This is a genomic window from Lysobacter sp. F60174L2, from assembly GCF_052547135.1.
The window spans coordinates 449742-502607 of sequence record NZ_JBQWRA010000002.1 but is presented as its reverse complement, the minus strand read 5'-3'; the positions used below and the strand labels follow the sequence as shown (position 1 = coordinate 502607).

The window sequence follows — 52866 nt, the reverse complement described above, 5'->3', positions numbered from 1 at the left end:
CCTGGATGCGGATGTGCCGGAATCCCGGTTTGATCGCCATTCTGATCCACTACGCCCATTCCCCTCGCGGCCCCACCCGGAATATCCATCGTCGGCGCGCGGTTGTCCAACGCGATCAGGCGGACGCGAAGGCGGCGACGAGCAGGTTATTCAGCCCGCCGCAGGCCAGGCCGATCACGGCACCGACGACCAATTCGGACACGTCGTGCCGGCGCAGCACCAGCCGCGACCACGCCACCACGACCGTGGCCAGCAACAATGCGACGAAGGCCCATGGATGCGGCCAGACGATGCACGCCGCGAAAGCGGCAAACGCCACATGCAGCGAGCTTTTCAGCCGACCGCGCAACAGTTGTGCGATCAGTACGATCAACCCCGACAAAGCAATCGCGATGACGATGGCAGGATGCGAACCGGTTGCCGCAAGCACGGCCGCCAGCGCCAGCAACACTCCCGACGCGAACCGGTTGAGCTGGGACCGCTCGTGCACTTGCGACGCGTCGATGTGGGACCAGCGACCGGAGCGGGCCTGCCACCCGCTGTAAAGCATCACCACCACGGCCGCCGCCACCGCGACCGCAGGCGCTCGCCACACCAGCTCGCCTTCCCCCTTTGAGGCGCCCGCAGCGATGGTCGCTGCAACCGCCATCACCACCGCAGGGTGGATCAGGATCGAGGCGAAGCGGGCGGCATGGTGGGAGAGCCCGGGTACGCGGACAACGGAATCGTCCACCGGCACTGAAGTGGCCCGCATCCGCTTTTCAGCCATGGTCAACTCGGCACGGGTCGAGGGTTGGGTGCTTCATGCAGGCACGCGAAGTCAGACGTGCTGGTCGATCAGGATCTGGTTGCCATCCGGGTCCGCCAGCATGAAGCTCGCCGGCCCCGAAGTTGCCTCGTCGGCCTCGCTGGCCAGTGCAACGCCCTGCGCCTTCAGCTGGCGCTGCAGCTCGCGGACATCGGTGAACGCAGGCAGCTCCCTGGCGTCGCCGTCCCAGCCCGGATTGAAGGTCAGGATGTTGTCCTTGAACATGCCCTGGAACAGCCCGATCACCGTGCTGCCGTTCTTCAGGATCAACCAGTTCTGCTCCTGGTTGCCACCCCACACGGCAAACCCCAGCTTCTCGTAGAACGCGCGCGACGCAGCGATGTCCTTCACTGCGAGGCTGACGGAGAAATTGCCCAGTTGCATGTTGATTCCTCGTTGCTGGTCGCGATTCGCCGGCCCGCTTCAGGAAGCAGCGTACATCGGCAGGTATCCCACCGCGGAAACCCGTCTCCAGGACCGGACGCTGGCGTGGTACGCGGTCGCCGCACCGACGTGAGGGGCGACCGCGCCGGCTACTGGTGCACCAGGATATTGACGAGCTTGCCGAAGGGATCGCGGACATAGAACCGCCGCACGCCCCAGGGCTCATCGACCGGGCCGTATTCGACCGGGATGCCGGCGGCCTCGACCCGACGCAACGCCTCTGCCATGTCGTCCACCTCGATCGACAGATCCGGCACCGGCGTGTCGGAGCCACCCTCGCTGGCGACCCCCACCTGCACCGTCATCCGTGCCGACGAGGCATACGTGCGCAGCCAGCCGTGGTCCATGACCAGGTCGAGACCGAGGATGTCGCGGTAGAACGCATCCGCCCTGGCGACGTCGGTGGTCATGATGTTGGTGACGATTCGCTGGACTTGCATTGGCTTTTCCCCTGGCTTTTACGGAGCACCGAATGTACCCAACGGTGGGACTTCCCGTGATTGCGAAGCCGGCAGTCGGTGGGCGGCCACCTGCAACGCGGCCCGGCGTTTGCCGGGCCGCGCGCCATCAACAAGTCGCGCTGCAACTACATGATGCAGCCTGGGTAGTACTTCGATCGCAGGGTGACCTCACCCCAGCCCGGATCGCCGCAACCCCACATCCGCACGCCCACCACGTTGCCTGCGTCGTCGTAATACACCACCGAGGCCGACGGGATCGCACCGACCCCTGCGCTGGTGCTCATCGCCATCCCGCTCAGGGCCAGGAAGCATCCCAAGGCCAACCACCGCGCGCATCGCATCGACTGCTTCATCGACTGTTCTCCATGAATGGCGTCGCCAGGTCGACCTACTGGCCGACAACGAGGCGACGCTTGCGATCCCCTGCGCGGCCGAGCGTCCGATGCAGTTGCTTACCTGCCCGTCGTCGGATCGTTACGCATGCGTTTGATCCGGGCACGCGTCACAGTTGCTGCAGTCATCAACTCCGCCAGCGCCGTGGCCACGTGGATGCCGCCGCAGGCTCTACCGTTCCATTGGCATAACCCTGTGTTGCCGCGACACCACGCCTGCCCGACGTTACGCGGGAGACAATGCGAACTGTTCTCAACAGCACAGCGCGCCAAGGAGCTTTCATGCCAACCGCCCGAGCCGACATCACCGCCGAAGTCCTCGGCCCCACCCGACTCATGAACCGCCTGGCCAAGCACTGGGCGCACAAGTTCGAGGTCGAGCTGGACGAAGAACAGGCCGTCATTCCCTTCCCCGCCGGCCGCTGCGTGCTGCGCGTCGATGGCGCTCTGCTGCACGCGACGGTCGAGGCCGACGACCCCGAGGTGCTGGCAAAACTGGAAAACGTCGTCGCCGATCATCTGATCCGGATGGCGAAGGAACCTTTGGAGATCAGCTGGCAGCGTTGATTGCGCGGCAAGAACGATAGTGCGCTGAAAATGCGGCGTGCCATCGGAGGCGGGCTACACTCCGCGATGTCCAGTTCCGGACAAGGAGAAAACATGACAAGGATGTGGGTAGTGCTGGGCGATGCCACCTCGAGCGGTGGGCAGGTGATCAGCGGGTCACCCTTCACCGATGTCGACGGCCAGCCCGTCGCCCGGGTCAATGACAAGGCTACCTGCCCTACGCACAAGGGCACTTTTCCGATCGTCGACGGCGACCCGACCACCATCATCGACGGCGAGGCGGTGGCGTTGCACGGCAGCTCGCTGGCTTGCGGTTGCAAGGTGCTGGCGGTGAAGCAGATGCGGGTGTTTGTGGATTCCGGCAGTGACGCCGCAAGCGCAGTAGCCGGTGGCGGTGCGGCGAGTGCCAGCGCTACGGCGGTCGGTGTGGCCGTGGCGCCCGCGGCAATAGCGGCCGCCAACGAACAGGCTACCTTCGATGAGCAAATCCGTTTCGTTGGAGCAACCGGAGTTGCGTTGTCGAACATCGGCTATGTGCTGCACCTGGAAGATGGAAGCAGCATTGATGGAGTGACCGATGACGATGGCCGGACAGGGCGCGTCGCGACCCCTGCTCCGGTGGGCATTACACACGCCGAGTTGCTGGCGCCGACGCAGGCCTCCGGTTGCTGCAGCGCTACCGGGCTTCCGTCGAAACCGGTTCAGCTGGCACTGAGCAGCGTCGCCACCAATGGCAACCAGGTTGGAACGTCGGTCCAACAAGCCAGCGTCGACAAGGCCGAGGATCGGGCGCTGACCAGCGGCGAGATCGCTATGGCCCGCCAGGTATTCGGTGAGGCAATCGACTATCGCTCGGTCAAGATCCACAACCACGGCTACTGGATGTTTTTCGGCTTCCAGCGGGACGACACGGCAACTGCGCCCAATGGCGAGATCTACTTACCGCAAGACCTGTTCAAACCAGACTTCTCGCTGCTCGGGCCGACCGAGCAACGGTTGTTGATACACGAGCTAACCCATGTATGGCAGTACCAGCTCGGCTATCCGATCAAGCGCATCCGGGCTATCCGCCCCTCCATGAACTATTCGTACACGTTGGGGGTTGGACAGAAGCTGCGCGACTACAACATGGAAGCCCAAGGCAACATCCTCGCCGATTACTACACGCTGAAAGTACACGGCGACAAGCGTGCTCTTTACGAGACGCAGTACATGTTCACCACCTTCGACATGCTGCCGACGTATGAGCAGACCCTGTCGGAATTCCTCGGCAATCCACACGACACACGCAGCCTCCCACAGGTGACCGAATGATGCGTACGACGACACTCATGGCAGGCCTGCTCCTTCCGATCGCAGGCGGCTGTACCCAACCTTCCGACCTGTATCAGCGCGCAATCGTCACGATTGTAGATGGCCAGGTATGTGTGGCGGTTACGAGCGACGGTAATAACCCGTCCAACTCAACGAGGCTCGCAGGCCTGACCCTGAGTCGACTTTCGGGAGATCGGACCGAAGCTGTCTGGGAGCTTGATTTCACCGCCGCACCCCGGTCTTTTGTTATCTCCCCCCAGGAATGCTTGCGTCCCGGCGAGCCACATGGCGAAGGCGTGACCGAGGTGCTCCTGGCAAAGCCCGTCCCCGGCGAGCGCTACATGCTTTCCATAATGGGGGCCGTGCTTACCAATGAGCCCGATGATGACGGGTGGGTTACCCGCCTTTACCGCGAGAACTTCTGTCTGAAGCAGAATGTCTTGAGCGAGACGTCGATTGTCTCCGTGCCCTGGGGTGCTGGCCGTCCACGATGGGAAGTCTGCACGGAGTAAATTTGGATGCTTCCCATCAATGCCGCTTCCCGCGCGGGACGCGAATGGCGCATCACGTCGCTCATCCTGGGCGCGATGTCCGTTCTCGTTCCAGCCGTCTACTTCGCCCACATGCACGCCGGGTTGCCGGAGCCGGATCCGGCATCAGGCGCTGGGATCTGCGGGATGCCCCTGCTTGGCGCACTGCTTCTGTCGTTGGCGGCTTGCTTCGTTTTGTCGCTGTTCGCGCTGATTGTCGGGACGATTGGCTACTTGAGATTGGAGCCGCCACGCTCGCTGTCGCGACGGCTTGAACTGTGTGTCATCGGACTGCCTGCCTTGCTGATGCTCGCTACCGCCCTCGCCTCCGCGATCCTCGAATAAGCGCCGGAGCGCAACTGCGCAACCCATGTCAATCCGCATTCGCGACGATGGCCCCGCGGCAAAAAGGAGGACTCGCCCGATGCAGCAATTCCGTAACCGGCTTGGCCATGCGGCACGACTCGACCGGGTGGTGGCCTACATGGCGGAGCGGCTGGACCAGCCACCGACGCTGGAGCAACTGGCCGCGGTCGGGCACTTCTCGCCCTGGCATTTCCACCGCATCTATCGCGGGCTGATGGGCGAGACGGTCGCGGAGACGTTGCGACGCATGCGCCTGCACCGCGCCGCGTCGGAGCTGCTGCACGGCACGGCCACGCTGGCAACGATCGCGCGGCGCTGCGGGTATTCGGCAACGGCGCCGTTCAACCGCGCGTTCGTGCAGGCGCACGGCATGCCTCCGGGTGAGTACCGCCGCCGCGGCGGGCTGGGCGCATCTGCCCCGCCTGTCCCCAACCGACAGCACGAGGACAGACACATGGACACCCACGCATACCCGGTGAGCATCGAGACCCGCCCCGACATCGACGTCGCCGCCCTCGCCCACCGTGGCGATTACGAGAAGATCGGCACCACTTTCGAAAAGCTTGGCGCCTGGGCGGCCGGGCACGGAATCGCAGAAACGCGCTCGTTTGGCGTGTACCACGACGACCCGGACACCACCGACGAGGCGGACCGGCGATCGGATGCCTGCATCCAGATCGATCCGGGGGTGGCGCTCGACGGTGCGGTACGGCATGCGCGAATCCCGGGCGGCCGCTATGCCGTCCTCGTCCACACCGGGCCCTATGCCGAACTGCCCAACCCGTATCGCTGGCTGTTCGGCGAGTGGCTGCCGGGCAGCGGCGAGGAAGCCGGCGACGGCCCGATGGTGGAGGAATACCTCAACGACTGGCGCCGGCTACCGCCGTCGGAGTGGCGCACGGCGGTGTGCCTGCCGCTGCGATAGGTGCGGCGCAAGCGCGGCCCGGTGCAGCTGAAGCAGGCTTCAGTGTTCGGGCCGCGGCCCCGGCCCGCCGGTACCGCGCAGGGGCGGCGGCGCGTCGGGGTCCGACGGGCTCCCGGGTGTCGGGTCGACAATGGGATTGTCGGGTTGTCCGGGCCGGCCTGGCGTGGGGTCGATGATCGGTTTGCCGGGGCGACCGGGCACGGGGTCCACCGGACGGTCCGGGGTGGGATCGACAGGGCGGTCGGGCGGCGGGTCGCGGACGGGATTTGGAACCTGTCCCGGGACCTCACGCGGGTCGTGCACCGGGGAGACGGATGGGGGCATGGAGTCCTCCGTGGCATTTGGCGCAGGGGCCAATGCAATGAGCGGAGTGTCATCTTCCCTCCGCTCTTGTAGGAGCGACGTGAGTCGCGATCGCCTCGCCACCGGGATCGCCGTGCGATCGCGACTTACGTCGCTCCTACAGGTCGCGTGGACAGAGGGTAGCCCCCGTGCGGGCGTAGCATGGGCGCTGCCGGAATCCAGCGGCGCATGCCCCACAAACCAGGAGCGTTGCCATGAAACACATCAAGCTTGCCGTGCTTGGCGCCGTCTGCGCCGCGGCCATCAGCGGCCCTGCCCTCGCCGAACTCAAGCCCGGCGACACCGCGCCGGCATTCACCGCGCCGGCCTACCTGGCGGGCGAGGCGTTCACGTTCGAGCTGGCCGACGCACTCGCGCAGGGGCCGGTGGTGGTGTACTTCTTCCCGGCCGCCAACACGCCGGGCTGCAACGTCGAGGCGGCGCTGTTCTCGCAGGCGGTCGACAAGTTCAAGGCGCACGGTGCGTCGGTAATCGGCGTGACTGCAGGCAATGTCGACCAGTTGGCCGCGTTCTCCAACGACACCGAAACCTGCGGCGGCAAGTTCCCGGTCGCGGCCGACACCGGTGCGAAGATCGCCGCCGAGTACGACGCGGTGCTCGACAAGAAGCCCGAGTGGGCGGACCGGACCTCGTACGTGGTTGCGCCCGACGGCACGATCGCCGCGGCCTATTCCGACCTCAATCCCAACCGCCACGTGCGCGAGATGCTTGCCGCGGTCGAGGCGCTGGAGAAGTAGCCACGCTGGACGTGCGCGCCTGCTAACCCCGGAACGTCTGCAGGTGCACGCTGGTCTCGCTGTTGCTGATCCCGGGGATCTTGCGGATGCGTTCGAGCACCTTCGACAGCTCGGCCAGGTCGCCGACGCGCAGCTCGGCGACGAGGTCCCAGCGGCCGTTGGTGTCGTGCAGTTCCGCGACACCGGGCTCGCCCAGCAGCGCGCGGATCACCGAGTGCTGGTTGCCCTTGACCGCCAGGCTGGTCCAGGCGCGGATCTCGTCGGGCGCGGCGTCGGGCCGCAGGCGCACGGTGTAGCCGGTGATCACGCCGTCGCGCTCCAGCCGCGCCATGCGATTGGTGATGGTGCCGCGCGACACGCCGAGCGCCTGCGCGAGGCTGGCGACCGGCGCGCGGGCGTCGTGGCGGAGCTTGGCGATCAGGCGTTGGTCGAGGTCGTCCATCTGCGCAATCCGTCAACGGAGGCTGACACTTTGCCAGCTTTCTGGCGGATATGCCGCAATCCTGCCGTTTCGCACTGACACCCGGGTCCGGACAATGGGAAGTGTCCACGGCGCCCGCTGGCGTCGACGCATCGAAAAGGAGCCCGACATGACCACCCTTCTGACCACCCACGATGTCGCCAAAATCGTCGCCACCCACGGCCTGCCGCAGATGTTCTCGCGCCTGATGGACTACCTGGAGGCCGACTTCGCGCGCTGGAATGACTTCGACAAGAGCGCCCGCACCGCCGCGCACTCCGACGTGGGCGTGATCGAGCTGATGCCGGTCGCCGACGACAGGGAGTACAGCTTCAAGTTCGTCAACGGCCATCCGGAGAACTACAAGCACGGCCTGTCGACGGTGATGGCATTCGGCGCGCTGGCCGACGTCGAGACCGGCATGCCGACCGTGCTCAGCGAACTGACCATGACCACCGCGATCCGCACCGCGGCGACTTCGATCATGGCCGCGAAAAAACTCGCCCGTAAGGACGCCAAGGTGATGGCGCTGATCGGCAACGGCGCCCAGAGCGAGTTCCAGGCGCTGGCCTTCCACCACATGCTCGGCATCGAGGAAGTGCGCCTGTTCGACGTCGACCCGGCCGCCACCGACAAGCTGGTCGCCAACCTCGCCGGCGCCGCGCCGAAGCTGCGCGTGGTCCGCGCCGCCGACACCCGCGAGGCCGTGCGCAGCGCCGACATCGTCACCACGGTGACCGCCGACAAGAAGAACGCGACCATCCTGACCGCCGACATGATCGAGCCGGGCATGCACATCAACGCCGTCGGCGGCGACTGCCCCGGCAAGACCGAGTTGGACCCGGCGATCCTGACCGCGGCCAACACCCGGACCTTCGTCGAGTTCGAGCCGCAGAGCCGGATCGAGGGCGAGCTGCAGCACATGACCGCGGACTTCAAGGCCACCGAGTTCTGGCGCGTGGTCGCCGGCGAGGTGGCCGGACGCACCGCCGCCGACGAAGTGACCCTGTTCGACTCGGTCGGCTTCGCGCTGGAGGACTACTCGGCGCTGCGCCTGGTGCGCGACCTGGCCAACGAACTCAAGCTCGGCAGCAAGACCGACCTGGTGCCGGTGATGGCCGACCCGAAGGACCTGTTCGGGGAGTTGATGGGGACGAAGGCGCGGCAGCAGGCGGCGTAAGCGCTGCAGCCGACGTGATTCACGAACGCCCGCCGCGGGATTGCGGCGGGCGTTTTTGTCTGGTGCGACGGGGTCCGATCGCGGCGGAAGCCCGACAAGTGGCCAACCCGTGTCCGAATCGACGCGCATACTGCGTTGCGCTACAGGTCCCATCCGGCTTTTCGACCCCCAGAGGAGAAACCGATGATCCGCACGCTCGCAGTCACACTGGCGCTCGCCACCGCCCTCCCCGCCCTCGCCCAGGACGCCCCGCCGGAGATGTCGCCCGAAGAGGCGGCGATGATGCAGGCCTACCAGCAGGCCGGAACGCCCGGCCCACAGCACGCCGGACTGGCGAAGACCGCCGGCACCTACGACCTGGCGATCAAGAGCTGGATGGCTCCCGACGCACCGCCGACCAGCGAGACCGGCACCGCCGTGCGCTCGATGATCCTCGGCGACCGGGTGATGACCGAAAAGGTCGAGGCGACCATGCACGGCCAGCCCTTCACCGGCCACGGCATGACCGGCTACGACAACGTCACCGGCAAGTACTGGTCGACCTGGAACGACAGCATGTCGACCGGGCTGATGGTCAGCGAAGGCACCTGCGACGATGCCGGCGCATGCAGCTTCACCGGCAGCTGGCACGACCCGGTCAGCAAGCAGGAGGTCTCCGCGCGCATGACCACGCATTGGACCAGCCCGACGGTCGAGGTGTTCGAGATGTACGGGCCGGGACCGGACGGCAAGGAACACAAGATGATGGAGATGACCTACACCAGGCGGTGAGGCCTCCGTACGGTTGAACGATCCGGCCCGCGCTCATCGCGGGCCGGATGGTTTTGGACGACGCCGACCCTAGGCCGTCGCCAGCAGTTCCGCATCCTTTGCCGCCGCACGCTGGAACGCCGGGCGCGCCTTCGCGCGCTCGATGTACTGCTCGATCACCTCGCTCTTCGGCACCAGCCCGAACTGGGTGGTCCAGTTCAACGCGGTGCCCCACAGCACGTCGGCGGCGCTGAATCGCTCGCCGAGCACCCACGGGCCCTTGGCGATCTGCGCCTCGAGCGCCGCCAGCATGCTGTCGAAGTCGCGGTACGGCGAGATCATCGGCTCCGCCGGTTCGCGCTTCTGCGAGCGGTCGACCACCGCCGGCTCGAAGCACGAGGCGTAATAGACCATCCAGCGCAGGTACTCGCCGCGCGCGGGGTCGCCGATCGCCGGCGCCAGCCCCGCCTCCGGGAAGCGGTCGGCGAGGTGCAGGTAGACCGCGACCTGCTCGGTCACCACGATGTCGCCGTCGACCAGCGTCGGCAGCTTGCCCAGCGGATTGAGCGCGAGGAACTCCGGGCGGCGCTGCTCGCCGGCCTGCAGGTTGACCAGCTCGATGCGGTAGTCGACGCCGAGTTCCTCCAGCATCACGCGGGCACCGGCGGACCGCGAGTGCGGATGGTGGTAGAGGGTCAGTGCGGCAGAATCGGTCACGGGGAACTCCTGTCGTGTCGTGTGGTTGGGAGGACCAGCCTGCTGTGCATAGAGGGCAGATCACGTCCTGATTGATTCGCGCAACGCGGACCCGCTGGTCAACGTGCCATGCAGCGGCGGTAGCGGTCGTCGACCCGGGTCGCGAACCACGCCGTGGTCAACTCGCGACGGATCTTGGGGCTGTCCAACGTGATGCCGGGGATCATCGCCCGTGGCAATGGCTTGCCCGCGCGCGACTCGGCGAGCGCGAACACCCGCTGGAACAACGGGCTGTCGTTGAACTCGAGCCGATCACCCCGCTCCAGCTCGCGGCGGATGGCGGCCACGTCCATGCGCAGGTCGCCCGCGAGTTCACGCACTGCACGCTCGGTCTCCCCGGGCCGCTCCAGCGGCGCGCCGGGCGCCAGCAGGTCACCGTCCAGCGCGAGCGTGCGCCCCGTGGCCAACGCCACCGCGTTCTGGAAAGCGGCATTGCGGCTCGCGTACCAGCCGGCATTGAAGTCGGCGAAACGATGCACCTTGCGCGTGTACGGGGTGGTGTAGCCCAGCAGATGGGCGATGCCGAAGTACAGGCCACCGCGGCGGGTGAACACCTCGTCGCGGATGCTGCCGTCGAACCGGTAGGGGTAGTCGTCGGCCTGCGCCTCGGCGAAGGGGATCGACACCTGCATCGGCCCACCGGTCTGCACCGGGTTGTAGCGGCCGAACAGCCGTTGGCCCAGCGGCACGCGGCCGATCAGGTCCCCATACAGCCCGCTCAGTTCGCGCTCGGTACGCACCGTGCGCAGCCGCTCCTCGTAGCTGCGGCCATCGGTCGACCGCACCTTCAGCGCGGCGCCCACCATGAACTTCGGTACGTGTACCTCCGCCGCACGCCGCTCGATCTCGGCCCGCGCGATCGCCGGCAGGTTGGCCACCGGCGGGTCGGCCTTGTAGCCGGATTCCTGCGCGATCACCGCCAGTACCGCGCAGATGTTTTCCTCGTACGCCTCGATTTCCTGCGCCGCGAACGCGGCCTGGATATCCGCCGCCCAGCCCGCACGGTCTTTCACCGTGGCCGGTATCCGACGGGCGATGTCGTCGCGCACCGAATCAGGCGTGGGGCCGGAGGGCCGGGGCGCGGTGGCGCAGCCGGCCAACACCAGCAGCAATCCGAGCGTGGCGCCCCAGCGCAGGCTTGCATGGAGGGAGACGAGGCGCACCCCCATCAGAACACCGACAACCCGGTCAGCTGCGCGAACCGGTGCAGCGCATAGCGTCCGAGCATCGAGTTGCCCTTGTCGTCCAGCCCCGGATACCAGACGCACAGGCTCATGACGTGCGGCACCACCGCGACGATGCCGCCGCCGACGCCGCTCTTGGCCGGCAGGCCGACGTAGAACGCGAAGTCGCCGGCGGCATCGTAGGTGCCAGCGGTCATCATCAGCGAGTTGATCCGGGTCGCCAGTTCCCAGCTCACCACGCGCTTGCCTGACACGTCGCAGAAGCCGCTGTGCGAGAGGAACTGCACGCTGCGCGCCAGGTCCACGCAGTTCATGCTCAGCGAGCACTGCAGGAAGTAGAAGTCGAGCACGGCTTCGACGTCGTTGACGATGTTGCCGTAGCTGCGGATGAAGTTGGCGGTGGCGATGTTGCGGAAGCCACTCTTGCGCTCGGATTTCGCCACCACATCGTCGCCGCCGACATCGGCGCTGCCCGAGCGGGCACGCATGAACTCCAACAACGCCTCCTCGGGTTTGGCGTAGTTGGACAGGATCACGTCGGCGACCACCAGCGCGCCGGCATTCATGAAGGGATTGCGAGGAATGCCCTTCTCGTACTCGAGCTGGAGCAACGAGTTGAACGGGTCGCCGGACGGCTCGCGGTCGACCCGCTCCCACAGCGCGTCACCGACCGCATCCAGCGCCATCGTCAGGGTGTGGACCTTGGAGATGCTCTGGATCGAGAACGGCTCGCGCGATTCGCCGACCTCGTGGATGGTGCCGTCGCGCAGGACCAGCGCCATGCCGAAGCGGTCCAGTGGCACCTGGGCCAGCGCGTCGATGTAGTCGGCCACCTCGCCCTCGCCGAAGCGCGCGCGGACTTCCTGCTCGATGGTGGCGAGGATGGCGGGCAGGTCGAGTCCGCTGATGTCGAACTGGTTTTGAATGGGCTCGTTCTGGAGTCGTTCGCGCATGTCGCAGGTCGGTGGGAGAAGGCGGCCCACGCTATCAGCTGGAACCGTGATTGGCAGCACCCCGGCGGGCCGCGGGGCGGCGCGGGCAGGGGATGCAGGCCGGGTCCAGCCTGAAAATATTTCTTGACACCGTGTTAGCTATGATTAACATCACGTACACCATAGCTAACCACTGGACCTGACCATGTCACCACTCGAAAAGCGCGCCTGGTTGAACATCTGCAGCGTGGTCCCGCCGTACCTGGTCTATTTCGCGATCCAGATCGCGTTCCCCCATCTGTTGACGACGTTCATGGACCGCATCATCTGCCTGGCCGTGGTCGGCACGGTGCATGCGCTGGTCTACCTCGGCGGCTGGCTGATGTTTCGTCACACCGAACGCAGCGAAGCGGTGTTCGCGGACGATCGCGACCGCGCGATCGAGGCCCGCGCGACCCGGATCGCCTACTTCGTCATGCTGACGGCGATGATCCTGGTGGGCGTGGTGATGCCGTTCGATGCGGCCGGCTGGGAAATCACCAACGCCGCGCTATTCTCGATCGTGCTGACCGAGACGATCTGCAACGTGATGATCGTGCGCGCCTACCGCCGGGGGCCGCGTTTTGCCCACTGAGTCGATGACCAACGACGTGCGCCTGCTGCGTTTCCTCGCCCAGGAGATGACCCAGGCCGAGCTCGGCGAGCGCGTCGGGCTGACCCGCCAGACCATCGCCGCGATCGAACAGGGCCGCTATGCCCCATCGCTGGACCATGCCTTCCGCATCGCCCACGTGTTCGGCAAGCGGGTCGACGAGGTGTTCCACTGGAAACCGGCCTGACGGCCGGTTGATGTCGACTCAGGCCAGCGCGAAATCGATCGCCGCCCGTACCGCGGCCACCTGCGCGTCGTTGCACTGCTGCGGCGTCGCGCGCGGGCTGTCCGGATAGACCTCGGTGGTGCTGGTGTAGCGCGCATTGGTGATGCCGGCGCACAGGTGCAGCTTCTTGAGCGGGTACTCGATCACGCCCGGGGCCACCACTTTCGAACCGATGATCTCGCCGTTGGCGTCGGCCGGGGCGATGTGGGTGACCTTGGTCACCGCCTCGATGATCGCCTGCTGGAATGCCGGTTGCGGGTTCTCGCTGTCGTCGACCAGGTAGAAGCCGTCGGGGATCTCGCCCGGTTCGGACGGCTTGCCGTCGCGCGCGGCCAGCGCGGGGCGGAACTCGGACTCGTCGCTGTCGGTGGTTTCGTGCAGGTCGATGTGCATCAGCACGCGGTCTTTCAACGGCGCGACCAGCGCCATCAACGCGGCCGACTCCCGCGCCGGGCTGTCGGCGTGGAACGATCGGTTCGGGTCGATCGCCTGCGGGTTCCAGCGGTGGATGCGCTCATACGCCCACGGGCTCACGCAGGGCGCGACCAGCAGGTTGGCGCGGCCTGCGTAGTCGGCCGCATGCCGGTCGACGAACTGCAGCGCGCCGTGCGCGCCACTGGTTTCGTAACCGTGCACACCGCCGGTGACCAGCATCACCGGCAGGTCGTCGCGCCAGTCGCGACTCCTGATGGCGTAGAGCGGATAGTGCTCGCCGGCGTAATCCAGCTGGCCGTACTGCGAAACATCGAAGCGCTCCCGCAGCCCGTCGATCGCCGTCAGCACATCGTCCGCGTAGCTGCGTTGGCGAACCTGGCGGGACAACCATTCGGCTTTCTCCACCGCCCCCCAGGGGGTGCCGGGCGTGCCGATGGGATAGATGGAGTCAGTCGTCATTGCGCGTGCCATGCAGGAATACGGGGACTGGGGACTCTAGCATCGGCGGAACCCGGCTATGGACCAGTCGATCCGGGCCACGCCCGTCGTCACCGTTTCTTCCGCGCCAGCGTGATCACAGCCACGCCACCGAGGATGATCGCCATCCCGGCGAGGTCGAACGGGCCGACCGTCTCACCCGCCAGCAACACGCCGAACAGCACCGCCACCGGCGGGTTTACGTACGCGTAGCTGGTGGCCACCGCCGGCCGCGCGTGCTTGAGCACGTAGAGGTACGCGCTGAAGGCGACGATCGAGCCGAACACGGCGAGGTAGGCCAGCGCCAGCGTCGCGCGCGCGGTCGGTTCGGACGGCAGCGTCTCGCCGCTGGCCAGGCCCACACCCAGCAGCGCGACACTGGCGCACAGCATCTGCGCGGCGGTGTTCATCGGCCCGGTGGGCATGTCCTGCCGACGGCTCCAGACCGAGCCGAACGCCCAGCACGCCGCAGCGGTCAACAGCGCGATCGCGCCGATGACCTCGCCCGACAGACCGCTGCCCAGGTTGAGCACGACCACGCCGGCAAAGCCGACCAGCAGCCCGACGCTCTCGCGCCGGGTCGGCCAATGGCCGTACATGGCGCCGAACGCCGCCGCGAACAGCGGCATGCTCGACACCGCGACCGCCGCGATACCCGAACTCACCCGCTCCTCGGCAAAGCACACCAGCCCGTTGCCGAAGCCGAGCAGCAGCACACCGGTGATCGCCGCGTTGCGCCATTGCAACCAGGTCGGCGGAGCGTGCCCGCGCCAGCGCAGGAACGCGTACAGCGCTACCCCGGCGGCGATGAACCGCACCCCGGCCAGCAGGAACGGCGGGTAGCTCTCCAGTGCGATGCGGATACCGAGGTACGTCGACCCCCAGACCACGTAGAGCGTCAGCAGCGACAGCGGGATCAGCACGCGCGGGCCGAGGCGATCGGCCAGTGGGACCGGCAGTGCCGCGGTGACGGAGGAAGAAGGATCGGACATCGGGGCGCGCCGGGTGGTGGTCCCGCATTATCCGCGCCTCAATCCGGAATTTCCGCCTCGACCAGCTTGCCCAGCAACACCAGCGACTGCTGCCAGCCCAGGTAGCACGCCTCGACCGGGATCACGTCGGGCAGGTTTTCCTGCACCACCTGCAGTTCCGTGCCGCACGACACCGCCTTGAACGTGATGGTGGTGGTCATCTCCCCGGGCAGGTTTGGGTCGTCGAAGCGGTCGGTGTAGCGGATGCGTTCGCCCGAGACAAGCTCCTGGTAGGTGCCGCCGAAGGCCTGCTCGTTGCCGGTGGAGAAGTTGGTGAACGACATGCGATAGGTACCGCCGACCCGCGCGTCGAGCTGGTGGACCTTGCAGGTGAAACCGTTTGGCGGCAGCCACTTGGCCAGGGCATCGGCGTCGATGAAGGCGCGGTAGACGCGTTCCGGCGGAGCGCTGAGCACGCGGTGAAGGCGAACGGTGTTGTCAGTGGCCATGGCGGTTCCCGTTGTCGAGGAGAAGCCCTCACCTGACAGGACGAACGGGTGCCGCGGAAATCGACAGCATCGATCGCGTCCGTCCGACTTCAATCCCGCTTCACATTCCCGCCATCGTGGCCCCATGCCGCGGCCGCATGGTTGCGGGCATCGCCCCGATCCGGAACGCCATGCACAACGCGACGCCCTCCCCCTCCTTCGATGCCGTCATCGTCGGCGCCAGCTTTGCCGGTGCGGCCTGCGCCATCGCCGCGGCCCAGCGTGGCCTGCGCGTGTGCGTGCTGGAGCGCAAGCACGATCCCGGCGAAAAGCTGCGCACCACCGGCATCATCGTCAAGGAAGCCGCCGAGCAAACGCTGCTCAACCAGATGCCGGCAGCCATGACGCGGCGCATCGAAGAAGTGCGCCTGTATGCGCCGAGCCTCAGGCAGGTCGCCCTCGCTGCGCCGGGCTACTACTTCCTAACCACCGACACCCCGGCGCTGATGCGCTGGCTGGCCGTTCAGATGCACGCCAATGGCGTGGACCTGCGGTTGGGCACGGCCTTTACCGACGCGCGGCGCAGCGGGGACGGATGGCAGGTGGATGGCGTCGGCACCACGCGCTACCTGGTCGGCGCCGATGGCGCACGATCGCGGGTCGCCAGGCGCTGCGGGCTGGGCGAGGTACGCCAGTTCCTCTACGGCATCGAGTACGAGTTTCCCGGCGCCACCCTCGCCCACCCGGGTGCGCTGCACTGTTTCATCAGCAAGCGCTATGCGCCCGGCTACATCGGCTGGATCGCGCAGAGCCCGACCGGCGTTCAGGCGGGCCTCGCGCTGCGTCACGATCCGGCCCGTGCGCGGGTCCCGGACATCGATGGCTTCCTGCTGCGCGTCGGTGCGGCGGGCGGGCTGCCACGCCACCTCAAGCCGGGACACACCCGCGCGGGGCTGATCCCGTGCAGCGGTCCGGTAGCCGACATGGCCCGCGACGGCGCCATCCTCGTCGGCGACGCCGCCGGCATCGTCTCGCCGGTGACGGCGGGTGGCATCCACTCGGCGTGGGAGCACGGCTGGAGCGTGGGCCGGGCGATCGCCGCTCACCTGCGCGACGGGGATCGCGCACCCGAACAGATCGCGATCGAGGCCGCCCCGCGCTTCCGTGCCAAGCGCGCCCTGCGCTGGGCCTACGACCGCCTGCAGTTCGACTGGCCGTTCGATCTGCTGCTGCATTCACCGCCGCTGCGCTGGGCGGCCGAACAGGTGTATTTCCACAAGCGCAGGTGCTGATGCGGCTTCGGCGCTACGTCATCGCACCCGCCCGGCCTCCGCCCGTTCCTCACGCGTCAGCACCCGCGGCTCGACGATCGGTTGCGAGGTGGCGGCATCGAAGAACGGGTTGCTGCGACGGCGCCCGAGCTTGGCCAACAAAACGCCCCACATGACCCGCATCACCCCCAGCGTCGTCCGCACCGGCGTGGCGGCAACCTCGCCGCGCGCGGAGGCGGTGCCCAGCGCGATGCGACGCGGGCCGAACGCCGCATCCAGCGCTTCGGGACCGGCGGCCATGCAACTGGCCAGCACGCCGACATACGGCAGCTTCGGCTCCCGCGGCGTGTTGGCGAACGGCGTATGGCAGCAGGCCGAGTGCCAGCGCAGCAGCCCCTTGGGACTCAGTGACAGGCAGGTCACCTGTTCGCGACCCGCGGTGAAGCGCAGGCCGTCGGGACGCAGGGCAACGACGTCGGTACCGCCGTTCGGGTCGAGCGCGTCCTGCTCGCGGTCCAGCGCACGGGCGAAGGCCTGGCAGTCGCTGCAGTAGCAGACGGCGCGGAGGTAGGCGGCAGCCGGCTCGATCTCGCCCTGGAGCTTGCCGCAGCGACAACGGAATGCGATGGCCATCGGGGTCTCCGGGTAGCGCCCTGGACGCGATGCCACCATGGTATGCCGATCCACCGGAACCCGGTTATCGTCGGTCGGCACCCGCCGCCGCATGGAGACCACGATGTCCTTTCGACTGCTCGCCGCCGCCTTGCTGCTGTCTGCCTGGATGCCTGCCCACGCCCAGCACAAGGGTTTGCGCGACCACGGCATCGCCATCGGCGTGCTGCAGCCCGGCCCGTTGAACGCGATCACCGACGTGCCCGGCGTGGTGGTCGGCCACAAGACCCTCGTGGACGGCGACGATGTCCGCACCGGCGTCACCGCGATCCTGCCGTATGCCGGCAACGTGTTCCAGCGCAAGGTCCCGGCCGCGGTGTACGTCGGCAACGGGTTCGGCAAACTGGCCGGGAGCACGCAGGTCGAGGAGCTCGGCAACCTCGAGACCCCGATCATCCTGACCAATACCCTCGGCGTGCCGGTCGCGGCAGACGCATTGATCGACTACACCTTTTCGTTCGCCGAAAACGACGACGTGCGCTCGGTCAACCCGCTGGTCGGGGAAACCAACGACGGCTACCTCAACGATATCCGCGGCCGCCACGTGACCCGGCGCGATGTGCTGGATGCCATCAAGGCCGCCAGCGGGGGCAAGGTCGAACAAGGCAACGTCGGCGCCGGCACGGGGACGGTCGCGTTCGGCTTCAAGGGTGGCATCGGCACCTCGTCGCGGCAGCTGCCAGGGAATCTGGGCGGGCATACGGTGGGCGTGCTGGTGCAGACCAACTTCGGCGGCGTGTTGAGCGTCGATGGCGTGCCGGTCGGCAAGGCGCTGGGCAAGTACTACCTGAGCGACGCGCTCAACGACTCGCCCGACGGCTCCTGCATGATCGTGGTCGCCACCGACGCGCCACTGGACGCGCGCAACCTGGAGCGGCTGGCGAAGCGCGCGATGCTGGGCCTGGCGCGCACCGGCGGCATCGCATCCAACGGCAGCGGCGACTACGTGATCGCCTTTTCAGCCAACGAGTCGGTGCGCGTGCCGTACGAGAGCGACGCGCCGCTGCGCCGCACCGCCGTCCTGCGCAACGACGCGATGTCGCCGCTGTTCATGGCCGCCGTCGAAGCGACCGAAGAGGCCATCCTCAACTCGCTGTTCCACGCCGAGACCATGGTGGGCCGCGATGGCCACGAGGTCACCGCGCTGCCGGTAGACGAGGTCCTGCGGATCATGGAACAGCGCGGCTACCCGGTTTCGCGTTGACCGTCCTCCCCCCGGAACAGCGCGACGTACTCCTCCACCGGCCGTTGCAGGATGGTGGTGTTGACGAACAGCGGAACGACACCTTCCTGCCAGCGCCGCATCCGAATGCCGGCATTGCGACCACGCTGGTAGGCCGCCTCTGCCAGCGCCTCCGGCATTTCGAGCAGGTGGATGTTGGATGCGTCGGGTGAAGTGCGGTCTCGCACGCGGCCGGTGGCGACCAGGGCAGCGATGAGCTGCGCGGCATGTCCGTGTGCCTGCACGATGCGGTCGCGGAAGCCGGGCAGCGTGTCGCGCGCCAGCATCGCCGGCATCCAGCCCTGCCAGAGGCTGCCGCCGTACAGCCGGCGCAGTTCGCGGGCCTCGGCAATATCGGCCTTCGAGCCCGCAAGCACCGCACCAAACGGCGCGCCGAGATATTTGTAGAGCGACACATAGACGGTATCGAACTCGGCCACGTACGCGTCCATGTCGAACGACGGTGGCGCCAACAGCAGCCGCGCGCCGTCCAGGTGCAGCCGCGTGCCGTGTGCCCGGGCCAGTTCCGCGATCTCCCGCACCCGCGCCAGCGGCACCATCTCGCCGTTGGCGCGACGGACCGGAGATTCCAGCGAGACCGCCCCGATCCTCATCGGATACTGCCCGTTCTCCGAAGCGCCGATCGCCGCCCGCACCTCCTCCAAGGTCGGGACGGCTCGATCCGGCGCCATCGGCAGCAGGTTGATGCCCGACAGCCGCTGGGCCGAATCGACCTCGTCGCGATAGAGATGGCTCTCGCGCTGGACCAGTGCGCGCCGGTTCTCGCCACACAGGACGCGTACCGCGACATTGTTGGCCAGGGTTCCGGTGGCAAGGAACGCGCAGTCCTCCTTGCCCAGCAGCGCCGCGAACTCGCGTTCCAGCGCCTCGACCTCGCCGTCCACCAGATAGCGGTCGAGCGCGTTGTCGCCAAGGTCTTTCGTCAGCGTGGCCAAATGGTTGGCCATCGCGGCCGCGTCGGTTGGCGCGGTGTCGCGGTTGAGCCAGACCTCGCGCGAATCGATGGATGGGGCGGGCGACAACGGCGCCAGCGGCGATGCGGCTGTCTGGGAAGCGGCGCGCGATGCCACTGCGGCGACAGTGGCGCCGAGTGAGCCTTGCAGGAAGGTGCGGCGGTCCATGGCGATCCTCCGGAAGCGTGTCCGCATCGATTATGCAGGGATGTTGGATGCCCCGCGCCGCACATTGGTTGCCATGGGCGATCTATCCCCGCCAGTTGGCGTGCGTGCGCCAGAACTCCACGCTGCGGCGGTAGGCATCGCGGTCCAGCGGCACCCCGGAACCGCCCTCCTCCACGCCGAGCGCATTGCGCAACATCGTGATCGGTGCCATCGGCGTTTCCTCCGGCTCGGCGGTGTACATGCAGCCGACCACGCCCCAGTCGGCGGTGATGACAGTGCCTTCCTTCGCGAGTTGATCGCGACTGTAGAGGATGACGACCAGGTAGTCGGCGACTGGAGGTTCCAGGCCTTCGAACCAGCGCACCAGCACCGGCAGTTCATCGCGGGTGCGCGCCTCGTAATCGGACCGCAGAAGGTGCCGGTTGTCACCGGTGACCGGCACCGCCAGGCAGCGTGTCGAAGTCCAGTTGCGATGCACGTGCAGCTTGCAGAACGGCGCATAGCCATCCAGCACCTTCAGCGGCGCGGTGTCGTTGAGATGCTGCTCGAACGCTTCGGGCGAGATGTCCTGGATGGTGTTGCGGCGCTGTTCGCGGAACAGCCGGGAGCGGGCGAAATCGGTGAGGACGATGGACATACCTAGGCTCGGGGCGGGAGAGGCCGCATTATCCCGCTACCGGGCAAATGGTTCCCGGGTGCACGACCGGCAGAACAGGAACAGTTGGCCACCGTCATCGAACAGGATCGAACCGGTCCGGAACTGCCGGATGGTCCAGACACCGCTGCGGCCGTCGGCAAAATCGATCCGGCCGCGCGCGTGGCACGGCGACCAGTCCAGCGTGTGCATGTAAGCGCGCTGGTCAACCTCGCCGGCCTCATCCATGAAACGCCGGACGTGCGCCTCATCGAGCATGAAACCCTGGCAGCCACGCGGTGGATTGGTGTCAGTCGGCGAGCCCTCACCGTTTTCCGTGATCGTCAGCCGCTCGATCGCCGGGAGGTCCAATCCGCGCATGCCCGGGACCGCGCCGCCATCTTCGATCGATCCGGCCGACGTACAGCCGCCCAGGACCAGCACCACGACAACGCCCAACCTCACCATGATGCACTCACTGCTTCGCTGGAGGTTTTGAACGACACCACAGGGTGACGGTAGACCTCTTCGGCAGCCACCTTCAGCGTCGCGCGAAGCTCCGACACCAACCAGCGCAGCGTGGAATTCTGGTCCACCGTCACCGGTACGTACACGAACTCATCCGCACCACGTACCTTGCCGAAGTCGGGGTTCGGCTTGTACTCGCCAACCAGTTCGATGCCGATGCTGTCGCGGTTGGCAGGGAAACGATCAGGAAAGGACTTGCGCTGCTCGATGCGGTTCTCGGTACGCGGCGCGGCCTTGTGCAGGGCCTTCAATTCCGCAGGCGCGCAACTGTGTCGGGCCAGACAGCGCGACCGCAGCAGGCCGACGTGGTTGGTACGCTTGTAGAGCGAAGCCGTCTGATAGACGGTGCCGTCCTTGTCGACAAGAAAGTGCGCGCCGAAGAGACTCTTCTGATAACTGTTGAACGTCGATTGCGCGGTGGCGCCGCCGGTCTGGTGCACGATGATGCCGTTGACCACCTCCATCGCCCCGCGCTCCAGCGTGCCAAAGCGGCGCGCGCGAACCCGCGGGTCAAGCACCATTCCGTCCCGATCGATACGCAGCATTCCATCCTCCTTGATGTGTCGATTCCTGCTCCTGCAGGATCGTTGCACGCTAGCCGATCCCGGCGGCGATGTCAGCCCCGGCCGGGAATCACTGGAACGGCTTAGATGGTAGAGAAATAGCCAAGCCGTCCAAGGCCCGCGTTCCACGTTTGCCTTCGGCACGCGCCATGGTTGCTCAAATTCAGGAACACGTGTTCCGCGGGCAACCATGGCGCGACCGATCCGTACTCATCCGTGCGAGCCCGGCTTGTAGCTGCCCCCGACGGTGCGCGCCGCCACGTTGATGCGGTTGAAGCCGTTGATCGCGACCACCAGCATCGTCAGGTCGACCAGTTCGGCTTCCTCGAACAACTGCGCCGCCCTGTCATACAGCGCATCGGACACCGCTTCGTGGGAAGCCAGTTCGGTCAACTCCTCGGCCCAGGCCAGGGCGACCTGCTCGCGCTCGCTGTAGAGCTTGGTCTCGCGCCACGCCGACAGCAGGTACAGGCGCTGTTCGGTTTCACCGGCGGCGCGGGCGTCCTTGCTGTGCATGTCGAGGCAGTAGGCGCAGCCATTGATCTGCGACACGCGCATCAGCACCAGTTCGATCAGTGCGGGCTCCAGCCGGCCGGCGGTGTGGACGCTCTGGCCGAGTGCGATCAGCGGCTGCATGGCGGCGTAGTGGCGCTGTACGGAAAAACGGGACATGGGGGAACTCCTTTGCAATGGCGGCCGGGAGTCGGCCGCTTCAATGCAAGGACGCGGACGCCGCCGGTTTCGTGACAGCCAGCAGCCGGGCCAGCTTGCCGGGGTGGCGCAGCGCGTGGATGGCGGTGATGCGCTCGCCATCGCATTCGATCCACATCGCCGTGGTCAGCGCGTCGCCATCGCGCAGGAACAGCGCCGGCGCGCCGTTGAGGGTGACCAGTTCGTAACGCACGCCCGGCCCACCCAGGTTGCGTCCGATCTGCAGGTACAACTGCGCAAGCCGGTCGGCGCCGTGCAACGGACGCAGCGTGGCACGCGCGATGCCGCCGCCGTCGCTTATATGGACCGCATCCTCGGCAAACAGCGCTCGCAACGAATCGAGCGTGGGCTCGGCCATCGCCGCGACGAAACGCTGCAGCAACCGTCGCTGCGCCGACTCGTCGACGTGGAAGCGCGGTCGATCCTGGCGCAGGCGCGTCTTCGCCCGATGCACGCGCTGGCGGCAGGCGTCCTCGCCGATCTCAAGGATCGCCGCTGCCTCGGCGTGGCTGTAGTCGAACACCTCGCGCAGCAGGAATGCCGCGCGTTCGTCCGGACTCAACCGTTCGAGCAGCAGCAGGAACGACAGGGTCAACGACTCGCCGCGCTCGAGCGCCGCATCGGGGTGCTCGGTGTCCGGCACCAGCGGTTCGGGCAGCCACGGGCCGGTGTAGTGCTCGCGCTCGGCCTTGGCGCGGCGCAGCCGGTCCAGCGCCAGCCGGGTGGTCACGGTGACCAGCCAGGCCTCCGGATCGTCGAGCGTGGCCAGGTCCTGCGCATGCAGGCGCAGCCAGGCGTCGTGCAGTACGTCCTCGGCATCGGCGGGCGTGCCGAGCATGCGATAGGCCAGGCCGAAGAGGCGAGAGCGGTGGTGTTCGAACAGGGCGGTGGCGGGGTCCATGGGTTGGATTCTCGGTCAACACATGGCCAGGACGCACGGGCGGACGGATCCGTGACAGCCAACCTGACTCTGTCCACCGTAAGCCATCGTGTCGAACCGCGCCGCCCCCGTTCGTCGTACAGGCAAACCCACCCGGAGCCCCGCATGCCCACCGCCCTCCCCCGCCTGTACGCCCACCCGTTCTCGTCATACAGCCAGAAGGCACTGGTCGCGCTGTACGAGAACCAGGTCCCGTTCGACTACCGCAACCTGGAAGACCCCCAGGCCAACGAGGAACTGGCGGCGTTGTGGCCGATGCGCCGCTTCCCGGTGCTGGTCGATGGCGACCGCACGGTGATCGAGGCCACCTGCATCATCGAGTACCTCGACCTGCACCACGCCGGGCCGGTGAAGCTGGTCCCGGCCGATCGCGACACCGCCCTCGAAGTGCGGATGCTCGACCGCTTCTTCGACAACTACATCTCCACCCCGCAACAGAAGGTCGTCTTCGACCGCATGCGGCCCGAAGCCGAGCGCGACCCGCGCGGGGTGGATGACGCCCGCGCGATGCTCGACATCGCCTACGCATGGCTGGACCAGCGCATGGCGACGCGCGAATGGGCCGCCGGCGAGGCGTTCTCACTGGCCGACTGCGGCGCCGCACCATTCCTTTTCTACGCCGACTGGACCCATCCGATCGACTCCGGTTTCACCCACGTCCACGCCTATCGCCAACGACTGCTCGCCCGCCCGTCGTTCAAGCGCGCCGTGGACGAAGCACGGCCCTATCGCTCGTACTTCCCGCTGGGTGCACCGGACCGGGATTGACCGCCCCCGGGCGTACTGCGATCCACCCGCAGGAACCGCGCCGCGTTGTCGTAAAAGATCGCGCGCTTGTCTTCCGGCGTGAGGAGCGCCCGGGCCGGCCATGACCGGACACCCACGGCGGAACCGCGGTGCCTGAAACATCGCCCTTTTGGCGACCCCATCACGCCCGGGACGTTACACCTGCAGGCCCTCGCACCTACCCTCGTTCCCCAGGAGACCGCGATGACCGATACCCGTGAACTCGAAGCCAGGCTCTGGAAGGCAATCGGCGACGACCGCACCGTGATGCTTGGCGCCACCGGCATCGAGCCGCGGCCAATGACCGCGCTGGCCGAGGACGACCGCACTCCACTGTGGTTCTTCACCGCAAGCGACACCGAGCTCGCGCAGTCGCTGGAGGGCAGCGGCGGCCACGCCGCCACCGCCACGTTTGCCGCCAAGGACCATGAGCTGTTCGCCACCATCAGCGGGCACGTGGTCGTCGACAACGACCGCGCGGTGATCGAACGCCTCTGGAACCCGTTCATCGCCGCCTGGTTCGAGAACGGCAAGGACGACCCCAAGCTGCGCCTGCTGCGCATGGACGCCGCCGATGCCCACGTGTGGCTCAACGAGAACAGCCTGCTGGCGGGCGTGAAGCTGCTGGTGGGCGTGGACCCGAAGAAGAGCTACGACGACAAGGTCGGCGACGTGGACCTGCGCTGACGACTTCGTCCTACAACGTCGAAGTCACTTCACCGCCCTGCCCGCGCAGGTATTCCGCGGCCTCGTCGGCCTGGGCCGCGGTGAACGCATGCACCACCACCGTGGTCCGGCCGCTGTCCATCGCGTCGCGCGCGGCCAGCACGTAGGGGTCGTGGTCCGGTCGCAGCGACACCAGCCCGCCGAGGAACAGCCCGCCGACCGCGCCGAAGAACAGCAGCACCAGCCCCGCCGCCACCGGCGAGCTGGTGATGTAGCGGATCCCCATGCCATGCATCACCGCGAACGCCACCAGCCCGGCCACTGCGCCAAGGATGCCCAGCTTGATGTGGGCGGTGACGATGGTGCGCCAAATGCCGCCGCTCTCCGGCTCCAGCTTGCGCCCGGGATTCGGCTCGACCGGGCTGATGACCTTGACCTGCGCCGCGTCCAGCGACAGCGCCGCCGCCACGTCCCGGGCGGCGTCATGCGCCCGCCCGGCGTCGGCGAACACCGCCGCGACCTTGCTGTTGCTCAACTCGTCGGTGATGAGGGTTTCGGACATGACGGCTCTCCACGGGTGGATGGTGGAGAGCGTCGCAATGCGGCGGTGCTGGTGGTGTGAGCGGAGCCGGCCGCCCGGTCACTGCTGGAACACGGGCTCCAGCATGCGGAACGTTCCCGCATCGGCATCCATCTCCACCTGCCCGCCGTGCGGCAGGATGAACTGCTCGCGCAGATGCCCGATCATCGCGCCGCGGTAGGCAGGTATGCCCAACGGCTTGATGTGGTCGTCGAAGATCTGGTCGAGCGTCAGCGAGCCGTACCCTTCGCCCGGATCGCAGTCGGTGCAGTCGCCAAAGATGAAGCCGGCGATACGGTCCAGCGCGCCCATCAGCTTCAAGGTGGTGAGCATGCGGTCGACCCGGTATGGCGCCTCCTCCACGTCCTCCAGGAACAGGATCCGCCCGTCGAAGTCCGGCAGGTAGCGCGACCCGGCCAGCCCCACCAGAACCGACAGGTTGCCGCCGACCAGCTCGCCGCTTGCCTTGCCGCCGGTGATGGTCAGCGTGCGGTTCTTGCGCGGCACCAGTTCGTCGCCGGCATCGACCACGTTTTTGTAGACCATCAGCTCGCGCTCGAAGAACAGCCGCCGGAACTGGTCGACGTTGAAGGCGTTCCAGCTGCCCGCGCCGATCGGCCCGTGGAAGGTCACCAGCCCCGCCTGCGACAGGATGGCGTTGTGCAGCGCGGTGATGTCGGAGTACCCCAGCAGCACCTTGGGGTTGGCGCGGATCGCGTCGTAGTCCAGCAGCGGAAGCAGCCGCGCGGCGCCGGAGCCGCCACGGACGCAGATGATGGCCTTGACCTCGGGGTCGGCGAACATCGTGTTGAGGTCGCCGGCGCGCTCGGCGTCGGTGCCGGCCAGGCTGCCGCGCCGCGCCGCGTAGTGCGCACCGGTCTTGACCTTGAATCCGAGCGCCTGCATCGCCTCGCCCGCGAGTTGCAGGCTGAGCCGCTCGTCGGTGGCCGAGGACGGGCTGACCAGCGCTACGGTGTCGCCGGGGTTCAGCGGCACCGGCAGCAATCGTCCGCGCGGCGCCGCGACCGCACCGCCGCCGCTGCCCACCAGTGGAAGGAGTGCCGTCAGTGCCGCGCCCTGGATGAAATCTCGCCTGTGCATGCCATCACCTGTCGATCGGGATGCCGTCGAGGTTAACGCACGCGAACCGCGCATTCGTTTGACAACCCCCGGACCGTCTCGGAGCATCGGGCGTGGATTCCACGGAGCATCGCCATGCGTCGCCTCCTCGCACTGTCCGTGCTGCTGTTGCCACTGGTGTGGTCGAACGCGTCCCGGGCCCGGGATGCGGTGGATTCCAGCCACGACGCCGACGCCGCGATGCCACCGCCCCCGGCATGGCTGGACCAACTGGACACGCTCTACGACAGCCGCATCCGGGTCGCGGGCCTGGAAGACCGCGCGTTCTCCCCGGAACACTGGTGGGAGGTCGCCACGCCGCTGGCGACCGAAGCACATGGATTCAGGACCGAAGAGGTCGGCCGCAGCGTGGAAGGCCGACCCCTGCGCCACGTCTCATGGGGCGATGGCGACACGCGCGTGTTGCTGTGGTCGCAGATGCATGGCGACGAGAGCACGGCATCAATGGCGATCGCCGACCTGTTCCGGTTCCTCGGCGCGCATCCCGACCATCCGCTCGTGCAGCGCCTGCATGAGCACGCCACCCTGCATTTCCTGCCGGTCATGAACCCGGATGGCGCCGCACGCTTCCAGCGGCGCAACGCCCAAGGCATCGACATCAACCGCGACGCACGCGCGCTCGTTTCTCCCGAGGCACGCGCCCTGCACGACCTGCGCGAACGCGTGCAGCCGGCCTTCGGCTTCAACCTGCACGACCAGCAGGTCGGCTACCGCGTCGGCGACTCCGACCGCGGCACCGCCATCGCCCTGCTCGCCCCGGCCTTCAACGAGGCCCGCGACGTCGACCCCGTCCGCGCCCGCGCCATCGAAGTCGCCGTCGCCATCCGAGCGGTGCTCGAGCCCTACATCGGCGGCCACATCGCCAAGTGGGACGACACCTTCAACCCGCGCGCGTTCGGCGATCTCACCGCCGCGGCCGGGGTGTCGACCATCCTGATCGAATCGGGCGGCATCGAGGGCGACCTGCAGAAACAGCGCCTGCGCAAGCTCAACTTCCTCGCCCTGGTCGGCGCGCTCGACGCCATCGCCACCGGCGCCCATGCCGGCCTGCCGCGCCAGCGTTACGGGGAGCTGCCCAAGAACGGCGACGTCTGGCCGGACCTGCTGGTCACCGGCGGCACGCTCGCGCTTCCGGGTCGGCCCCAGGCGAAGGTGGACCTGCTGGTCGATTTCGAACGCCCGCTGCTGGAGCGCGGCGGCCGCATCGAGGACATCGGCGACCTGGGCGACGTGCAGGCACGCCGGACCATCGACGCATCCGGGCTGTACATCGTGCCGTTCGATCCACCGGGCGCTCCCGCTGGCGACACGCCCCGGGCATTCGGGAGCGACATGCCCGCCTACTTCCACCTGAGCCGCGACCCGCAAGGCCACGACATCGTGTGGACGCTGGCCGGCGACGTCGATCCGGAGCAATCCGGCCCCTTCCGGTAACGCCCGGACGCCGCCAGCGGGCGTTAGACCCCCCCTGTACTCCCCCGTCCCCCACCCCTCAAGGAAGTCACATGAAGATGAAGAAGTCCCCTGTGTTCAACGCCCTGGTCGCCATCGCGCTGCTGGCCGTCTCCCTCTCCGCAGCGGCGCAGGAAGTCGCGATCCGCAAAGGCGTGGTCACCGGGATCGCACCGGTCCAGGTCCAGACGCAGGCCGCCCAGCCCCAGCGCCCGTCCGCCACGGGCAACGCGCTCACCCGGTCGCTGGCCCGCCTGGCGGGGCGCACGGCCGCAAATGCCACCGGCGGTTATTCCTCCGAAGCCTACGACGTCGCCAGCAGCGTCACCCGTGATGCCACCGATTCCGCCACGTCGGCCGCATCGGCGGCGCAGACCGGCACCGCCTACATGGTGATGATCCGTTTCGACGACAGCAGCGAGTCGGCCATCCAGACCGCCGACGCCAGCCGCCTGGCCGTCGGCGATCAGGTGCGCGTGCTCGGCTCGGGCGACTCGGCGCGGATCATCCCCGGCAACTGAGTCGCACGCCGCTGTCGATTCCGTGGCCCGTCGCTCGTCGATGCAGACACGCGCCCCTTCCGGTCCGCGTCCCGCAACCCGAGGAGATACCCGATGATTCCCAAGAACACGATCTGCCTGTGGTACGACGGCGACGCCCTCGAGGCCGCGACGTTCTATGCCGAAACCTTCCCCGACAGCTCGGTGGACGCCATCCACCACGCGCCCGGCGACTATCCCGACGGCCGGCAGGGCGACGTGCTGACCGTCGACTTCACCGTGATGGGCATTCCGTGCGTCGGCCTGAATGGCGGTCCGGCGTTCCGGCACAGCGAAGCGTTCTCGTTCCAGGTCGCCACCGACGACCAGGCCGAGACCGACCGCCTGTGGAACGCGATCGTCGGCAACGGCGGCCAGGAGAGCGAATGCGGCTGGTGCAAGGACAAGTGGGGCCTGTCGTGGCAGATCACCCCACGCGTGCTGAGCGAGGCGTGGACCGATCCCGACCGCGCCGCGGCCAAGCGCGCCTTCGACGCGATGATGACGATGCGCAAGATCGACGTCGCCGCCATCGAGGCCGCGCGACGCGGCTGAGGCGTTTCAGCCGCCCAGCAGGCGGTCCATGTCCGCGTCCTTGTCCTGCCACAACCCGTTCATCCATTGCTGGAAACGCACGCGGAACGTCCGGTCGTTCTGGTAGTCGCCGTGCAGCAGCTCGGCCGGGATCGGGCGTTGGCGGACATGTACGCGGACCTCGGACACGCGGTTCGCCACCAGGTCCATCATCGACGGCCGCCCATCGGGATAGGCGATGGTCACGTCGAGGATCGCGTGCAGGCCCTCGCCCATCGCATCCAGCACGAACGCCACGCCGCCCGATTTCGGCTTGAGCAGGTGCCGGTACGGACCGCCCTGCCTGGCGTGCTTGGCCGGGGTGAAGCGCGTGCCCTCGACGAAGTTCATGATCGCCACCGGGATCTCGCGGAACTTCCCGCAGGCGCGGCGGGTGGCCTCGATGTCACGCCCGGCCAGCTCCGGCCGGCGTGCGATCTGCCGGGGCGTGTGCCGGCCCATGAACGGAAAGTCCAGCGCCCACCACGCCAGCCCCAGCAACGGCACCCAGAACAGCTGCCGCTTCAGGAAGAAACGCATCAATGGGATGCGCCGGTTGAACACGTGCTGCAGCACGATGATGTCCACCCAGCTCTGGTGGTTGGCCAGCACCAGGTAGTGGCCGTCCTGCTGCAACGCGACGTCCTGCTGCACATCGATGCGCGTTTGCAGCAGGCCGTCCAGCACCCGGTTGTTCACCCCGATCCAGCTTTCCGCCACGCCGGTGAGTAGCCGATTGCTGGCCCTGCGCAGGCGGCGGAACGGCAGCAGCGCCTTGACGATCGCCACCGTCAGCAGTGGCACGACGTGCAACAGGGTGCTGGCCGCGACCAGCAGGGAAATCAGCGTGACGCGCAATGGGAGCATGGGAGAGCGGGAATTCATCGGGAGGCCTATTGTCACGGAAATGTGGCGAATTCAGCGTGCCCGGTTCTGAGACCGTCCTGCATCAACCCGGCGCGCGGCGCGGCAGGGTGTGTTTCCAACCGCTTACATCCTGGGCCACCATGCCCCCATGAAAAAAACCACCCTGCTCGCCGCGCTGCTCCTCGCCTCCACCTCCCTCGCCCACGCCGCGGAGCCGGTCGCCACCGTCCGCGTCACCTTCGATCGCGATGGCATCACGTCGACCTTGGCCGAGGGCGTCGCGGACAAGTCGACCGGGCGCAAGGTCACCGCGGGCGACCCGGTGCGGATCGCTTCGATCTCCAAGCTGGTGACGGCGGTCGGGGTGATGCGACTGGTCGAGGCGGGCACGCTCGATCTCGATGCCGACGTCAGCGACCTGCTCGGCTGGCCGCTGCGCAACCCGGCGTATCCGGACACGCCGATCACGCTGCGCCTGCTGCTGTCGCACCGCTCCAGCCTCACCGATGCGGCCGGTTACTGGCAGACGCCGCTGGGCGGGCAGTTGAGTGACATCCTCGACGACCCGCGTGCATGGGACACCGCGCATGCGCCGGGCACCTACTTCCGCTACACCAACCTCAACTTCCCGCTGGTGGCGCAGGTGATGGAGCGCGCCACCGGCGAGCGCTTCGACCGCCTGATGGACCGGCTGGTGCTGCTGCCGCTCGGCATCGAGGGCTGCTTCAACTGGGCCACCTGCAACGATGCCGCCGCGGCACGCGCGGTGGTGATCTACAACGGCGAGGGCGAGCCGAACAAGGACGACGACCTGCGCGGCCACAAGCCCGCGTGCCCGGTGTCGCCCGCGGAGGACGGCAGTTGCGACCTGGCGCAGTGGCGCCCGGGAGACAACGGCGCGCTGTTCGCGCCACAGGGCGGACTGCGTATCTCGGCCAACGGGCTGGCGCGGGTCGGACGGATGCTGCTGGGCGAAGGCGAACTGGACGGCGTGCGCGTGCTGACGCCGGAGTCGGTGCGCGCGCTGGTGACCCCGCTCTGGCAATACGCCCCGGGCTCGGGCGTGACCGGTGAGGCCGACACGGGCGACGTCGATACCGGCTTTACCTGCCGCTACGGCATGGCGGTGCAGACCCTGGCCACGCCGGTGGACGGCTGCCGCGACGACCCGTTCGGCGACGGCGTGCCGCGCGTGGGGCACTCGGGGTCGGCGTACGGGTTGCAGTCGGGCCTGTGGCTCGATCGCGAGAGCGGCAACGGCGTGGCGTGGTTCGTCACCGGCATGCCCGGCGAGCGACTGGGTGGGCGCTCGGCGTTCAGCGCGGTGGAGGAAGAGTTGGCGCAGGGGCGGTAAAACCCCGGCGGCAGGCGTCAGAATGCACGCTGGCACCGCTTTCGAATCCGCGACATGCGAACGTTTGTACTGAGGGCGCGGGCGGCGCCTACCGACAGCCGGAAACTGCTGGCGTCCGTCGGCACCGAAGTCCATGCCGAAATCCTGGCGCATACGTTGATGAACGCCATCTTCGTCGCCCAGTCGCACCGCCCCGACGTGACGGTCTACCTGGTGCTGGAAAGCACGCAGGACTTCTCCCGCACGATCCGCTTCGACGCCAACGCGATGCATGAGATCGGCGGCTTCAACGAGCAGGCGCTGCTCGGCAAGGTCGCCAAGGCGCTGGATGCGTCCCTCGGCATGGGCAAGGAAGAGACGCGGCCGGTGGAATCGGGCGTGACGGTGCAGACGCTGAGCTTCGAGCGGCTGGTGCAGCAGCTGGCCGGGGACCACCAACTGTTCGTGATGGACCGCAAGGGCACACCGATCCGCGAGCAGGCGTTCGACGGCAACCCCTGTTTCCTGCTGACCGACCACATCCCGATGCCGAAGAAGACCTTCAGCAGTCTCGACCGGCTCGGCGCCAAGCGGATCACGCTGGGCCGGACGATGCTGTTCGCGTCGCAGTGCGTGGTGTTGATCCATCACGAGCTGGACCAGCGGTAAGGTCCCGGGAATCAGGCGTGGCGTTGGTCCGCACGGGAGATGGGGTCTGCGTCTCGCAGATCAATTCGCCGAAAGCGATGGCGGCCGGCGTACGACCGGCTTCGCTCCACACCAGGCGGTAGTCCATCCCCGGCAACGACGGGAGACCATGGCGACCGTCGATGACCTTCATGCCCGGACCGATATCGTCCAAGGCGATTGCGGTGATCGCAAGACCCGCCGTCACCGCCGCATGGATGCCTTCATGGCTGTGCGAGGTGAACACGACGTGCCCATCGATCCCTGCCTCCTCGATGGCACGCATCCCCGCCTGTCGATGCACGCACGGGGGCGGGAAAAACGCGAACGGCAACGGCCCGGCTGCCGGCGGTTCGAAGTTTTCGGCAGCGACCCATGCTAGCCGCGTCCGCCGCAGCACCTGCCCGGCCGCTCCACCCGCGGGATCATGCAGCGAGATAACGATGGCCAGATCCAGCTCTTCCGCTTCGATCATCGCCGGCAGATCGAGGTTGGCGCTGATGCTGACGTCGAGCCGCACCGCGGGAAACGCGCGCGCATAACGGGCCAGTAGCCGGGGAAGGCGCCCGCCCATGAAGTTCTCGGGCGCGCCGAACCGCACCTTCCCGCTCAGCGTGGATGGACGGAAGCGCAGGGCCAGCGCATCGAGCGCGCGCAGGATCTGCCTTGCGTGCCGCAGGAATTCCTCCCCGTCCGCGCTCAGCGTCAGGCTACGCGTCGTCCGGCACAGCAGACGGCGGCCAGCCTGCTCTTCCAGCCGCCGAACCTGGTGACTGACTGCAGATTGGGTTATGTGCTGGCGCCGCGCGGCGCGGGTGAAGCTGCCGGTGTCGACGACGGCGACGAAGGTCCGCAGCAGGGTCGGGTCGAAATCCATGGCGACAATAATGATGGAAATTAATGACAGAGACGAGATTAAATCATTTCCCTCATTGCATTGGCCTACCGAAAATGGCGCCACCATCGCGGACGGCCACGCCTCGCGCTCTGGCTGGATCCGCGTCTCCCCCGCAATTCGGAGCCGTGATGACCACCCCCGCCCCTAAAGGCACCGCTGCACTGACGGCGGTCTGCCTGTCATCCCTGATGTTCGGTCTTGAGATCTCCAGCGTGCCGGTGATCCTGCCGACGCTGGAGCGGGAGCTGCACGCCGATTTCGCGCAGATGCAGTGGGTCATGAACGCCTACACCCTCGCCTGCACCACCGTGCTGGTGGCAGCGGGGACGTTGGGCGACCGCTTCGGTCGCAAACGCCTGTTCATCGTGGGCCTGGGCCTGTTCGGCCTGACCTCGCTTGTTTGCGGGCTGGCGGACGGTGCTTGGGCACTGGTCATCGCGCGCTTCATGCAAGGCGCCAGCGGCGGCGTGATGCTGATCTGCGGGACGGCCATCCTGTCCCACCAGTTCCCGACCGGCAGGGAACGCGCGCGCGCGTTCGCGGCCTGGGGCGTGGTCTTCGGAGTGGGGCTCGGATTCGGACCGATCATCGGTGCCTCGATCGCCGCCGTGTCGAACTGGCGCTGGGTGTTCCTGGTGCACGTACCGCTGATGGCGCTGACGATGGTGCCCCTGATGATCGGTGTACGTGATTCCCGCGACCCCCGGGCGGGAAAGCTGGATGGCGCCGGTATCGCCTCGTTGTCGATGGCGGTCTTCGGCGTGGTCTTCTACATCACGCAGGCGCCGAGCCTGGGCTACGCCAGCCAGGCCGCCATCACCGTCGCCGTTGCGACGTTGGCGAGTTTCGCGGTGTTCCTGTGGGCCGAAAAAACCCACCCGCATGCAATGATCGACTTCTCCGTGTTCCGGGTGCGCGATTTCACCGGTGCGATCGCCGGCGCCGCAGGCATGAACTTCAGCTTCTGGCCCTTCATCGTCTACCTGCCGATCTATCTGGAAAGCGTGCTCGGCTACGGCGTCATCGGCGCCGGTGCCTGCCTGCTCGCCTACACCTTGCCGGCACTGGTGATGCCGCCGCTGGCCGAGCGGCTGAGCCTGCGCTATCGATCCGGGTTCGTGATCCCAGCCGGCCTGTTCACGATCGGGACGGGCTTCCTGGCGATGGGCCTCGGCGCCAATGTTTCGCAGCCCGGGTGGGCAACCCTGCTGCCGGGGCTGGTGCTGGCCGGTGTCGGCCTAGGCCTGACCAACACGCCGGTAACCAACACGACCACCGGTTCTGTTTCCGCCGACCGGGCGGGCATGGCCACCGGCATCGACATGAGCGCGCGCTTCATCAGCCTGGCGATCAATATCGCGATACTCGGCTTCATTCTCCTCTCCGCGGTTCGCTCGCAATTGCGCGAGAGGCTGGGCGGCCTCGTCGACGCCGGGCAGCTGCACGCATACGCGGAGAAAGTTGCCGCCGGCGACCTGTCCGCCCTGGACGGTGACCCGCAGGTGCTTGCGTCGTCCATGGACGCGGCCGGGGTGGTCCACGCGGCGCTGGCGCACGGCTTCGACCTGCTGATGCTGTACGGCGGACTCAGCGCCTGGCTGCTTGCCGGACTGAGCCTGGCGATCTTCAACCCGCGCATGGCCCGGGCCAGGACCTGCAACGCCGCCTGATACCAGCTAGCAGCGGCTGACTACCGGGCCATGGCGCTTGCATCCTCCAGCACGTCCGCGATCGCGTCGCGCAAACCGGGACGCCGTGGCAACCGGATGCCGAACGCGTCGCGCAATAGGTCCATCACCGCGTCGGGGTCGTGCAGTTCGTGGCGTTCGCTGGGCGCGCCAAGTCGGTGGATCGCGTAGCTGCCATTGGACAGGGTCTGGCGCAGTCCGGGGCCGGTGCGCGCGACGGTCAACCTGCCGAGGAACGACGAGTCCGGGTGTGTGCAGACGTACCAGTTGCTGACCACGAGGTCGATCTCCTCCTGTGGGTGCAGGTCGAACCGGTACAGCGCGCGCCACTGGCCGGCCACCTGGGCGTGCAGGATGTAGCTCCCGCCGCTGCGGGCCAGCCGGTACGGCTCATGCGGCGTCGGCTGGACATCGGTGCTGTCCAGCCGCAGCGGCGCGGTCGGCACCATGCCGCCAAAGCCGACATCGGTGATGTAGTCCACGCCATCGATCGCCACCCGCACCAGCAGGTGGGTGCGCGCCGGCATTGCGTCGTCGGTCTTGCCCATCACCACCCGCCCGGTGAGCCCGCGCACCTGGAAGCCCAGTTGGCGCAGCAACGCCAGAAACATGCGGTTGAGCTCGAAGCAGTAGCCGCCGCGGCCTTCGTGCAACAGCTTGCGCTCCACCGACGGCAGGTCGACGGGCACGGGGTCGCGCAGCAGCGTGGCGATGGTCTCGAACGGGAACGCCGCGGTGTGGCGGAGCTGGAGCTGGCCCAGGGTCTCCAAGGTGGGCGGCGGCGGCGAGTCGAACCCCAGTCGCGCCAGGTAGGTACGGATATCCTGGATCTCGTCGTGCATGGGCGTCTCCTTCAGGCTGGAGCGCGGGAGTCTGGGACCTCAAGCATGGTTGAGGTCAAGTAAAAGGCCCGCCATGAAGGCGGGCCTTTCCTGGTACTTCGTTGGACGCCGGATCAGAACCGGGCTTCGGCACCCAGCATCAACGTCTCGGCACGATTGGCATCGTAGTAGAAGTCACCATCGCTCCAGTAGGCGTCATTGAAGTACACATGGTTGGTGTACACCAGGCTCATATTGAAGTGGCGGTTGAAATCGACGCCGAGGCCAACGCCGAAGTAGCCGCCTTCGACGCTGCCGACGTCTCCGTTGTGTGCCGACCAGTAGCCACCGCGAATCAATCCATACACGGGATTGGAGCGGCCGAAATTGAAGCGTGCATTCGCACCAAGGCTGGCGTAGTCGAGGCCGCTGTAATACCAGCCCTCGTGCTCGGCGTCGTCCAACTGGCCGCCGGCCGCTTCGATCCCCACCAGCGTCACGTCGCCTGCCTGCCAGCGGTAACCGGCGTTGACCATGAGCGCGGACTGGTCGACATCCTCGTAGACCCAGCCCTTGCCACCCTGCACACCCACGAAGAAGCCACCGCGGTCCTTCTCGTAGCGCGTCGAGGTGCGCGACGTGCTGGTATACGCCTGCGGATACGTGGGCCGGGTCTGCGATTGCGCCGCAGCGTCAGTGGCATCGACCGGCTGCGACATCTGTGGGGTGCGCTTGGCGGGATCGGGTTCCGTCTGCTGTGGCGGCTGCCATACCTCCAGCGGTTTCTCCTGAGCGTGCGCACCGGCGGATGCCAGGATCGCACTCGCGGTGACAGCGGCCATTGCCGCCATCAGGCTGGTCCTTTTCATGTTTTCCCCTGTTTGGACTTTGATAGATCGCGCGACCGCACGACCATTCCGAAGAATAACGCGGAAGCCGGGTGTGTCCGGTCTTTATGTGCCGCTGGCGGAAACAGCCGCCTCGAACTCCGGGTCGCCCAGGTAGCGCTCGAAATCCCGGTCACTGCGGAACTGCCCGGCCGGTTTGCCCAGGCGGACGGCGGCCGCGATGTGCCGCAGCATCCGGGGCTTGTCGCCCTGCAGCGCGTAATGACAGGCGAGGTTGTACAGCAGGGTCGCATTGGTATGCGTGTCGGGGTCGAACTGCTCGCCAACCAGCGTGGTCATCACCTCCTCGACCAGCCCTGCGTCCTGCGGGCGATGCAGCGCGACCGCCAGGGTCTGGCTGGCGATCACGCTGGCGTTGTAGGCCCTGCTGGGGTCGGACGAGGATCCGGATGTGTGCGGGTGCACGTGTGCCAGGTAATGCCGCGTCAGCGCCACCGATACGTCGGCGCGGCCGGTAGAATTCAGGCCGTTGAGCAGCCGGGCATAGCCTTCGGTGATGAATGGCGCCGCGTGATCCACGATGTCCGGGTCCCGGGCAAGCGCTTCGGCCTGGGCCTGGAACTGCGCCTGCGCTCCTGCTTCGCCCGCCAGCAGGTCGTCGACGCTCTGTCCCAACTGCGCCACGCGGGTCGGCGGTGGCGGCGCGCCTTCGCGGCCATGCCAGGGCCGGAACGTCGGACGCCGGAGGTAGTCGATCTTCGCGTGGTCCAGCGGTACGTCGGTGCCACCGCGGCGTAGCAGCAAACGCATGTCGCCCGTCTCGCCAAACAGGTCCGCCACCTGCAACAGCAGGGTGGCCGGAGCGTCCACGGCCGGCAGGCGAGCGAACGCGGCACGGGTCTGCGCCGGGTCCAGCGTCACCTCGACAACGGCGTGGTTGCCCTCATCCCAGGGGGAGCCCCATTCCACCCGCACCGCGGTCGGCAGTTCGCTCAGGGGCGGGCTGTCCGCGTCCAGCGCCACGGTCGGTGCATTGATCGGCCGCCTCGCCGGCCTGGCACGCCACCAGCGGTGCACGGTGGCGCCGCCGTCCAGCACCACAGTGCCGGTGACTGCGGCGCGCGCAGTCTCCGGCCCCTCGAACGCGGGCACCCACGCCGGCACCGGCCGCGCGGAGGCAGGCAGGTCGTGCGCGCTCTGGCGCGGCCGCACGGCGTACAGCCCAAAGTCCTCGCGATAGAGCTCCCACAACGCGTCCTCGCCGGCATGCTCCATGTAATCGCGCATGTGCACCTGCAGCCACGGGCTCGCGCCGGGCAGGACGGTGGATGGATCCCACCAGGACGTCATGTGCAGGAACTCGTAGTCGCCCTCGTCCCGGCCCACGAAGACCTTGAACTGCAGCACCTCGTCACCCACCCGCAGGCGCGTGTGCGCATCGCCGAACCAGTACCGGCGCGGCAGGCCACCCGGCAGGTGCGGGGCGATCACCTTGAACGCACCGCCGACGACAACTTCCGCCGTATAGCGGGCCACCCCGCCCTCCACGTGGTAGCGGCGACGGTCGAAGCCGACCACCTCGACGCGCGATGGCCGATCGCCGTAGCCACCGGCGAATGAATCCGCCTCGACCTCCACCATCAGCGGCGCGGCTTCCTCCAACCCCTCCAGGCAGGTGTCGACCCACGACAGGTGGTCGTCGGTGGACGAGCGTGACGTGCAATACGTATCCACCCGTTCGCGATGCCGGCTGATGTCCATCTTCCAGGCGATGTCGCCATCCCACAGCCACGCCCAGGCGCTGTCATCGCGCCGGTCGAAAGCCACCACCTTCACCGCGGACAGGGCCGCATGCAGTTGCGCCGGTTCCAGCGCATTGCCGTCGACCTCCGGCCCGTACGCCTTGCGGGTACGCACGTCGGTGTGGACCCAGTCGACGAATCCGTCGTCGCCGAAGGAGATGCCATTGCGGTGCATCGATCCGGGCTCGTCCAGGGTGTCGAGCAGGCGCCCGTCCGCGCTGAAGCGCCACAGGTAGCCGTCGGCGGCGACGATGACCTCGTTGCGCTCCGGCAGTGCGAACATCGCCTGGATATGGCCCTTGATCTGCCGGCGCACTTCCAGATGCCGGGAGGCGGCCAGGTTGTCCGACAGGCGTGGGAACTCCGGGTCATGCTGGGCGGCGAACAACCGCGATTGGATACCTGTCATCAAGAACACGCACACCGAGAACGTCAGCACGAGGCCGGCGGGAAGGAGTTTTTTCAGGATCAGCCTGCGCAGGCGGCCCGTGGAGTGTTTATTCATTCGTCCGTCGCCAACCGGATGACCACGCCCGCGCGGTCATCAGCGACCCAGATGGCGCCGTCGTCGGCAATGGCCATGCCCACCGGCGAGCCTTGCGGGCGCAACCCCGCGCTCCGGTTCCATCCCGGCGTCAGGACCACCGGCGTGGCGGCCGGCACCGCGCCATATGCGCGGAATCCAGCACCGTAGACGGGGAAACGCGGATGGGCATCGGGGACCGGCACCCCGCGCGCGTCCACCGCGAAGCTGGCGATGCGGCCACCGACCGAGCGGTAGCCGTGCCAGCTCATCAGCATCCGCCCCTGCAACGCCGGGAACATCGCGCCGTCGTACCAGAGCATGTCCAGCGGCGCCGCGTGCGGCGGCAACAGCAGCGCCGGAGTGGCGTGCGCGTCGGACCGGCACCACGCCGCCCTGTCGGGCCACGCGGGCGTGGCGTTGGAAGTCGCCGTGCAATAGGGCCAGCCGAAGTGCCGGCCGGCCTCGATCACGTTGAGCTCCTCGTACGGCACCCAGCGGCTCTGGAAGTCGTAACTGTTCTCCGCCTGCAGCACCGTGCCCGAGGAGTGCATCGCAAGCGCCACCGAGTTGCGCAGCCCACGCGCCAGCACCGTGTACTCCTGCGACCAGCGGCCGTCGCCAATGCGCGGGTAGACCCGCAGCGAGGCCGCATCCGACTCGCCTTCGCTCTCCGCGCACAGGCCGGCATCCGTACGCGAACCCTCTCCGTCGCACTGGTCACTCGGCGCACCAACGTTGACCAGCAGGTCGCCATTGGGCAGGAACACGAAGCTCGACAGCGGATGCCGGTGCGTGTGAAGGCGGTTGTCGGGCAGACCGGTGACGACCGGCTCAAGGGTTTCAGCGGGCGCCGCCGCGGTTGGGTCAAAGCGAACGATCCGGCTCATCTCGCCGATGTAGACCAGTCCATCGGCCCCGCGGGCGATGGTATGCGGCAGGTGCAGCCCGTCGATCAACCGCTCGAGCGTCGCGCCCTCCTCCGGGCGCGTGCGCAACTTCCACACCGCGCCACGCGACCCGTCCCAACGGCCCAGGTCGGTCACCAGCCAGGTGTCGGCGTCCAGTTGCAGCAGCGAACGCGGCAGGCGCAGTTCGCGCGCCGGGTCCTGCACGGTCGGGCCAGCCACCAGCCCCGCGCACATGCCGCGCATCGTCTCGATCGCAAGACGCGGATAGCCGTCGCAGGACGCACCCTGCACCGCATAGCGCTCACGCGCCGCGCAGGGCAGCACCGACAGCAGGCACATCGCAGCCACTGCCCAGGTACGCAACATCGTCATCGGTTCCCCCTGGATTCAAGTCACCCGCTCACCGGCCGCCACCCGGACATCCGTTTCGTCAGCCGGCGCCGCCTCGATGGCCAGCCGCAACCGCCCGCCATCCCGCGACACCCGCAGGCCGCGATACCTCACCAGATAACCCACCGCCACCGCCGTCGCCGCAACACCCGACAGCGCACCGATGCCCAACGCCCAGCGCGCGCCGAACCGGTCGACCACCCACCCCACCAACGGCGCCCCCAGCGGCGTGCCGCCCATCACCACCGCGATCCGCAACGCCAGCACCCGGCCGCGCATCGCGCGTTCGGTGGTGAGCTGCATCATCGAGTTGCTGGCGGTCATGAAGGTCAGCGCCGCCAGCCCGACGAAGAACAGCACCGCCCCGAACAGCACCGGCCCCGGCATCACCGCCGCCAGCGCCACGCTGACACCGAAACCCGCCGCCGAAACCGCCATCAGCACCATCCCCGGCACCGGCCGACGCGCCGACAGCAATGCCCCGCTCATGGTCCCGGCCGCCATCGCCGAGGTCAGCAGGCCGTACTGGCTGGCGTCGCCACCGAACACCGTGACCGACATGGTCGAAATGAAGATCGCGAAGTTGAACCCGAACGTCCCCAGCAGGGCCAGCATCACCAGCACCGCCATCAGGTCCGGCCGCCGCCACACGTAACCGAATCCCGCCAGCAAGCTGCCGCGCGTGCGCTCCGGGCGGGCTTCGGTATGCAGCTCGTGCACCCGCAGGAACCACAGCGACACCAGCACCGCCGCATAGGAGCCCGCGTTGACCACGAACAGCCAGCCCTCGCCGATCGCCGCGATCAACACGCCCGCCACCGCCGGGCCGAGCATCCGCGCCGCGTTGAACGACGCCGAGTTCAGCGCCACCGCATTGGCCAGCGCGTCATCGCTGACCAGGTCCGACACGAACGCCTGCCGCGCCGGCGCGTCGAACGCGGTCACACAGCCCAGCAGCAATGCAAACCCGTACACGTGCCACAGCTGCACCATGCCGGTGAGCGTCAACACGCCCAGCCCCAGCGCCAACAGCCCGGCCGCGGCCTGCGTGGCGAGCAGCAGCTTGCGGCGGTCCCAGTGGTCGGCCGCGTAGCCGGTCAACGGCAACAACAGCAGCGGCGGCCCGAACTGCAGCGCCATCACCATCCCCACCGCCGTCGCGTTGTGGTCGGTCAGCACCGTCAGCACCAGCCAGTCCTGGCCGATACGTTGCATCCACGTGCCCACGTTGGACACCAGCGCGCCCGCGGCCCATAGCCGGTAGTTGTAGCTCCTGAGGGAGTGGAAGATGGTGCTCAAAGCGATGTTTGGCGCCTCGGCAAAACGTTGCCGCGGTGCGATAGATACCTCAGAGAAATACGAGCTCCACGTTCCATTCGCAGTACTTCATCATCCAACGTCGACTCCGAAGCCACTGTCGAAGATATGACTCGATTTGACTGGCGATAATGTCCCCCTCGCACCCACTCACCTCAATCAACAAGCCATCTTCCACTACCGCACTGAAGTCGTAACTGCAGAATTCCCGCTCCAGAAATTTGCAAAGCGTTGGGCCCAACTTTGCGGGTGTCATCTCCCGCGCGATATCTTCCCTCACCGTATCCGCCTGTCTCTCTACATCGGACCGCAAATCGGAAGCACCGTAGGGAGCTTGGACACCTCCGGCAGAGACTTCTTGGTCGTCCCCATCGAAGTAGTCACTTCGCGATTCATATCCACGCGATTGATAGTAGGCATCGTTGTTTGGGTTCATCTGGTTGGAACGATTATCGTCGCCGACTTTTGACATATGGGTGTCTCTCTACTGCCGTCTCACCTTAACCGAAACAACTGGAGCCGCTGGTCCAGATACGACCTGCCGCCCCGCGCACCGACCAACGTCGCCCATGTGTAGCGGCTTCAACTCCGCGATCAGAGGATATATCGCCTGAGGTGCGGCTGGAATCAACGTGTTGTAATCGATATCGACGTCGGTTGAAACGCATTCACATCCCGCGCTGCCGCTATTCCAGCGGCACCAGCCTGTGCGCCGCATCCCCGCACACCACCAGTCCGCCTTCGCCCGATGCGGCGCCCACCGCCTGCACGCGCATGCCGACGGCCAACGCCTCCACGTCCACCGGTGGCGCCTTGCACAGGTTCCAGCGCGCCGGGAGTTGGACCTGCACCGGGCCGCGCCCCTCCGCCTCCACCTGCACGACCGCATGGCCGTCGTAGGCCCACGGCTGCAGGTCAATGGCGGTGATGGTGCCTTCGATGGGTAACGGGCCATCCGTCTGCCCGGCAACGTCAGGCGTGGTGGTGGTACAGGACGCGGTGGCCAGTGCCACGGTTAACGCAAGAAGCGCGGGAGCGATACGGGTCATCGGCAGTTCTCGTGGCTTTGGGAGTCAGCGGAGACTAGCCCGACGACGGCGTACGTCAAAGCAACACTTCAAGTCCCTTCCGGTCGATCAGATCCAGCAACTTGAGCGATGGCCCGCTCGGCCGCTTGGCACCGATCTCCCATTGCCGCACGGTCGAGGCGCTGGTATTGAGCACGTTGGCGAACACCACCTGGCTCAGCCGATGGCGGGACCGCAACGCGCGGATACGATCGGCCGGCCATTCGGCAACCGGCCCGAGACAGAGAGCGTCGAACTCCCGCACGCGACGCGCATCGATAAAGCCCGCAGCGTGGAAGTCCCGCGCGGTCTCGTGAACCTCTTCGAGGATGCGGCTAGTGGTTTGCGCCTTGGTCATCGGGAATTTCCTTGAGTAACGGCTGCTTCAGTTGTGCTTCCAGTTCGGTGGCCGAAAAACCCAGCAGCGTGGTCGCCAGCGCCTGCAGGGCTTCAAGCTCACGCGCCGTGATATTGCTGCGCTCGTTCTTCTCGAAGCCGAACACGAAGAACCATCGATCGTCGCGATTGGTCGCCACCAGCGTCCGTGCTCCGCCACGTTTACCCCGGCCGGGCACCGGAACGCGCTTCTTGAGGACTCCGCCGCCGAGGTCGGCATCGACCAGTCCGCCGGACATCTCCGCCACCGCGATCGATAGCGCTGTTTCCGACACCGCGCTCCTGCGCAGCCACCGCGCAAACGCGCGGGTCATGAAGATCCGTTTCATACCTTGGACTATATCACTTAGTGATACGAAAAAAATAGCGGCTGCGCTGCCGCCACCTCACAACGCACGTATGCACCCGCTTCATCGCCCATCGGCTACACCACGGGCTCCCCCCACAGGAGCCCCACATGACCCACCACGACGCACCCGCCACCGTCGCCGCCGTCGACCTGCAGCGCTACCTCGGCACCTGGTACGAGATCGCGCGGCTGCCGATGCGCCACGAGCCGCCGGACTACACCGACATCACCGCCACCTACACGCTGCAGGACGACGGCAAGGTGCGGGTCGAGAACCGCGCGCGCGATGGCGACGGTTCGCCGCAGGAGTCGGTCGGCGAGGCCACGCCGGTGGAGGGCAGCAACAACAGCAAGCTCGAGGTCAGCTTCCTGCCCGAGGGGCTGCGCTGGGTGCCGTTCACCAAGGGCGACTACTGGGTGCTGCGGATCGACCCCGACTACCGCATCGCGCTGGTCGGCAGCCCGGACCGCAAGTACCTGTGGCTGCTGGCGCGCACGCCGCGGATCGACCCCGCCGAGCGCATGGACTACCTCGCCACCGCGCAGGCGCTGGGCTACGAGCTGGACGGACTGATCGACACCCCGCAGAAGGGCACGCCGTAGGGCGGAGACGCCGGGGGGAACCGGTCGCGCCGGGGACTCAGTCGCGGCGGAGGCGGCGCGCCGCTTCGGCCGCTGACCGCAGCGCGCCGGCATACAGCATGCGGGCCTTCGGGGCCTGCGCGGCCGCGTTCTCCAGCCCGTCGATGAACGACGTCACCAGGTCCGCCGCGTTGTACTGGTCGCCCAGCTCGGCCATCGACCTGGACACGGCATCGCGCACGTGCCAATCCACGTTGACACCCTTTTCCGCTTCATTGGCGAGGTCCACGACGCGCAGCAGGTGCGGCGTCACCAGACCGACAACGGTGGCATTCATCACTTCGAAACTCTGCTTCGGAAGGGCGGAAGACTAACCCGGCTGGCATGGCTGCGGAGCGTGAAGATCCCCGGTGACGGCGTGCTGTTCAGTCAAAAGAAAGCGCCGGCCCGGCCCCACGCATGAAGATGCCCAGCGTGACCGGGCCCATGCCGTTGACCGCAAGCAGGCGGCGCCCGAAGTGGCGACGCCTGCCGCCCCACCCTACGGCCCGCACTGCCACTGGCCGGCGAACGTGCGCCGGGCGCCATCGGCGCGGTGATACGTGAGCGTGGCCGGGCTGGGTGGAGACTCGCCGCCGCCCGTGGCGGGACCGGTAAGTTCGATCACGACCACCTTGCCGGCGCCCGAGAAACGCGCGCCGCGCAACATCCCGTCGAAGCCGCCCGGCGCGGCGATGGGTTCGACATAACTCCCGACCTTCACCACGCCACGGCCGGGTGCATCCGAGGCCACATCGCCCTTTGCCAGCAACAGCGGCGACTCGCCCGAACCGGCGGAGAAGCTGCAGGCAAGCTCGCCCGCGAGCGAGGCGCCCTCGATGTCGGCCGCGGTGAGCGGCGCGAGCGTGATCGCCGAGCCGTCGCCATCGACCGTGACCGGTTCGGCCGCCTCGGGGGTGTCGTTCTCGACCATGGCCGGCTCGGCCGCCTGGGAGCCGTCGCCGCCGACGGTGGACGGTTCGGCCACCCCGGGAGCCCTGGTGCAGGCAGTGCCCGCCAGCGCCACGGCGAGCGCCAAAGTCAGCGGAATTACGGAAGCGATACGGATCATCGACCCCTCCGCGTCCTGCCCACGCCCGCGACCACCAGCGCCGCACCGGCCGCGGAGATGCCGTCCTCGACCACGCCGGTCGGGGTCTGCCCGTACCGTTGCAGCGCGTACTTGCGCATGCGGAAGGTGACATAGGACGAGCCGACCGCCGCGGCGGCGCCCAGCAACGCGGCGGTGTTGCGCTGCCGCGCCGGGGCCAGCGCGACACCGGCGATCGCGCCCGTCGCGCAACGTGCCAGCAGGCCCGGCAGCGCGATGCGGTCCGGCGCGTCCTTCATCTTGTCGCCGGCCATTTCCGCCAGCGCCAGCGCCCCCGTGGCGGCCGAGGTGGCGCGGCTGGACAGCCAGCGCGGCGCGCCGTTGTCGCGTGGAAGCAGGCCGTCGCGCGCGGCGTTGGCCACGGCCGCCAGTGGCGTCACCGCGCGCATCCCGCCGATCGCGGCCATCAGAACCGAATGGACAAGTGCCATATGCAATCTCCCTATTTCTGTGCGCGCGGTCAGTGCGCGCGATGTCAGGTGCGCGGCGCGTGGCGGCCTTCGGCGAACTCCTCGACGATCTTTTTGCAGAACGCCGGCAGGTCTTCGGGCTTGCGGCTGGAGACGATGCCCTTGTCGGTCACCACCTCCTCGTCCACCACCTCCGCACCGGCATTGCGCAGGTCGGTGCGCACGCTGGGCCATGCGGTCATGCGGCGGCCACGCACCACGTCGGCCTCGATCATCACCCACGGCCCGTGGCAGATCACGCCGATCGGCTTGCCGCTGCGGTAGAAGTCCCGCACGAACGCCACGGCGGACTCGTCCATGCGCAACCTGTCGGGGTTCGCCACGCCACCGGGCAGGATCAACGCGTCGAAATCGTCGACGTTCGCGTCCGACACCAGCCCGTCGACCTTGAGCTTGTCACCCGGCTTGTCGTGGTTCATGCCTTGGATTTCGCCGGCCTTGATCGACAGCAGCCGGGTGGTCGCGCCCGCCTGCTCCACCGCCTTCTTCGGCTCGGTCAGCTCGACCTGTTCAAAGCCATCGGTGGCGAGGATGGCGACCGTCTTGTTTTGAAGCGCACTGCTCATGGGACCTCCTGCAGATCGGGACGCGGCAATGGCCGCAGCCCGCAGGATGCATCCAGGTGCATTGGCGCCATGTGACTGGGACCCCTACCGCGGAACCGCGTCGCGCAGCGCCAACCGTTCCGGCGTCAACGCGCCGCTCATGTAGGCAAGCTCGACCATCTCCTCGAAGAAGTCGATCTTGGCGTCCGCGCTCAGGTTGACCCACGCCATCAACTGGGCGCGCTCGGCGTCCTCGAAGCTGAAGTCCAGCGGGTGACCGGGATTCATCGGACGCTCCCCGCCCCGGCATCGTGTATCTGCTGGAGCTTGTCGATGTCCTCCAGGTCGCGCGGACGCCCGGCGCGACGCTTCATCTCGATCAGGTGCGGAATGGATGCGATCCGGACCTTCAAGCCATCCATGTCCTTGACCACCGATTCCGCCAGCAGCTCGTCAAACCCGATGGGTTCGTCGATGAACACGTCCACAGAACGCAACGGGTTGGCCGGGTCCCACAACGGAAACACCAGCATGTTGCGGTTGCGCAGCCAGTCGCGGCGTTTGTCGGCGTCGGCAAAGTCATCAAGCGCCACCGGCAATCGTGGCTGCAGGCCGATGGCAGCAAGCGACCGCATGCCGCGGCGGGCGTTGTCCGACGAGAATCCGATCGCAAGGTCGAGGTCAGCCGTGGCGCGCAGGTAGCCATGCAGGATGACCGCCAGTCCGCCGACGACCACGTAATCGACCTGCGCATCGTTGAGGGCGGCGAATATCTGTCGGACGTTGAAGGCCATGGCGGGAGTGTGCCTGTTTGCCTGCCGCGTGTCGCGGCGGTAGAGCCGCTCGCGGACGCCCGGTGCGTTAACGCGGACTTGACGCCCTTCCAACGCCGGTACGCGCAGCGTCGCGGAGCCGCATCGGCCGCTACCGGCATGCGGCACCATTCCTTTCGGAGGCACCCATGTTGAAGGACAAGACTTCAAGCGCCATCGTCGCGGTCAGCGACCTCGAGCGCGCGCGGGATTTCTACACCAACACGCTGGGCCTGGAGCCGAGCGGCGACGAGATGGACGGCGTGCTGGGATACCGGACCGGCGATACCCACCTCGCGGTCTACCGGTCCGAGGGCGTCCGACCGGGCACGGGCAACGCCGTGGCCTGGAGCGGCGGGGATGACGTCGAGGCCATTGCACAGACCCTGCGCGCAAAGGGCGTGACCCTGGAGGAGTATCCCGACCTGGGCATGGACATCGACCGCGGCGTGCACAAGCAAGACGGCTTCGCGGGCATCTGGTTCAAGGATCCGGACGGCAACATCCTGCACGTCAATAGCATGTGATTCCGCTTGCGACGGGAAAGTCACGACTTCAGCGCCAGCAGTGTGCGCCACGGCCCACCCCGTCCTTCGATGGTGTGTTCCCACGCCACGGTGAATCCTGCCCGCGCAAGGTGGGCGTCGAACGCAGCCGGCGCCCATCGCACCACCCGGTAGTCGCCGCCGGCGCCGTGCTCCCAGACCTCGTCGTCGCCTTCGGGGTACATCAGCAGCAGCGGGCCGCCCGCGCCCAAGGCGCCCGCCAGCTTGCGCAGCGCCCCATCCAGCTGGACGCGTTCAAAGTGCTGCAGTACACAGAGCATCATCGCGCCGCCATAGCGCCCATCAATGGGGTCCGACAGCAAGTCGAGACGATCGCAGCGTTTGCCGCGTTCGACCTGGAGATCGCAGAACGCCACCGTGACATCGGTGCGGTACACGACGACGCCCAGCGCTTCGAGGGCATCGGCATCCCAGCCCGGACCGGAGCCGATCTCCAGCACGCGCGTGCCAGGCACCACCTCCGCAGCCAGGCGCTGGAGCGCTTCGGCACTGGCCGAAGGCCGGCCCGCCACCGTGGCGACGTACTCGCGCGCGGAGTGTTCGTAGTCCATGACGGTGCGACGGTTGTTGTCGCCAGTGTCTCCCGGCATCAGCGCATCTCCTTCAAAACCCACGCAACACTCGACCTCATACTCCTGCCCGCGGTAATACCACTCTGACCCGTGTTTTTGTTCTCGACATTTGATTGACGACACGTGCCTCCGCCGGCAGTCTGCGCACTTCGCCGGCAGGAAGGCATGAGACCTTCCCGACCTCCGGCGATCTCAGGGAAATGAGTAATGAGTACGTTCCGCCATTTGGCCATCGTGGCCCTCGCCAGCGCCTGCGCCGCCTGCGCTACCACCGGCAACACCAACAGCGCAGCGAGCGCCGAGCAGACCGCAGGCGACCAGGAAGTGCAGGCCGAAGCGATCGTCGGCCAGCCGGCGCCCGGCAGCAAGTTCGCCCAGCTCACGATCGGCATGGACACCCAAGCCGTGCAGCAGGTCATGGACCGCGTCCCCGACCGCCAGCACAGCTACGAATCCGGCAAGCGCTGGATCCCGTTCTACTTCGGCAATGACGCGCGCCGCATGCAGGTGCTCTACAAGGGCGTAGGCTGCCTGATCTTTGCCGATGGCAATGCTTGGGGCGCGGGCGGCGGCGAACTGATCCAGATCGAGCACGACGCCAGCGGCGCCTGCTACCAGCCGTGACCCCACGGCCGCGGCGCCAGGCCATAGCACACTGAGTCCAAAGGCCACGCGGTACTTCGAGTACTAAAAAAAGCCCCGCAATGCGGGGCCTTTTTTTTGAGACTTAGTGCGACGGTTGTTGTCGCGAGGCGTCCCCGGACATCGACAAGGAACAACCGCGCCTACAAGGACGGGTCGATCAGGTACTTCTCGCCGGTCGACTTGCGTTCGTAGGCAGCCAGGATCTCCGGCTGGAGCGCGTCCACAAGGCTGATGGTCTTCGTGTAGTGGCTGGCAAAAGTCGTCCCGAGCTCATCCACGACACGCTGGCGCATCCGCGCCACGACCTCCCTGCCCGCCTTCTGCAGGAACGGGAAGAGCAGCCATCCGCCGACGCTCCAGGCAAAGCCGAACGTCCGGTTGATCACGGTCGGCCCCGTGTCCAGGCCGCCATAGATATAGACCTGCTTGAACGCGTCCGAGCCGTAGCGGCTGTACGTGGTGACGCCACGGCTGGCGACCGTTTCCATCGCCTGCAGGATCTGCCCGGCCAGCTTGCCGCCACCGATGGCGTCGAAGCCGATGGTTGCACCGGTGTCGGCGATCGCCTCGGTCAGTTCGGCCTGGAAGTCCGGCGACGTGCTGTCGACGACGTGGCGTGCGCCGATGTCGCGGAGGATCGCCGCCTGCGCGTCGCTGCGCACGATGTTGATCAGCCCGATACCGTCCGCAAGACAGATCCGGTTGAGCATCTGGCCCAGGTTCGAAGCAGCGGCGGTGTGCACGATCGCGCTGTGCCCCTCGGCCTTCATCGTTTCGGTGAAGCCAAGCGCCGTCAGCGGATTGACGAACATCGACGCTCCGTCCGCGACGTCCACGTCATCGGGCAGCACGATGCAGTCCTGCGCCCGCAGCTTGCGCAGCTGCGCGTACATCCCGCCGCCCAGCATCCCGACCTTTTTCCCGAGGAAATGCTGCACATTGCCGCCCGCCTTGACGACGGTGCCCGCGCCTTCGTTGCCGACCGGCAGCGACTGATCCAGCCGACTACGAATGGGCGCCAGGCGCTGCTGCGGAATGTCGGCGACCAGCACCGGTCGTTCCGGCGTGCCTTCGGCCCTGATCGTCGACACATCGGCGGGACCAAGCAGGAGCCCGAGGTCCGACGGATTGATGGGCGTGGCCTCGACCCGCACCACCAGTTCATCCGCGCCGGGTTCGTCCAGGGTGACCGTCTCCAGGCTCAGGCGAAGCTGTCCATCGGACATCGCCAGCGACCGCAGTTCCAATCCACTCGTCTTGTCCATCTCTGCTACCTCATCGGGGTCGTGCGCGGTCGGATACCAGCCGCGTCGAGGTGGCCGTCGCGCACAGCTGACCGTCGCCATCATGTCATTGGGGCTGTTTCCGGGGCGAGGTTGCCCAGTAGATGGCGAACGCCGGACTGGCGACCTTCCGCACCTCCACCAAAGACCTTTGCGACATCCTCGAGAGACCTTCCGGAGGCCTTTCGAGGATGTCGCGGAGGTCTGCCAGCGACCTCGCGGACATCCCCGGAGACCTTCCACAGGCCTATCGGAGACCTCGCCGAGGTCGTCGAATGACCTCCCGGAGGTCTGCGGCAGACCTTCGCGACATCACCGACGACCTAACGGCCCCGGTCGGCGGCCTCCGCAATCATGGCTATGCTTGGTCCCGAAAGGGGAACACGTACATGCTCATCAAGCAAGCCGACGACTACAGCGACGTGCTGCGCGCGCTCGAACAGAAGGCGAACCACGGTGGCCCCGAGGCCAAGCGCGCCAGCGACGAGTTGCGAATCCGCCAAGCGGGTCTTAAAGGCGAGAAGGAGTCGGCCTACCTCATCGACTTCGACTACGCGCGCTCGGCGAACTGGGCGGTTATCCATGACCTGCGCGTGGAGCATGACGGCCGAACTGCGCAGATCGATCACGTTCTGATCAATCGCTGGATGGACGTGTATGTGCTGGAGACGAAGCACACCTGGAGCGGAATCAAGATCACTGATGACGGCGAATTCCTCCGCTGGGCCGGCCGGACCTACCAAGGCATGCCATCACCCCTTCAGCAGAACGAGCGCCACATAGAGGTTCTACGGGATGTCCTGGCGCAGGTTGAATTGCCCTCGCGGCTCGGTGTCCGAATCACGCCGGCATTCCACTCCTTCGTACTCGTTTCCTCCAATGCACGCGTGGATCGCCCTAAGCGTTTTGATGCGTCACGGGTCATCAAGACCGACCAACTGAAGAAGGCCATCTGGCGGGATATCGATGGCGAGAACCCCATCCTCGGGTTGATCAAGACCGCTGCCAAGATTGTGTCCAGCGAAACGGTGGAGCACGTAGCACGCCAGCTCGCCAACCGACACGTGCCCGTAATCGGCAAGCCGATTTCAACTGACGGCCCCTTGACCGAAAGTCGCGGCTCGGAGCTCTCGGTCGCGACAGCGACGACGCGCAGTGGAAAGCTTCGGATTGAGCCCTCCCTGGGAAGTGCAGCGCAGGAACGTGGAGATACCCAGAAGCGCGAAACACATCCAACGCAGGTTCAAACGGGCGGCCCGAGCTGCAAGTCCTGCAAGGGAACGGGAGGTTCCGTTCTCTACGGTCGCTACGGCTACTACTTCAGGTGCGGCAAATGCGAAGCCAACACCGCCATTCGCTTCACGTGCCAGCCCGGCCATACCCCCCGCTTGCGCAAGGACGGCGATCGCTTCTATCACGAGTGCTCCGGCTGCCGTAGCAGCGAGCTTTACTTCACGAACCCGGCGTAGACGCGCACATGATCCTGACCATTCCGGTGCTGCTCTATCAGTTGCTGTTCGTACTCGTACTTTTCATAGCCAGCCGATTCGGGCAGAAGGCGTTAGGGATCGCAGCAATCGTATGTTTGCTATGGACCCTGACCCACCTATTCTTTCTGCCGCTCATGCTGCTGCAGGGAGCGGTGATTATCGGAAGCTACTTTTGGTTCCGTAGCCGTCTACGCAAGAAATTGGCGTAGCCAGTCAGCCGTAGTCTGGAGGCAGCGCTTAGTCTCCGACAAGCGGTGCTAGCCTGGGCGACATGACCAAACTCCAACGTGGACTGTATGAGCAGCTCGTTACCGAGGCGCTTGAAGCGCAGCTCCTAGAGCTCGATGCCAAACACAGAGCCTTGCGCGGGCGACTCCATGGCGAGGAGGCAGCGGATCGGATAGCGCTGCACTTGGGGACGCTGATACGCCGCGTCGTTTCCGGCCTCGATTCCAAACAACGCACTGACGTAGGTCTCGAGCTCACCCGACAAATTGTCCAGCTACTCGATGCCACCGGGAAAGGCGTCGACGCAGCCGATGCTCCGTCGCCCGCAAGTGATGTTCTCCAGGCGATTGCGGCGCTGCGGCCAGACGGCACGGCTGAGCACATCCAGCTCCCCGCCACACCGCTACTGGACACCACCTTGCTCACCAACGCTCCGGGAGAACCTCGGATCGGGTTTCAACTTCAATCGGAAGTCCCATCCGCCGACCGCATCGACATCCTGATGGCCTTTGTCCGACGCTCTGGCATCCAGCCACTGCTGGAGCTGCTGCGACGCCACAGAGACGCAACGCGGCCACTGCGGCTGCTGACGACGACCTACACCAACTCGACGGAACTGGCAGCTCTCCAGGCGCTACGGGATCTCGGGGCAGATATCCGCGTTTCCTACGACACCTCCAGCACGCGACTTCACGCAAAGGCATGGCTGTTCCACCGTGCTTCTGGCTACTCGACGGCATTCATCGGTTCGTCGAACTTGACCCACTCCGCGCAGGTCACGGGGCTGGAATGGAATGTGCGGGTCTCGGGCGCTCGGAACCCTGACGTCATCGACAAATTCTCAGCTGTGTTCGATAGCTACTGGAACAACGACGATTTCCGTTCCTTCGATGAGGCCGAGTTTCGAGAGCTGACACAAACTCCGGCCAATGGCCCAAGGATCTATCTCAGCCCCGTCGAGATCCGCCCCGAACCCTTCCAGTCCCGGCTGTTGGAGCAAATTGAACTCTCACGACTGCAAGGCCGGCACCGAAACTTGTTGGTCTCCGCCACAGGAACCGGCAAGACCGTCATGGCGGCGCTTGACTACCAGCGCCTGCGAGGACGCTTGCCACGTGCGCGCCTGCTCTTCATAGCTCACCGCAAAGAAATCCTCGAGCAAAGCCTTGCGACATTCCGACACGCATTGCGGGACGCCGCGTTCGGCGAGCTCTGGGTCGGCGGCAACCGTCCGACGCATTTCGATCACGTGTTTGCGTCAGTGCAGAGCCTGACCGCTACCGGCTTGGCCAACATCGAGCCGGACCATTTCGATGTTGTGATCATCGACGAGTTCCACCATGCCGCGGCACGTACCTACAAGGCGCTGCTCGACCACCTTTGTCCAATCGAGCTGCTCGCCCTTACCGCCACGCCCGAGCGCAGTGACGAGGAACCAATCCTGCATTGGTTCGACGGCAGGATCGCCGCTGAGCTGCGTTTGTGGGATGCCATCGATCAGCACCGCTTGAGCCCCTTCGCCTACTACGGCATTAGCGATGGCGTGGACTACCGCGGGGTGACGTGGAAGCGAGGTCGCGGCTATGACCCGCAGGAACTCAGCAATCTGGTGACCGGTGATCACGCGCTGGCTCGATTGATCATTGAAAACGTTGCCAAGGTCGCTCCAGATCCCGACTCGATGCGCGCATTGGGCTTCTGCGTCTCAGTGGCACACGCGCGATTCATGGCGGACCAGTTCTGCGAGGCCGATCTGCCGGCAGTAGCGGTATGGGCAGACACGCCACCC

The 52866-nt window shown here is 67.0% G+C and carries 65 protein-coding genes (2 of these 65 running past the window's edge); 26 read left to right on the top strand and 39 right to left on the bottom strand.

What is annotated here, in order from left to right; translation table 11 throughout:
• The 5 genes from ACT9AS_RS07465 to ACT9AS_RS07445 all read right to left on the bottom strand — a co-directional run.
• Nucleotides 1-110 carry the beginning of a TMEM175 family protein gene (locus ACT9AS_RS07465; protein ID WP_445099486.1) on the bottom strand. 769 nt of this gene lie to the left of the window's left edge, so only the first 110 of its 879 coding nucleotides appear in the window; it begins with the start codon at nt 108-110; its stop codon lies beyond the left edge, outside the window.
• Between the two features lie 5 nt (nt 111-115).
• On the bottom strand, nt 116-769 hold the full coding sequence (locus ACT9AS_RS07460; protein WP_445099485.1) for a phosphatase PAP2 family protein: 654 nt from the start codon (nt 767-769) through the stop codon (nt 116-118).
• Between the two features lie 51 nt (nt 770-820).
• Nucleotides 821-1192, bottom strand: coding sequence for a VOC family protein (locus ACT9AS_RS07455; RefSeq protein WP_445099484.1), 372 nt, complete (start codon nt 1190-1192; stop codon nt 821-823).
• Nucleotides 1193-1341: 149 nt separating this feature from the next.
• Entirely contained in the window at nt 1342-1692 is a 351-nt protein-coding gene (locus ACT9AS_RS07450; protein ID WP_445099483.1) for a VOC family protein, read from the bottom strand.
• 146 nt (nt 1693-1838) lie between these two features.
• Complete coding sequence (locus ACT9AS_RS07445) at nt 1839-1997, bottom strand: DUF6289 family protein (protein WP_445099482.1); 159 nt, start codon at nt 1995-1997, stop codon at nt 1839-1841.
• A gap of 390 nt (nt 1998-2387) precedes the next feature.
• Between ACT9AS_RS07445 and ACT9AS_RS07440 the strand changes: the two genes are divergently transcribed.
• From ACT9AS_RS07440 to ACT9AS_RS07415, 6 genes are all read left to right on the top strand, one after another.
• A complete protein-coding gene (locus tag ACT9AS_RS07440; protein WP_445099481.1) occupies nt 2388-2672 on the top strand; it encodes a DUF2218 domain-containing protein in 285 nt (94 codons plus the stop codon).
• 66 nt (nt 2673-2738) lie between these two features.
• Nucleotides 2739-3986: a PAAR domain-containing protein gene (locus ACT9AS_RS07435; RefSeq protein WP_445099480.1), complete on the top strand. Its 1248-nt coding sequence runs from the start codon at nt 2739-2741 to the stop codon at nt 3984-3986.
• A gap of 17 nt (nt 3987-4003) precedes the next feature.
• On the top strand, nt 4004-4498 hold the full coding sequence (locus ACT9AS_RS07430; protein ID WP_445099479.1) for a hypothetical protein: 495 nt from the start codon (nt 4004-4006) through the stop codon (nt 4496-4498).
• Nucleotides 4499-4504: 6 nt separating this feature from the next.
• Nucleotides 4505-4861: a hypothetical protein gene (locus ACT9AS_RS07425; RefSeq protein WP_445099478.1), complete on the top strand. Its 357-nt coding sequence runs from the start codon at nt 4505-4507 to the stop codon at nt 4859-4861.
• Between the two features lie 79 nt (nt 4862-4940).
• On the top strand, nt 4941-5807 hold the full coding sequence (locus tag ACT9AS_RS07420; protein ID WP_445099477.1) for a GyrI-like domain-containing protein: 867 nt from the start codon (nt 4941-4943) through the stop codon (nt 5805-5807).
• A gap of 557 nt (nt 5808-6364) precedes the next feature.
• A complete protein-coding gene (locus ACT9AS_RS07415; RefSeq protein WP_445099476.1) occupies nt 6365-6907 on the top strand; it encodes a redoxin domain-containing protein in 543 nt (180 codons plus the stop codon).
• 22 nt (nt 6908-6929) lie between these two features.
• On the opposite strand, the gene ACT9AS_RS07410 is transcribed toward ACT9AS_RS07415, so the two are convergent.
• Nucleotides 6930-7349, bottom strand: coding sequence for an Lrp/AsnC ligand binding domain-containing protein (locus tag ACT9AS_RS07410; protein WP_445099475.1), 420 nt, complete (start codon nt 7347-7349; stop codon nt 6930-6932).
• A 148-nt stretch (nt 7350-7497) separates the two neighbouring features.
• Between ACT9AS_RS07410 and ACT9AS_RS07405 the strand changes: the two genes are divergently transcribed.
• Together ACT9AS_RS07405 and ACT9AS_RS07400 are read left to right on the top strand one after the other, a co-directional pair.
• On the top strand, nt 7498-8547 hold the full coding sequence (locus tag ACT9AS_RS07405) for an ornithine cyclodeaminase (protein ID WP_445099474.1): 1050 nt from the start codon (nt 7498-7500) through the stop codon (nt 8545-8547).
• Between the two features lie 183 nt (nt 8548-8730).
• Nucleotides 8731-9318, top strand: coding sequence for a DUF1579 family protein (locus ACT9AS_RS07400; protein WP_445099473.1), 588 nt, complete (start codon nt 8731-8733; stop codon nt 9316-9318).
• Between the two features lie 69 nt (nt 9319-9387).
• Here ACT9AS_RS07400 and ACT9AS_RS07395 read toward each other — a convergent pair whose 3' ends face one another.
• The 3 genes from ACT9AS_RS07395 to ACT9AS_RS07385 all read right to left on the bottom strand — a co-directional run bounded on the left by ACT9AS_RS07395 (nt 9388) and on the right by ACT9AS_RS07385 (nt 12190).
• Nucleotides 9388-10014 (bottom strand): glutathione S-transferase N-terminal domain-containing protein, encoded by a 627-nt coding sequence (locus ACT9AS_RS07395; protein ID WP_445099472.1) that lies wholly within the window; start codon nt 10012-10014, stop codon nt 9388-9390.
• 98 nt (nt 10015-10112) lie between these two features.
• Nucleotides 10113-11216, bottom strand: a complete 1104-nt coding sequence (locus tag ACT9AS_RS07390) for a DUF1615 family protein (protein WP_445099471.1) — start codon at nt 11214-11216, stop codon at nt 10113-10115.
• A gap of 5 nt (nt 11217-11221) precedes the next feature.
• On the bottom strand, nt 11222-12190 hold the full coding sequence (locus ACT9AS_RS07385) for a glutaminase (protein ID WP_445099470.1): 969 nt from the start codon (nt 12188-12190) through the stop codon (nt 11222-11224).
• A 184-nt stretch (nt 12191-12374) separates the two neighbouring features.
• On the opposite strand from ACT9AS_RS07385, the gene ACT9AS_RS07380 reads away from it, so the two are divergent.
• Together ACT9AS_RS07380 and ACT9AS_RS07375 are read left to right on the top strand one after the other, a co-directional pair.
• The gene (locus ACT9AS_RS07380) at nt 12375-12803 is read left to right on the top strand and encodes a hypothetical protein (RefSeq protein ID WP_445099469.1); all 429 of its coding nucleotides are present in this window, start codon (nt 12375-12377) and stop codon (nt 12801-12803) included.
• A 4-nt stretch (nt 12804-12807) separates the two neighbouring features.
• Nucleotides 12808-13008, top strand: a complete 201-nt coding sequence (locus ACT9AS_RS07375) for a helix-turn-helix domain-containing protein (protein WP_445099468.1) — start codon at nt 12808-12810, stop codon at nt 13006-13008.
• Nucleotides 13009-13026: 18 nt separating this feature from the next.
• Here the strand turns inward: ACT9AS_RS07375 and ACT9AS_RS07370 are convergent, their stop codons facing one another.
• The 3 genes from ACT9AS_RS07370 to ACT9AS_RS07360 form a co-directional block, all read right to left on the bottom strand.
• The gene (locus ACT9AS_RS07370) at nt 13027-13941 is read right to left on the bottom strand and encodes a M14 family metallopeptidase (protein ID WP_445099467.1); all 915 of its coding nucleotides are present in this window, start codon (nt 13939-13941) and stop codon (nt 13027-13029) included.
• A gap of 89 nt (nt 13942-14030) precedes the next feature.
• Nucleotides 14031-14951 (bottom strand): drug/metabolite exporter YedA, encoded by a 921-nt coding sequence (gene yedA / locus ACT9AS_RS07365; RefSeq protein ID WP_445099466.1) that lies wholly within the window; start codon nt 14949-14951, stop codon nt 14031-14033.
• A gap of 38 nt (nt 14952-14989) precedes the next feature.
• Nucleotides 14990-15439 carry an SRPBCC domain-containing protein gene (locus ACT9AS_RS07360; protein ID WP_445099465.1) on the bottom strand — a complete coding sequence of 150 codons (450 nt, stop codon included), beginning with the start codon at nt 15437-15439 and terminating at the stop codon, nt 14990-14992.
• Nucleotides 15440-15609: 170 nt separating this feature from the next.
• On the opposite strand from ACT9AS_RS07360, the gene ACT9AS_RS07355 reads away from it, so the two are divergent.
• Nucleotides 15610-16710, top strand: coding sequence for an FAD-dependent oxidoreductase (locus tag ACT9AS_RS07355; RefSeq protein WP_445099464.1), 1101 nt, complete (start codon nt 15610-15612; stop codon nt 16708-16710).
• Nucleotides 16711-16728: 18 nt separating this feature from the next.
• Here the strand turns inward: ACT9AS_RS07355 and ACT9AS_RS07350 are convergent, their stop codons facing one another.
• Nucleotides 16729-17322, bottom strand: coding sequence for a DUF6151 family protein (locus ACT9AS_RS07350; protein ID WP_445099463.1), 594 nt, complete (start codon nt 17320-17322; stop codon nt 16729-16731).
• Between the two features lie 103 nt (nt 17323-17425).
• Between ACT9AS_RS07350 and ACT9AS_RS07345 the strand changes: the two genes are divergently transcribed.
• Complete coding sequence (locus ACT9AS_RS07345) at nt 17426-18565, top strand: P1 family peptidase (protein WP_445099462.1); 1140 nt, start codon at nt 17426-17428, stop codon at nt 18563-18565.
• Here the strand turns inward: ACT9AS_RS07345 and ACT9AS_RS07340 are convergent.
• The 6 genes from ACT9AS_RS07340 to sigJ all read right to left on the bottom strand — a co-directional run bounded on the left by ACT9AS_RS07340 (nt 18547) and on the right by sigJ (nt 23062).
• Nucleotides 18547-19725, bottom strand: coding sequence for a beta-eliminating lyase-related protein (locus ACT9AS_RS07340; protein WP_445099461.1), 1179 nt, complete (start codon nt 19723-19725; stop codon nt 18547-18549). The genes ACT9AS_RS07345 and ACT9AS_RS07340 overlap by 19 nt on opposite strands.
• An 82-nt stretch (nt 19726-19807) precedes the next feature.
• Nucleotides 19808-20362: a DUF3228 family protein gene (locus ACT9AS_RS07335; protein WP_445099460.1), complete on the bottom strand. Its 555-nt coding sequence runs from the start codon at nt 20360-20362 to the stop codon at nt 19808-19810.
• Between the two features lie 36 nt (nt 20363-20398).
• Nucleotides 20399-20818, bottom strand: coding sequence for a hypothetical protein (locus ACT9AS_RS07330; protein ID WP_445099459.1), 420 nt, complete (start codon nt 20816-20818; stop codon nt 20399-20401).
• Between the two features lie 2 nt (nt 20819-20820).
• Nucleotides 20821-21432, bottom strand: coding sequence for an N-acetylmuramoyl-L-alanine amidase (locus tag ACT9AS_RS07325; RefSeq protein ID WP_445099458.1), 612 nt, complete (start codon nt 21430-21432; stop codon nt 20821-20823).
• 228 nt (nt 21433-21660) lie between these two features.
• A complete protein-coding gene (locus ACT9AS_RS07320) occupies nt 21661-22122 on the bottom strand; it encodes a carboxymuconolactone decarboxylase family protein (RefSeq protein WP_445099457.1) in 462 nt (153 codons plus the stop codon).
• A 40-nt stretch (nt 22123-22162) separates the two neighbouring features.
• Complete coding sequence (gene sigJ, locus ACT9AS_RS07315; protein ID WP_445099456.1) at nt 22163-23062, bottom strand: RNA polymerase sigma factor SigJ; 900 nt, start codon at nt 23060-23062, stop codon at nt 22163-22165.
• A 144-nt stretch (nt 23063-23206) separates the two neighbouring features.
• On the opposite strand from sigJ, the gene ACT9AS_RS07310 reads away from it, so the two are divergent.
• Nucleotides 23207-23869 (top strand): glutathione S-transferase N-terminal domain-containing protein, encoded by a 663-nt coding sequence (locus ACT9AS_RS07310; RefSeq protein ID WP_445099455.1) that lies wholly within the window; start codon nt 23207-23209, stop codon nt 23867-23869.
• Between the two features lie 222 nt (nt 23870-24091).
• Complete coding sequence (locus ACT9AS_RS07305) at nt 24092-24574, top strand: pyridoxamine 5'-phosphate oxidase family protein (protein WP_445099454.1); 483 nt, start codon at nt 24092-24094, stop codon at nt 24572-24574.
• A gap of 10 nt (nt 24575-24584) precedes the next feature.
• Here ACT9AS_RS07305 and ACT9AS_RS07300 read toward each other — a convergent pair whose 3' ends face one another.
• Together ACT9AS_RS07300 and ACT9AS_RS07295 are read right to left on the bottom strand one after the other, a co-directional pair.
• A complete protein-coding gene (locus ACT9AS_RS07300; RefSeq protein ID WP_445099453.1) occupies nt 24585-25115 on the bottom strand; it encodes a hypothetical protein in 531 nt (176 codons plus the stop codon).
• Between the two features lie 78 nt (nt 25116-25193).
• Nucleotides 25194-26234, bottom strand: coding sequence for an LD-carboxypeptidase (locus tag ACT9AS_RS07295; protein WP_445099452.1), 1041 nt, complete (start codon nt 26232-26234; stop codon nt 25194-25196).
• A gap of 114 nt (nt 26235-26348) precedes the next feature.
• On the opposite strand from ACT9AS_RS07295, the gene ACT9AS_RS07290 reads away from it, so the two are divergent.
• The 3 genes from ACT9AS_RS07290 (at nt 26349) to ACT9AS_RS07280 (ending at nt 28819) form a co-directional block, all read left to right on the top strand.
• A complete protein-coding gene (locus ACT9AS_RS07290; RefSeq protein ID WP_445099451.1) occupies nt 26349-27707 on the top strand; it encodes a M14 family zinc carboxypeptidase in 1359 nt (452 codons plus the stop codon).
• A 71-nt stretch (nt 27708-27778) separates the two neighbouring features.
• Nucleotides 27779-28246, top strand: a complete 468-nt coding sequence (locus tag ACT9AS_RS07285; protein ID WP_445099450.1) for a hypothetical protein — start codon at nt 27779-27781, stop codon at nt 28244-28246.
• A gap of 93 nt (nt 28247-28339) precedes the next feature.
• Nucleotides 28340-28819 (top strand): VOC family protein, encoded by a 480-nt coding sequence (locus ACT9AS_RS07280; RefSeq protein ID WP_445099449.1) that lies wholly within the window; start codon nt 28340-28342, stop codon nt 28817-28819.
• Between the two features lie 6 nt (nt 28820-28825).
• Here ACT9AS_RS07280 and ACT9AS_RS07275 read toward each other — a convergent pair whose 3' ends face one another.
• Nucleotides 28826-29704, bottom strand: coding sequence for an acetyltransferase (locus tag ACT9AS_RS07275; protein WP_445099448.1), 879 nt, complete (start codon nt 29702-29704; stop codon nt 28826-28828).
• A gap of 148 nt (nt 29705-29852) precedes the next feature.
• Between ACT9AS_RS07275 and ACT9AS_RS07270 the strand changes: the two genes are divergently transcribed.
• Nucleotides 29853-31058, top strand: coding sequence for a serine hydrolase (locus ACT9AS_RS07270; protein WP_445099447.1), 1206 nt, complete (start codon nt 29853-29855; stop codon nt 31056-31058).
• Between the two features lie 54 nt (nt 31059-31112).
• Complete coding sequence (gene trmY / locus ACT9AS_RS07265) at nt 31113-31706, top strand: tRNA (pseudouridine(54)-N(1))-methyltransferase TrmY (RefSeq protein ID WP_445099446.1); 594 nt, start codon at nt 31113-31115, stop codon at nt 31704-31706.
• Here the strand turns inward: trmY and ACT9AS_RS07260 are convergent.
• A complete protein-coding gene (locus ACT9AS_RS07260) occupies nt 31633-32601 on the bottom strand; it encodes a LysR substrate-binding domain-containing protein (protein WP_445099445.1) in 969 nt (322 codons plus the stop codon). The genes trmY and ACT9AS_RS07260 overlap by 74 nt on opposite strands.
• Before the next feature lie 74 nt (nt 32602-32675).
• On the opposite strand from ACT9AS_RS07260, the gene ACT9AS_RS07255 reads away from it, so the two are divergent.
• Nucleotides 32676-34292, top strand: a complete 1617-nt coding sequence (locus ACT9AS_RS07255) for an MFS transporter (protein ID WP_445099444.1) — start codon at nt 32676-32678, stop codon at nt 34290-34292.
• 20 nt (nt 34293-34312) lie between these two features.
• On the opposite strand, the gene ACT9AS_RS07250 is transcribed toward ACT9AS_RS07255, so the two are convergent.
• The 8 genes from ACT9AS_RS07250 to ACT9AS_RS07215 form a co-directional block, all read right to left on the bottom strand.
• Nucleotides 34313-35152, bottom strand: coding sequence for an arylamine N-acetyltransferase (locus ACT9AS_RS07250; RefSeq protein ID WP_445099443.1), 840 nt, complete (start codon nt 35150-35152; stop codon nt 34313-34315).
• Between the two features lie 113 nt (nt 35153-35265).
• On the bottom strand, nt 35266-35973 hold the full coding sequence (locus tag ACT9AS_RS07245; protein ID WP_445099442.1) for an outer membrane protein: 708 nt from the start codon (nt 35971-35973) through the stop codon (nt 35266-35268).
• Between the two features lie 111 nt (nt 35974-36084).
• Nucleotides 36085-38190, bottom strand: a complete 2106-nt coding sequence (locus ACT9AS_RS07240; RefSeq protein WP_445099441.1) for a TPR end-of-group domain-containing protein — start codon at nt 38188-38190, stop codon at nt 36085-36087.
• A 92-nt stretch (nt 38191-38282) separates the two neighbouring features.
• Nucleotides 38283-39587 (bottom strand): PQQ-dependent sugar dehydrogenase, encoded by a 1305-nt coding sequence (locus tag ACT9AS_RS07235; RefSeq protein WP_445099440.1) that lies wholly within the window; start codon nt 39585-39587, stop codon nt 38283-38285.
• A gap of 15 nt (nt 39588-39602) precedes the next feature.
• Nucleotides 39603-40904 carry an MFS transporter gene (locus tag ACT9AS_RS07230; RefSeq protein WP_445099439.1) on the bottom strand — a complete coding sequence of 434 codons (1302 nt, stop codon included), beginning with the start codon at nt 40902-40904 and terminating at the stop codon, nt 39603-39605.
• Nucleotides 40905-41608: 704 nt separating this feature from the next.
• Nucleotides 41609-41971, bottom strand: coding sequence for a hypothetical protein (locus tag ACT9AS_RS07225; protein ID WP_445099438.1), 363 nt, complete (start codon nt 41969-41971; stop codon nt 41609-41611).
• A 55-nt stretch (nt 41972-42026) separates the two neighbouring features.
• Nucleotides 42027-42347, bottom strand: a complete 321-nt coding sequence (locus tag ACT9AS_RS07220; protein WP_445099437.1) for a helix-turn-helix domain-containing protein — start codon at nt 42345-42347, stop codon at nt 42027-42029.
• Nucleotides 42325-42714, bottom strand: a complete 390-nt coding sequence (locus tag ACT9AS_RS07215) for a type II toxin-antitoxin system RelE/ParE family toxin (protein ID WP_445099436.1) — start codon at nt 42712-42714, stop codon at nt 42325-42327. The genes ACT9AS_RS07220 and ACT9AS_RS07215 overlap by 23 nt, the downstream gene beginning before the upstream one ends.
• Nucleotides 42715-42842: 128 nt before the next feature.
• Here ACT9AS_RS07215 and ACT9AS_RS07210 point away from each other — a divergent pair, with 128 nt between their 5' ends.
• Nucleotides 42843-43337 carry a lipocalin family protein gene (locus ACT9AS_RS07210; RefSeq protein ID WP_445099435.1) on the top strand — a complete coding sequence of 165 codons (495 nt, stop codon included), beginning with the start codon at nt 42843-42845 and terminating at the stop codon, nt 43335-43337.
• Nucleotides 43338-43374: 37 nt separating this feature from the next.
• On the opposite strand, the gene ACT9AS_RS07205 is transcribed toward ACT9AS_RS07210, so the two are convergent.
• The 6 genes from ACT9AS_RS07205 to ACT9AS_RS07180 form a co-directional block, all read right to left on the bottom strand.
• Nucleotides 43375-43653, bottom strand: coding sequence for a hypothetical protein (locus ACT9AS_RS07205; protein ID WP_445099434.1), 279 nt, complete (start codon nt 43651-43653; stop codon nt 43375-43377).
• A gap of 204 nt (nt 43654-43857) precedes the next feature.
• A complete protein-coding gene (locus ACT9AS_RS07200; protein ID WP_445099433.1) occupies nt 43858-44427 on the bottom strand; it encodes a hypothetical protein in 570 nt (189 codons plus the stop codon).
• Nucleotides 44424-44897, bottom strand: a complete 474-nt coding sequence (locus tag ACT9AS_RS07195; protein WP_445099432.1) for a DUF4126 family protein — start codon at nt 44895-44897, stop codon at nt 44424-44426. Before ACT9AS_RS07195 ends, ACT9AS_RS07200 begins: the two co-directional genes overlap by 4 nt.
• Before the next feature lie 44 nt (nt 44898-44941).
• Complete coding sequence (locus ACT9AS_RS07190) at nt 44942-45502, bottom strand: DJ-1/PfpI/YhbO family deglycase/protease (protein WP_445099431.1); 561 nt, start codon at nt 45500-45502, stop codon at nt 44942-44944.
• Nucleotides 45503-45586: 84 nt separating this feature from the next.
• The gene (locus tag ACT9AS_RS07185; protein ID WP_445099430.1) at nt 45587-45769 is read right to left on the bottom strand and encodes a hypothetical protein; all 183 of its coding nucleotides are present in this window, start codon (nt 45767-45769) and stop codon (nt 45587-45589) included.
• Complete coding sequence (locus tag ACT9AS_RS07180) at nt 45766-46425, bottom strand: hypothetical protein (protein WP_445099429.1); 660 nt, start codon at nt 46423-46425, stop codon at nt 45766-45768. The genes ACT9AS_RS07185 and ACT9AS_RS07180 overlap by 4 nt, the downstream gene beginning before the upstream one ends.
• Before the next feature lie 17 nt (nt 46426-46442).
• Here ACT9AS_RS07180 and ACT9AS_RS07175 point away from each other — a divergent pair, with 17 nt between their 5' ends.
• Complete coding sequence (locus ACT9AS_RS07175; RefSeq protein WP_445099428.1) at nt 46443-46820, top strand: VOC family protein; 378 nt, start codon at nt 46443-46445, stop codon at nt 46818-46820.
• Nucleotides 46821-46840: 20 nt separating this feature from the next.
• Here ACT9AS_RS07175 and ACT9AS_RS07170 read toward each other — a convergent pair whose 3' ends face one another.
• Entirely contained in the window at nt 46841-47449 is a 609-nt protein-coding gene (locus ACT9AS_RS07170) for a methyltransferase domain-containing protein (RefSeq protein ID WP_445099427.1), read from the bottom strand.
• A 189-nt stretch (nt 47450-47638) separates the two neighbouring features.
• Between ACT9AS_RS07170 and ACT9AS_RS07165 the strand changes: the two genes are divergently transcribed.
• The gene (locus ACT9AS_RS07165; RefSeq protein WP_445099426.1) at nt 47639-48055 is read left to right on the top strand and encodes a hypothetical protein; all 417 of its coding nucleotides are present in this window, start codon (nt 47639-47641) and stop codon (nt 48053-48055) included.
• Between the two features lie 161 nt (nt 48056-48216).
• Here ACT9AS_RS07165 and ACT9AS_RS07160 read toward each other — a convergent pair whose 3' ends face one another.
• Nucleotides 48217-49341 (bottom strand): zinc-binding dehydrogenase, encoded by a 1125-nt coding sequence (locus ACT9AS_RS07160; RefSeq protein ID WP_445099425.1) that lies wholly within the window; start codon nt 49339-49341, stop codon nt 48217-48219.
• Between the two features lie 407 nt (nt 49342-49748).
• Here ACT9AS_RS07160 and ACT9AS_RS07155 point away from each other — a divergent pair, with 407 nt between their 5' ends.
• From ACT9AS_RS07155 to ACT9AS_RS07145, 3 genes are all read left to right on the top strand, one after another.
• Nucleotides 49749-50828, top strand: a complete 1080-nt coding sequence (locus ACT9AS_RS07155; RefSeq protein WP_445099424.1) for an NERD domain-containing protein — start codon at nt 49749-49751, stop codon at nt 50826-50828.
• Between the two features lie 8 nt (nt 50829-50836).
• Nucleotides 50837-51058, top strand: coding sequence for a hypothetical protein (locus ACT9AS_RS07150; protein ID WP_445099423.1), 222 nt, complete (start codon nt 50837-50839; stop codon nt 51056-51058).
• Between the two features lie 62 nt (nt 51059-51120).
• Nucleotides 51121-52866: the 5' portion of a DUF3427 domain-containing protein gene (locus tag ACT9AS_RS07145; protein ID WP_445099422.1), read on the top strand. Its footprint extends 1344 nt past the window's final position; the window shows 1746 of its 3090 coding nt (coding positions 1-1746); the start codon lies at nt 51121-51123; its stop codon lies beyond the right edge, outside the window.

Bases quoted from the DNA above. Each gene is read 5' to 3' on its own strand.
- ACT9AS_RS07435 (WP_445099480.1), top strand. From the start codon at position 2,739: ATGTCCAGTTCCGGACAAGGAGAAAACATGACAAGGATGTGGGTAGTG.
- ACT9AS_RS07240 (WP_445099441.1), bottom strand. From the start codon at position 38,190: ATGACAGGTATCCAATCGCGGTTGTTCGCCGCCCAGCATGACCCGGAG.
- ACT9AS_RS07185 (WP_445099430.1), bottom strand. From the start codon at position 45,769: ATGAATCCCGGTCACCCGCTGGACTTCAGCTTCGAGGACGCCGAGCGC.
- ACT9AS_RS07305 (WP_445099454.1), top strand. From the start codon at position 24,092: ATGACCGATACCCGTGAACTCGAAGCCAGGCTCTGGAAGGCAATCGGC.
- ACT9AS_RS07310 (WP_445099455.1), top strand. From the start codon at position 23,207: ATGCCCACCGCCCTCCCCCGCCTGTACGCCCACCCGTTCTCGTCATAC.
- ACT9AS_RS07335 (WP_445099460.1), bottom strand. From the start codon at position 20,362: ATGTCCATCGTCCTCACCGATTTCGCCCGCTCCCGGCTGTTCCGCGAA.
- ACT9AS_RS07210 (WP_445099435.1), top strand. From the start codon at position 42,843: ATGACCCACCACGACGCACCCGCCACCGTCGCCGCCGTCGACCTGCAG.
- ACT9AS_RS07155 (WP_445099424.1), top strand. From the start codon at position 49,749: ATGCTCATCAAGCAAGCCGACGACTACAGCGACGTGCTGCGCGCGCTC.
- ACT9AS_RS07450 (WP_445099483.1), bottom strand. From the start codon at position 1,692: ATGCAAGTCCAGCGAATCGTCACCAACATCATGACCACCGACGTCGCC.
- ACT9AS_RS07180 (WP_445099429.1), bottom strand. From the start codon at position 46,425: ATGGTGCCGCATGCCGGTAGCGGCCGATGCGGCTCCGCGACGCTGCGC.
- ACT9AS_RS07360 (WP_445099465.1), bottom strand. From the start codon at position 15,439: ATGGCCACTGACAACACCGTTCGCCTTCACCGCGTGCTCAGCGCTCCG.
- ACT9AS_RS07280 (WP_445099449.1), top strand. From the start codon at position 28,340: ATGATTCCCAAGAACACGATCTGCCTGTGGTACGACGGCGACGCCCTC.
- ACT9AS_RS07220 (WP_445099437.1), bottom strand. From the start codon at position 42,347: ATGACCAAGGCGCAAACCACTAGCCGCATCCTCGAAGAGGTTCACGAG.
- ACT9AS_RS07325 (WP_445099458.1), bottom strand. From the start codon at position 21,432: ATGCTGCGTATCGATCGGGACGGAATGGTGCTTGACCCGCGGGTTCGC.
- ACT9AS_RS07160 (WP_445099425.1), bottom strand. From the start codon at position 49,341: ATGGACAAGACGAGTGGATTGGAACTGCGGTCGCTGGCGATGTCCGAT.
- ACT9AS_RS07275 (WP_445099448.1), bottom strand. From the start codon at position 29,704: ATGCTCCCATTGCGCGTCACGCTGATTTCCCTGCTGGTCGCGGCCAGC.
- ACT9AS_RS07295 (WP_445099452.1), bottom strand. From the start codon at position 26,234: ATGCACAGGCGAGATTTCATCCAGGGCGCGGCACTGACGGCACTCCTT.
- ACT9AS_RS07430 (WP_445099479.1), top strand. From the start codon at position 4,004: ATGGCAGGCCTGCTCCTTCCGATCGCAGGCGGCTGTACCCAACCTTCC.
- ACT9AS_RS07380 (WP_445099469.1), top strand. From the start codon at position 12,375: ATGTCACCACTCGAAAAGCGCGCCTGGTTGAACATCTGCAGCGTGGTC.
- ACT9AS_RS07445 (WP_445099482.1), bottom strand. From the start codon at position 1,997: ATGAGCACCAGCGCAGGGGTCGGTGCGATCCCGTCGGCCTCGGTGGTG.
- ACT9AS_RS07260 (WP_445099445.1), bottom strand. From the start codon at position 32,601: ATGGATTTCGACCCGACCCTGCTGCGGACCTTCGTCGCCGTCGTCGAC.
- ACT9AS_RS07285 (WP_445099450.1), top strand. From the start codon at position 27,779: ATGAAGATGAAGAAGTCCCCTGTGTTCAACGCCCTGGTCGCCATCGCG.
- yedA (WP_445099466.1), bottom strand. From the start codon at position 14,951: ATGTCCGATCCTTCTTCCTCCGTCACCGCGGCACTGCCGGTCCCACTG.
- ACT9AS_RS07205 (WP_445099434.1), bottom strand. From the start codon at position 43,653: ATGAATGCCACCGTTGTCGGTCTGGTGACGCCGCACCTGCTGCGCGTC.
- ACT9AS_RS07165 (WP_445099426.1), top strand. From the start codon at position 47,639: ATGAGTACGTTCCGCCATTTGGCCATCGTGGCCCTCGCCAGCGCCTGC.
- ACT9AS_RS07215 (WP_445099436.1), bottom strand. From the start codon at position 42,714: ATGAAACGGATCTTCATGACCCGCGCGTTTGCGCGGTGGCTGCGCAGG.
- ACT9AS_RS07405 (WP_445099474.1), top strand. From the start codon at position 7,498: ATGACCACCCTTCTGACCACCCACGATGTCGCCAAAATCGTCGCCACC.
- ACT9AS_RS07150 (WP_445099423.1), top strand. From the start codon at position 50,837: ATGATCCTGACCATTCCGGTGCTGCTCTATCAGTTGCTGTTCGTACTC.
- ACT9AS_RS07245 (WP_445099442.1), bottom strand. From the start codon at position 35,973: ATGGCCGCTGTCACCGCGAGTGCGATCCTGGCATCCGCCGGTGCGCAC.
- ACT9AS_RS07195 (WP_445099432.1), bottom strand. From the start codon at position 44,897: ATGGCACTTGTCCATTCGGTTCTGATGGCCGCGATCGGCGGGATGCGC.
- ACT9AS_RS07385 (WP_445099470.1), bottom strand. From the start codon at position 12,190: ATGCGCGAACGACTCCAGAACGAGCCCATTCAAAACCAGTTCGACATC.
- ACT9AS_RS07415 (WP_445099476.1), top strand. From the start codon at position 6,365: ATGAAACACATCAAGCTTGCCGTGCTTGGCGCCGTCTGCGCCGCGGCC.
- ACT9AS_RS07190 (WP_445099431.1), bottom strand. From the start codon at position 45,502: ATGAGCAGTGCGCTTCAAAACAAGACGGTCGCCATCCTCGCCACCGAT.
- ACT9AS_RS07425 (WP_445099478.1), top strand. From the start codon at position 4,505: ATGCTTCCCATCAATGCCGCTTCCCGCGCGGGACGCGAATGGCGCATC.
- ACT9AS_RS07225 (WP_445099438.1), bottom strand. From the start codon at position 41,971: ATGACCCGTATCGCTCCCGCGCTTCTTGCGTTAACCGTGGCACTGGCC.
- ACT9AS_RS07370 (WP_445099467.1), bottom strand. From the start codon at position 13,941: ATGACGACTGACTCCATCTATCCCATCGGCACGCCCGGCACCCCCTGG.
- ACT9AS_RS07400 (WP_445099473.1), top strand. From the start codon at position 8,731: ATGATCCGCACGCTCGCAGTCACACTGGCGCTCGCCACCGCCCTCCCC.
- ACT9AS_RS07170 (WP_445099427.1), bottom strand. From the start codon at position 47,449: ATGCCGGGAGACACTGGCGACAACAACCGTCGCACCGTCATGGACTAC.
- ACT9AS_RS07320 (WP_445099457.1), bottom strand. From the start codon at position 22,122: ATGTCCCGTTTTTCCGTACAGCGCCACTACGCCGCCATGCAGCCGCTG.
- ACT9AS_RS07235 (WP_445099440.1), bottom strand. From the start codon at position 39,587: ATGACGATGTTGCGTACCTGGGCAGTGGCTGCGATGTGCCTGCTGTCG.
- ACT9AS_RS07420 (WP_445099477.1), top strand. From the start codon at position 4,941: ATGCAGCAATTCCGTAACCGGCTTGGCCATGCGGCACGACTCGACCGG.
- ACT9AS_RS07290 (WP_445099451.1), top strand. From the start codon at position 26,349: ATGCGTCGCCTCCTCGCACTGTCCGTGCTGCTGTTGCCACTGGTGTGG.
- ACT9AS_RS07350 (WP_445099463.1), bottom strand. From the start codon at position 17,322: ATGGCCATCGCATTCCGTTGTCGCTGCGGCAAGCTCCAGGGCGAGATC.
- ACT9AS_RS07345 (WP_445099462.1), top strand. From the start codon at position 17,426: ATGTCCTTTCGACTGCTCGCCGCCGCCTTGCTGCTGTCTGCCTGGATG.
- ACT9AS_RS07300 (WP_445099453.1), bottom strand. From the start codon at position 25,115: ATGTCCGAAACCCTCATCACCGACGAGTTGAGCAACAGCAAGGTCGCG.
- ACT9AS_RS07340 (WP_445099461.1), bottom strand. From the start codon at position 19,725: ATGGACCGCCGCACCTTCCTGCAAGGCTCACTCGGCGCCACTGTCGCC.
- ACT9AS_RS07410 (WP_445099475.1), bottom strand. From the start codon at position 7,349: ATGGACGACCTCGACCAACGCCTGATCGCCAAGCTCCGCCACGACGCC.
- trmY (WP_445099446.1), top strand. From the start codon at position 31,113: ATGCGAACGTTTGTACTGAGGGCGCGGGCGGCGCCTACCGACAGCCGG.
- sigJ (WP_445099456.1), bottom strand. From the start codon at position 23,062: ATGGACCCCGCCACCGCCCTGTTCGAACACCACCGCTCTCGCCTCTTC.
- ACT9AS_RS07200 (WP_445099433.1), bottom strand. From the start codon at position 44,427: ATGATCCGTATCGCTTCCGTAATTCCGCTGACTTTGGCGCTCGCCGTG.
- ACT9AS_RS07440 (WP_445099481.1), top strand. From the start codon at position 2,388: ATGCCAACCGCCCGAGCCGACATCACCGCCGAAGTCCTCGGCCCCACC.
- ACT9AS_RS07255 (WP_445099444.1), top strand. From the start codon at position 32,676: ATGGCGCCACCATCGCGGACGGCCACGCCTCGCGCTCTGGCTGGATCC.
- ACT9AS_RS07355 (WP_445099464.1), top strand. From the start codon at position 15,610: ATGCACAACGCGACGCCCTCCCCCTCCTTCGATGCCGTCATCGTCGGC.
- ACT9AS_RS07250 (WP_445099443.1), bottom strand. From the start codon at position 35,152: ATGCACGACGAGATCCAGGATATCCGTACCTACCTGGCGCGACTGGGG.
- ACT9AS_RS07270 (WP_445099447.1), top strand. From the start codon at position 29,853: ATGAAAAAAACCACCCTGCTCGCCGCGCTGCTCCTCGCCTCCACCTCC.
- ACT9AS_RS07460 (WP_445099485.1), bottom strand. From the start codon at position 769: ATGGCTGAAAAGCGGATGCGGGCCACTTCAGTGCCGGTGGACGATTCC.
- ACT9AS_RS07175 (WP_445099428.1), top strand. From the start codon at position 46,443: ATGTTGAAGGACAAGACTTCAAGCGCCATCGTCGCGGTCAGCGACCTC.
- ACT9AS_RS07455 (WP_445099484.1), bottom strand. From the start codon at position 1,192: ATGCAACTGGGCAATTTCTCCGTCAGCCTCGCAGTGAAGGACATCGCT.
- ACT9AS_RS07375 (WP_445099468.1), top strand. From the start codon at position 12,808: ATGACCAACGACGTGCGCCTGCTGCGTTTCCTCGCCCAGGAGATGACC.